Raw genomic sequence first — 53,765 nt, forward strand, 5'->3', positions numbered from 1 at the left:
GCTCATGAGACGTCCTTCCAAACGGTCCAGGCCAGCAGGCCGGTGAGGGTGGTCGGGTGCGGGTCAGAGACGAAGAGGACGCCTTCGGCGACGACCCTCGGTGCGCTACTGCCGGGGGTGGCCGGGGCCGGTTGGGCGGGGTGGGGGTGGTGGGTCATCGGGCACCGGCCAGGGCGTTGCGGGTGCTGCGGCGGATGCCGTCGCGGATGCTGGCCGCCGTCCGGGAGGCGGTCAGGCCCTTGGCCAGCGCGGCCTCGGTCAGCCGGTCGGTGACCTCCTGCTCCGACAGACTCCCGGCGGTGATGAGGCGGCCGAGGGCATAGGCGGCGCGGTAGAGGGTGAGGTTGTGCTCCCCGTCCACAGCGGCGGCCAGCTTGCCCAGCTCCCCGTCCAGCGCCGCGGCGGCGTAGCGGTCCGCGCGCCCGATCCGGGCCCGCACCGCGGCCACGGACAGCGGGGCGGGTGCGGGCGGCGGGGTGAGGAGGTCACCGAGCCACGTGGGGAGGGGGATCGGGTCCACCGCATTGATCAGCTCGTACGGCCGGCGCTGCACCACGCTTCCCGGGGCCACCACATACCCGCCCCAGGCTCGCGTGTCCACCTTCCACCCCACACGCCCCCCGCTCCCACGAAGCCGCTTTCCCTCAGGCGCGGTGAAGTACAGGTGCAGCCCGCCGCGCCCGGTGCGCACGGCGTACGTCTCGGCCGGTACCGGATGGCCGGCGCGCTCGCAGACGGCCGCGAACACCTCGATCCCGTCCCGGAATCCCGCCCATTCCTCCGGCGCCGCCTTGTCGGTGGGCTTGGGGAGGTCCAGGTCGACGACGACCAGCCCGGCCGGGCCGGTGGCCAGGCCCACGTTGTAGGGCTTGTGCGTCCACGCGGCCTGGATCTGGGCCCGGTCGGTCGTGGCCCGCTCCTCCGGCGTGCGGTGCCCTGCCGCGCACCGGCCGGTGCCGGGGCAGTGCTCTTCGGAGTGCCCGGCGGGCCGCTTGTCACCGGGGCGGAGCGGGAACACCGGCCAACCGCGCTCGGCCGCGCTCGAAGCGGCGTGCAGGAGAGTGCTGTTCACGCGGCGACCCCCGTCTGGACTCGGGTGAGGAACCGGGCACCGAGCCACTGGGTGAACGCCGGCGGGATGGCCTCGGTGAGTTCCTCGCGGACGTCGGTCCAGGTGATGCCCATCGCGGCCTGGAGTTCCGCCACGGACGGCTTTCCGCCGCCGTTGCCGTAGGGGGCGACGTACGGGCCGTCGTGGTACTCGCCGTGCCGCCATCCCCGCACACGACCGCGGTGCTTGGGGTGGGCGGGCTGAGCGGCGGTCCAGCGGCCGAGTTCGAAGTTGCGGTGGCGCAGGACGCTGAGGGAGAACATCTCCCCGCACAGCCACACGTCCTTGCGGATCTCCGCCTTGCCGTTGGGCTGCTCGATCACGTACGGCAGTCCGGACGCCTCGAGGAGGACGCGGGTCGGCGGGACGAGGTCGACGTGGGTGCCGCCCCAGCCCTTGGACCGGTTGGTGCCCACGGTCAGGTTGCACTTGTCCTGGCACGGCGGCGAGGAGTGAACCACCGCGTACCGCTCGATCTCCCCCGACGAGATCAGCCCGGACAGGTACTGCAGAGCGTCGGCCTGGTGGAAGGTGAAGGGGTAGTTGGGGCGAGGGCGGATGTCGACGCCGACGACGTCGAACCCGGCACGCTGGTAGCCGGTTCCGGCGCCGCCGGCGCAGCAGAACAGGTCCAGCAGTAACGGCCGGTGGCGGTCTCGCTGGATGAGGGTCGGTTGAGTCATGCTGGGGTCTCCAGTTCATCGTGAGTGGCTGGATTGAGGGCGGTCCCAGGCTTTGGCGAGACGGGGGCCGCCCTTTGTGCTGTCACGCGGCGAACAAGCCGCGGTCCTCCTGCTCCGGGCCTTCGAGCGCTCGGGGGCCGGGCAGGGAGTTGTTGGTGATGACCTGGCCGAGGATCGGCGCGCGCTGGTCGGTGATGGGGCCGTCGTTGTGGAAGCGCCAGGTGCCGACGTCGTGCTGCTGCGGCTTGGCCTTGGTCGCGACGGTGTAGCGGCGGGGCTCGTCGGTGCAGGCGGCGTTCCAGGCTTCCGCGCACACCTTGTGGACAGCTTCATCGGCGTGGGACCGCAGCGGGGTCGGTCTGCCGCACAGGCAGCAGGGCCGGTCCTGGGTGCGGTCGAAGTGGCAGCTGTCGCCCCAGTCGAGGCAGGGGACCCGTTCCACGGCCCGGGCCTTAGCGGTGGTTGATGGTGCCGTTGGCGCGGCCGAACATCCCGCTGGCGGTGATGTTCTGCGTGATGTGCGTCGCCCCCGCCCCGCCGCTCCCGTTTCCGGTGGCCTTGCGGGCTCCGCGGAGGAGGAGGGGGACGGCGGTGACGGCAGCAACGATGAGGGCGGCGGCGGACCAGAGGGCATGGCTCATGGCGATGAGTCCCGGGGCGGCGTAGGAGAGTCCGATACCGGCGGCGGCGATCCCTCCACCGACGGTCGGGGCGAGGAGCGCGGTGGTCTTGGCCCACGCGGGGATCGGCTGCGCGGCCGGCGCGGTCGCGGGCGACGGCGTGGGGTGGGTGTAGGCGAGGGTGCGGACCCCGTTGGGGAGGGTGACCCAGTCCACGCCCGGCGGGATCTCCGCTGGCAGGATCACCGGCCGTGGGGCGGGGGTGGGGCGGTAGTGGGGGTCGCCGTAGCGGGTGGTGGGGGTGATCTCGTACGGGGTGTCGGCGTGCACATGCGGTCCCTTCAACGGGGGCGGGCGGCGCCTCGTGGTGAGGTGCCGCCCGCCCGGGGTCGGTGACGCTGTGTGGATCTAGTGGGGTACGGCTACTGGGTAGTGGGTACTGGGGTCCCCAGTAGAAGTGCCTGACAGGAGGGCCTGTGCGCCTTACTGGGGCGCCTACTGGGTAGTGGGGTGCCCGCCCCACTACCCAGTACTCAGTAGCTCTCTGTCGAGCTTCTAGGCGTGGTCGGGGTGGACGTAGACGGAGTGGGGACCGTTGTCGCGGTAGATGAGGTCGCCGCGTTCGGCCGCCGCCTTGAGTCCCGCCCGTACGGTCTTGCGGTCCTTGCCGACCGCATCGGCGACGGCCGAGGGCTTCATGCCGTCCGGCCCGGCGGTCTTGATCGCGTCGAGCGCGGCGGGCAGCCAGTCGGGGCCGCTGTCGTCGCGGTCCTTGCGGAGCGCGGACAGGTTCAGCCCGCCGCCCGCGGGCGGCTGCTCGTCACTCGACTCGGTGCCGGGTTCGGTGGTGGTGCCGAACTGGGCGTCGATCTCCGCCATCAGCTTGGCCGCGAGCGCGTCGGCGTCCAGGCCGCCGGCCGGGGCGGGCGGCTGCTGGTCGCGGTGCGCGGAGAGGTTCAGTCCCCCGGCTCGCTTCGGCTTCTCCTCCGTCGTGGTGGAGGGTTCCTCCGTGGTGAGGGTGCCGTCCATCCAGGCGGTGCGGGCGGCGTCCCAGCGGCGGGCGTAGCCGGCGCCGGCGGCCTTGGCGGACTGCTCGTCCAGCCGGGGGTGGGATGCGGAGGTGGCGCGGACGATGTCGGCGATCTGGTTGGGCTTGATCCGCCACGCCTTGAACAGCCCGACCGGGGATTCCGGCGTGCCCATGAACCCCGCACCCTTGTAGGGGGCCTGGGAGGGCTTCAGTCCTCGGGCGCCGGGAAAGACCTTGGACAGGTCCATGCCCTCGACTTCTCCGCCGGTCAGGCAGACCCGGGCCTTGGCCTCGCGGCGGATCATCAGATCTCCCAGCACCGCCCCGGTGGCTCCCAGGGCGGTGAGGACGGTGCGGATGCCCGCCGCGCGGAACTGGCGGATGACTTCCAGGATCTTCTTGGCGAGCTTGCGCATTGCCGGATCGCTGCTGGCGAGGATCTCGGCGCCCTCGTCGATGACGAGCATGACCTGCGGGATCTGCGCGGAGACGGGCAGGAGGTCGGTGTTCGCCTTGGCCATGAGGTCCTGGTAGGCGACCTTGCGGTGCTTGCCGACCCGGACTGCGGTCTCCAGCATGAGCATGGCTTCCTCGTAGGAGGAGGCCAGCCAGTCGATCCCCGGCCGCACCGCCTCCCCCTCACCCCCGCTCGTCAGGGCGGGGCGGATCCAGGGCAGGCCGGCGGATCCGGCGTTGAGGTCGATGACCCAGGTCAGGATGTCCTTGGCGCGGGCGAAGCCCGCCAGGACGTCGTGGACGAAGTTCGTCTTGCCCGACCCGGTCGGCCCGACGATCAGGGCGCACTGCTCGCGCAGGTAGGCACGTACTTCCCGGCCGTCGGGGCGGACGCCCCAGGGCAGCCCGGTGTGGATGGACAGGGGGCTGTAGTCGGTGGGGTACTCGATCTCCCCGGCCAGGACGTTGACGGTGGTGACGTCGATGAGGACGCGTCCCTGGTCGATGCCTCGGGAGGCGGTCGCGGTGCAGCCGTGCGGCAGCCGGGCATCAGCCGAGAGCTGCGGGGCGTACTGCGCGATCCGCTCGTAGGTGGTTCCGCCTGGCGGGAGTTCGGCGTCGATGGTGAACCCTGCTCCGGTCGGCCACATCTCCACCGCCAGGACCCGAATGGTCAGGCCGCACACCCGCTGGACCCGGTCGACCCACTCCGCGGCGATCGCCCGGCGTCCGGCGGACAGCTCACGGGCGACCTGCCGTTCGGCCGCCGCGATCGCCTCCAGCTCGCGGGCCTCCTCGTGGAACATGGTGGAGCGGGCGGCGGCCCCCATCCCCACGCCGAGGGTGGCCAGGGAGCCGATGGCGGCCCAGGTGAACGGGCCGTAGGTGATGGCCCAGGTGGTCCATCCGGCGCCCAGGAGCCAGGAGGCGGCGCGCATTCCGATGGTGCGGGCGGCGAGGCGTTCACGGAGGCTGGTGACGGTGTGGCCGATGGCCCCGGCGGCGCCGGCGGCCAGGGCCCATCCGGCGGGCATGCCGGTGGCGGCGCCGGTGGTGGCCAGGGCGAGGGCTCCGGTGGTGGCGGACAGGGCACCGGTCACGGGTCCGTGACCGGCCGCCCAGTCCCACACCGGCCCCGTGCTGCTGTTGGTGGCGGTGTTGGGTGCCATGATCAGACGTTCCATCCCTTCTCGGCCTCGGGCCCGTTGCGCGGGTCCTCGTGGCGGGCGATGTCCTGCTCGTGGGCCTCGCGGAACAGCGGCCCCATGTCCTCCGCGACCTCCACCGCACCCATGAGGGCGGCGTAGATGTCGTTGAAGCCGTCCGCAACGGGCTTCTCCAGCGGGAACTCGGAGTCGGCGCGCTCGGCCAGGATCTTCATCACGTTCGCCACGCTCGTCAGCGCGGCCGGGAGGCCCTCGACCATGGCGAGGATCTCCATGGCGTTCTCGGGCTCGTAGCTGTTGGCCGCGGCTTCCATCTCCGCGGCGTACTCCTCGAACCGGAAACCCGACACGTCTTCTCCCTCGGTCTTCTCACTGGTGGTGGGGACGAGGCCGGCGGGACGCTCCGCGCTCGGTCCGATCTGCTCGCCGTCGTGCTGCTCGGCCTCCGCGTCGGCTGCGGCCTCCTCGGTCTGCTGCTGGTCGCGGATCGCCTCGTCCCGGGCTTCTCGCTGGTCGGCGGCCGTTTTGACGAGGCGGTGGTAGAGGCGGCGGCCGGGGTGCTGCAGCCAGGCCCAGCCGAGCTTCCGCCCGAGCGGGGTCGTGAACATGCCGACGCTGCCGAGGGCCCCGGCGAGCAGGGCGGCCATGAGGCGGCGGCCCTGGAACCGGGCCGCCGACTTCCACAGCGCCTTCCGGGCCTTCGCACGCGCGGGGGCCTTGCGGACCTCGGAGCGCTGGGCGGAGACCTTCCCGGCCGCCGCCGTGTCCCGAGCCGTGCGCAGCTTGCCGACAGCGGCGCCGCGGGCGTTCCCGATCCGGCCGGCGGCCTTCCCGACCGCCCGGCTAACCGGGCCCTTCTTCGCGGTGGCCGTGGTGCGGGCGTTGGTCTTGACGGCCCGGCGGGCGTCGGCGACTTGACGGCGGGCCGCCGTTGTCTCCGCACGGCGCCCCGCCTTCGACGGCTGGACCGAACGGGCCTGCTCACGCAGTGCCTTGACCTGACCGACCCGGCTGCGCGGCTTGCGCGCCGTCGAGGATCCGGCCGACGGCGAACCATGCCCGGCCTGCCGCGACCCGGCGTTCTTCGCCAGGCCCGGCTTCCGGGTGCCGGTGGCCGCCGTACTGGCCGACCGCACCGCCCCGGACGGACCACGACCGACGGACTTACCCGTGGTGGAAGACCCGGCGGCCGACCGCTTCCCGGACTTGCTTCCGGCCTCGGACCCGCGCTTGGGCTGGGCCGGGACCCGACCCGATCCGTGCGAGCCACCGGACGGCTTGCCCGCCGACGTGCCGGACTTGCCCGGCTTCGCCTGCCGGGCCTTGCTGGCGCTGGCCTTGCGGGTGTGGGTGGCGGTGGCGCCCAGGACGACGGCGCCGGTCATGGCAACGGCCGCGGCGATCGGGCCGCCGACCAGGGCGGCCCCGGCCAGGAGGGTCACCGTGGCGTTGGCGCCGGTCGTGGCGAGGGGGACTACCGGCCACCCGCCCGCCGTGTGCTCCGCGCCCGCCTTCGTGTCGGTCGCGGCCGAGGCCGGCGCCGGTTCCGGAGTCGGGGTGGCCGGGGGTTCCGGCTCGACGGTGGTGATGACCGGTTCGGTGCTGAGGTCGGTCATCGGGCCACCTCCTCGTCGGTGAGGTGGTTGGGCTGGAGGGCGAAGTAGAGGACGACGGAGCCCTGCATCGTGGGGTACTCCTGGACGGCCTCGGTGCGGAGCTGGGTGAGGATGTCGTAGCGGGTCATGCCGGGGGTGGGGGTGAAGGTGCCGGAGACGGTGCACGCCCCCAGGCGGCTGTTCTGCAGCGAGAGGACGTACAGGTGCGTGCCCTGCTGTCCGGTGTTGCTCTGCACAGGAAACCTCCAGGTCAGGACACGAGTTGGGGAGCGTCCGCGCACGGGACGCACATGCCGAGCGAGGCAGGGATGCGATACCCGGCATCCCGCCCGCACTCGGGGCAGATCTGCCGGGCCGCGTTCGCCTTGGCCAGCGCGGCGCGCTTCGCCGGGGTCATCGGACGGACCGGCCGGGCGAGGTCGATGCGATAGAGGAAGGCGATCAGCGGTCCGCGACGCCGGCGGGGGCGTTCGAGCTGGGCGACGACCGGCTGACCGGCCGGCCGCAAACCGAGAGCCCTCAGCTGCCGGAACGTCGCCAGACCCTCCGGCGCCAGACGCCACCGGTAGACGGGGATCGTGGCCATCAGCCGAGCCGGTGGTAGGAGGCCCGGCAGGCCGCGGCGTGGGCGTTCGCCTCGTCACGGGCGAACGCCAAGCCGTGCTCGCCCGAGAGGTCGCCGCAGCCGTGGCACTGCCAGCGCGAGGAGTGCCCGCGCTCGTTTCCGGTGACGTCGACGGCCGCCCCGGTCTGGTTGTGCAGCCGGATCAGCAGGTTGGTGGGCTCGGGCGGATTGGAGTTCGGGGAGAGCTTCACTGCGACGCTCCTTCCAGAGCCGGGACGTTGTCGCGGAGTTCCTGGTAGCGGGCGGAGACCCAGCCGATCGACCAGCCACACAGCTCCACGGCCTGCCTCACCGACACCCCCGCGTGGAACGCGGCGGCCACGGTTCGACGGGCCAGCTCCTCCCCCTGCTTCTCCTCGGCCGGCCCGGCGGCCAGGAGCTCGGCGCGTTCACGCTCGGCGCGTTCGGCCTGCTCGCGCTGTTCACGCTCGGCCCGCTCCTGGCGGTCACGGCGCTGCCGTTCGGCACGTGCGGCGGCCTCGCGTTCAAGGCGTTCACGCTCGGCCTGCTGCTGTTCACGCTCGCGTTCATGGCGTTCACGGGCCGCCCGCTCCGCCTCCTCGACGGCCGCAACGCGGTCGCGTTCCTCACGCTGTGCGCGCTCTTCCCGGTCGGCCTGTTCACGGGCCAGCTCGGCTTCGTGGTCACGCTGTTCACGCGCCAACCAGGCATCGAACTCCCGTGCCTCCCGCTCCCTCAGTTCGGCCGCCTGGACGCGCTCGGCGGCCGCCTTCTCCCGCTCCGTACGCTCGGCCTGTTCACGGGCCTGCATGGCGGTGAGGGCGGTGGTGATGGCGCGGCGGTAGGCGAGGCCGGTCTCGGCGGTGACGATCAGCAGCAACGGGGCCACGGCGTGAACGGCGACTCCGACCAGGTCTTTCCTCAGGGCGGAGTCCGCGACGTTGAGGGCCAGGGTCATGCAGCCGGTCATCCATCGCAGCACGATCGGCCACCGCCCACCGTGCCCGCCGAGGCGGGCCAGGACCGAGTCCAGGCGGACGACGATGACGACCGCGGCGTCCACCACGAGCGGCAGAATCGGGGCCGTCCATCGCCAGGCTTCCGGGGTGTGGGCGGCCATGAGCGGGGTGACGGTGAGGATCGAGTAGAGCATCGCCCCGGCCACGATCAGCCAGGTACCGACCGACAACGCGCGCTCCGCTGAACGGATCTGAACACCGTTCACGACACCGCCCCCGCCCCCGCCAGCACCGGCACCGCGGCCGGAACCTTCGCGTAGCCAGTCAGCATCACCTCGGCCCCGGCGAACGTCGCGTGAACACGCAGGACGCCGGTCTGACCGCCGACCTGAACGCGGTGAACAACGCTCTCGGGGGCGATGCTCAGGGCCTCACGCCACGCCTCGAAAGCGGCGAAGTCGTCGTGGAACGTCAGCTCCAACCGCTCCGGGTAGATCGTCGAGACCTCCACGGTCGGCGCCGGCATGTGCCCGAACTCCGCGGCGAGCAGCCGCAGCGCGAGCAGCGGGGCGGACAAGTCCGCCAGGGTTCGGGCCCTCACGCCGCACCGCCCGACTGCACCACGGCGACGCGGTTGGTCAGGTCCCGGCGGGCCGCGGCGACCCGGCGGCGGGCCCGGCGGATGCGCCGCTCGTCCAGCTTCGCCGCCGGCCGGTCGAGCATCTTGATCTGCGCGTCCAGGAGATCGACCTCCGCCAGGATCAGCGGCATCTCGCTCTCGATCGCGTCCAGCTCCGCGTCCGACGGCTCACCGTCAAACGCCAGACCCGCACTCGTGGCGGGCAGTGTGATGATGGACCTCATGGGTCGTGCTCCCTTCGACAAGGAACGGCCCTGACCGACCCCCCGGTGTTCCCGCACTGGGGGGTCTCGCCGTTGAAACCGGGAAATCCGGCTCCCCTCGACCCCGCCCGTACGGCACCCCGCGAGGGGCCCAGACGGGCGGAGGAGGCAACCGGCCGCAGCCAATGGCTGCGGAGGTGAAGGTGCAAGGTGGCCCTGGCGGGCCCCGCGATCTTTGCCCCTGTCTCACCGCACGTGGACGACTCCTTGGTCGGCCCGAAGGCTGACCCGAAGCAAGGTGCTTGCTGCTCGTGCGGCAGGGCCTGCGGCTTATCGCAGATGCCTGTCGTTCTGTATGTCCCCTATTGAGTTCTCAAGCCAGCCATCGCTTCCTTCGAGCCGTTTCACGAGCTCTCCGGGCGTCGGGAGCAGCCCAAAGAAAGCCCTCCCTGCCTGCTGGTCAGTGGAACCGTCCGGCTGGCACGTCCCTAAGGTTCCCTAGGGTTCCCTATAGTGTCAAGCAGTAAGCTAGGGAACCTCAGGGATGTCACGACGAGGAGCGATCGACATGGCAGGTCAGGCCGACAATCGGGCGCCCTACGCAAGGATCGCTGGCCACTACGCGGAGCTGATCGCAACTGGACAGCTTCAGCCGGGGACCCTCATGCCGAGCATCAAGAACCTCTCGGAAGAGTGGAAGGTAAGCACGGCCACAGTTGAAAAGGCCCTGCGGAAGCTACGCAACGACGGACTCATCCGCGGTATCCACGGCATCGGCACCGAAGTCCTGGACCAGCCGTCTCCCATGTCTTCCGGGTCCCAGCGACAGGACCGGGGGCGCCGCACAGGGTCCAGCTGGGGAGACGGAGAGCGGTCCGACTCGCATCAGGCCACCGTGGTGCCGGCGCCCGCCGACGTGGCGCAGGCGCTGGATATTCAGCCCGGCTCTGAAGTAGTTCGCCGCAGCCGCGTCTACCGGGACCGACACGGCATCGTCGCGCACAGCACGTCGTGGATTCCCGCTCGCTACGCTCGCCTGATCCCGCAGCTGGCAACGAGCGAGCGACTGACGGGCGGGACCTCGCTCCAGCTCATCGCGGAGGCGACCGGACATCCAATCAGCCACCGCATCGACACGGCTTCCGCTTCCGTACTCACCCCGGAGTACGCACGTCTCTTGGAACTGGACCCCGACAACGCATCTGCGGGTCCGGTGGTGGTCATGACCGCGAAGTTCGTCGACAGCGAGGGCAGCATCGTGGAGTACGGCGTGGACCTTGGTGGGCCCGGGCGGACATGGCGGACGGAATCGGAGGTCGTTGCGTGAGCGACACGGACGACACAGAGGCCGTCGTGCCATCGCGCACACCGTTCTGCGTCTTCATGGTCGGTCTTCCCGGCTCCGGAAAGACCACCCTGTCCCGCGCCCTCACGGATCGTGGGTTCGTACGGCTGTGTCCAGACGAGGAGATGTTCCGCCGGCACGGCGTCTACGGGGTGGATTTCCCGCGAGGTATCTTCCCAATCCTGGAGCGCCCCGTCCTCGAAGACGTGGCAGTCGAGCTCGGGGAACATCTGAAGGCCGGACGTGACGTCGTGGTCGATCATGGCTTCTGGACATCAGAGGAGAGGGCCCGGTGGCGGTCGATCGCCAACGACGCAGGCGCAACCCCTGTCCTTGTCTACCTCGCGGTAAGTCACGAAGAGCTGTGGGACCGTGTCAACAGGCGCAACAAGTTCCACGCAAACGATCCGAACGCAATCTACTTCTCAGAGAGCGACCTCCATCGGTATCGCACCCGGTTCTTCCCTCCCGAGGCTGACGAACCCCACGTGCTGTATGACGGCGATCCCGTGACGGTGATCAGTGCCCTGAAGAAGTTGCGCTGAGGTTGTCGACGATGCCTGGATGCACCGACCGGCCTTCCAGAGGCGGGGCGGCGCGTCGAGGGGTCAGCGACATGAGCTCTCAGGGGCAGCAATCAGCCGTTGGCCGCCGGTCACAGCCTTCGTGCGCCCCAGCGCCCCCACAGGCAGGAGGCATGCGCCCGCATACGCCTTCCGGAAGGCGACGGGTGCTCGACACACTCACCTGGTCTGTCCGTCTGATGACACCAGGGGGAGCAGTGGCTCGAACGCAGTCCAAGTGTGGAGCACTCACGCAAAAGGGGACTCGATGTCAGCGCCTGGCCATGATCGGAGCATCCAGGTGTGACCGTCACCGGGGCGAGTGGTCCTCCTACAAGACTGAGAAGCGGAAGGCAAAGAAAAGGCAGAAGTAGCTTGCCACTGAGCGTGCCTGACGGCTGAATCGCAGGACACAAGCCATCAGCCAGATGGCGATCCAGGCCGGATCAAGCACCGTGGCGTCCCCCGCGCACGGGGGACGCCCGCCTGGCGGCTCGGACCGAGAGGCGGAGGGTCGGACCGAGCGCGAGGTGCTGGCTGGAACGGGGCTGATCAGATTCAACATCACTCACGGGTTTCCGCAGACATGCTGGGAACCCGTGAGCTGTCACTGCAGGAACTGCGGTCGTGAGCCTTGATGAAGTGATCGTTGGGGAGTTGTCGCAAGGCCCACCGGCGGAGGTGAAACCAATCTCCAACTCTGCACTGGATGCGCATTCTGAGGGCAAATTATCACCGGAACCGAACTGTCCGGCTCCACGATCGGATTTCCCGATAGCCCCCTCCGCATCCTAAGTCATGCTATCTGCGCGCTCCTGAATCTTGATTCTCAGTGAAGCCCTATCCCCCAATGAGAAGAAGATTGCCTCGATCTGTGGACTTCAAGGCGAGCAGGTCCGCCCTATCACATAGAGCCTTGAATGCAGAGGCAGCAATCTCGATCGACCTATCCTTGTACTTTGAAGACTCCAGGAAGCCTGGCTCCTTGGTCCCGTGGACTAGGTTACTACGGACGGAGTACATCTTCTTCACTTCGTCAAATAGCTTCTTTCGCGTGGACGAATCATGCGGCTCCAGAACATGGGAAATAGATCCCGCGATCCGGAAGCCCACCTCGCCTTGATTGGTGCCGAACAGATTCTCCCAGCAGATTACCGCATCCACAAAAGAGTCCATCGGATCAAATCTCTCCGATGCGGCAGAGAGGATTCGCCTCATCCCCATATCCAAGTTCTCAGGGATCTCGCTGACCTTTGCGGACCATTCTGCAGCTTTTGCTGAAGTTTCTGCATCAATTTCGATTAGCGGGTGCTGGTTTGAGATCGAGTGATGAATGGAGAAATTTACTGCATTACCTGACTGGATTGGATTCAGGACAGTTGTTGCCACCCCGATGGGCGCTTGGGGTGGTCCATCGCAAGCGAACAGAATAGCAAGTCGCTCAAGGTCGATTAGGCGGCGTAGCACCGTGTTAGCCAAAGCTAGCTTGCCTTGAAGTTGCCCCCAGTGGGAGTCGGAATCCGTGGCGGGAAAAATCCCTAGGATCTCGATCTGGCAAGGCACTTCCAGGACTGACTTGATGCCGGCGGGGTCGATGAAGGATTGACTATCACCGGGAGCGAACGGACGGATTATTCCGCCATGAAGGCCGACTTCGGAGCCCTCCGGGACAACGACATTACTCAGCCCGACCAAGGCTTTGGTGTTTGCCTTACCCGTCTTAGCTAGCTTGCGGGCGTCTCGAAGCGACTGCCGAATCAGGTCATAGAATTTTACAGGCGTACAGTTGGCTGGCGCTTTCTGGAGCGCCGCACGCACGAGCGACCCGGCCAGATTCGCCACTTGAATGGTCGAGCCAGATCCAGTTGACCAATAGATCATTGAAGAGATATCAATTCCAATTCCGTCGTAGCCCTCCATTGCGGGCGCGTCCGGAAAAAGCCGCTTCAGGTCAGGATCCTCAAGGATCAGCCGAGTCAGGGCCTTCGCGAATTGACTACCACGAAATGCAAGACTCCCAGTGATTGACGCCGACATTCCCCCAGGATCCCCCAACGGGTGGGCCGTGAAAAGGGTGGCAGGGTACGCGTCACTGGCGATTTTGAACAAAGTCGCTTCGATAGGGTCAGAACTTTCCTTTACGTCGATTCCTCCTCCGCAAAACTTGCGAAACGTGTTGGCGATAGACGACTGCGAAGCCTCGTCGTACTGCATCACGCGCATCCGGGCCACAAACGCCTGATATTCGTCGCTAGCGGACTGGGAAACCTGACAGATGTTCTCCAGGGCCTCGATGGCTTCTCGCTGACTCACTGACAGATTTAGCGGCGGTACTTCTCCAGAGGGCGCATTAATGCAGTAGCTGATGAACTGGTCTCCGAAGAATTCCCGTGCAGTCTCCATGATGCGAGCATAGTGGCGGATGCCCTCAGTAGGGCCTGAACAGTCATAACCAATCCAGCCTCGGCTTCAGCGTTCGCCAGCGAGCGGGACGGTCCCTGGCAGCCCGAAAGTGACCCAGAGGTACCGCTGGCACCACATGGGAGGCTCTCGCGACTGTCGCGTCTGCGATCGAGGAGGGCTAAGGAGATGGTTCGCCACTTCCCCCATTGCGAGGAGCTGTCGGCGTACCGGCGATGGCCTCAGTACTTGGCATGTTCGGTCCGGCTCCCTGGGTGGCTCCCCCGGAGAGCCACCCAGGGAGCCACCGCACGCGACATCCAACGGACCCAGACGAACGCCCACGGACCAACAGAGCGTGTCCGCCTAGGGCTTCGGAGCCTGGAGGCAGGGCGTTCCTGAGGTCGCTCTTACCTGTGCCTTAACGCGGTCCTAAAGATCGTCGTCCGGGCCTCCACAGGGGGTTTTTCGGGGTGGTGGGCGGCTAGTTTGCCGGGCATCCCCCACACACCCTCGTGAAGGAGTTGTCCCCCTATGGGTTCTCGTCGTGCTGCTGTCGCCGTCACCGCTGTCGCGGTGGTGGGTTTTTCCGGGCTGGGGTCCGGGGTCGGGTTCGCGCACGGGTCGATGACGGATCCGGTGAGCCGGGTGTCGGCCTGTTACGCGGAGGGGCCGGAGGCGCCGAGGTCGGCGGCGTGCAAGGCGGCGGTGGCGGCGAGTGGGACGCAGGCGTTCTACGACTGGAACGCGGTGAACATCGCGAACGCCGCCGGGAAGCACCGTGAGCTGATCCCGGACGGGAAGCTGTGCAGCGCCGGCAACGACAAGTACCGGGGGCTCGACCTGGCACGGGCGGACTGGCCGGCGAGCCGGCTGGCCTCGGGGGCGCACACGTTCCGGTACAAGGGGACCGCGCCACACAAGGGATCGTTCGCGCTGTACGTGACGAAGGACGGGTACGACCCGTCGAAGCCGCTGAAGTGGTCGGACCTGGAGGCCCGGCCGTTCGCGACGGTGACCGACCCGCGGATGGAGGGCGGCGACTACGTCTTCCAGGGGACGGTGCCGAAGAAGTCCGGACGGCACCTGATCTACTCGATCTGGCAGCGGTCGGACTCCCCCGAGGCGTTCTACACCTGCTCGGACGTGGTGTTCGGGAAGGACAGCGGCGGCACCGCCCCGGCGCCGACCGCGTCCGCGCCGAGCGAGAAGCAGATCGAGGACGGCAAGGACGAGTCCTCGGTCGAGCACGGCGGGCACGGGGACGGCCACGCGGCCACGGGGGCCGGGAAGACCGGCGCCGCGCCGGCGCCGTCGGGCAGGCCGACCGCCGATGCCACCGCCACCGCCGCGCCCAACGCGCCCGCGCCCGCCGCCGGTTCGGACTCCGGTGTGGTGCTCGCGGAGACCGGGGGCGACGCCACCACGCCGTACCTCGCGATGGGTGGCGCCGCCGTGCTGGCGCTGGGTGCGGTGGTGCTCTTCGGAACGGCGCGGCGGCGCCGGGCGGAGCGGTAGGGGCTAGCCGACGACCGAGAGGCAGGTCGTCGGGGTGGCGTGGGCCGGGTCGAGGGCGTTGGCCACCTCGTGGAAGGTGACCCGGTCCACCGTGCCGATGGCCACGTGCTCGGACAGGTCGAGCGCGCACTTGTCCTGGATGAGGACGTTGGTGACGTTCGGGCCGGTCAGGAACTGCGAGCGGTACGGCGTGACGACCTCGTCGTACTGGGACGCGATGACGTGGTACCGGACACCCGGCACCGTGTCGCCGCCCTCGTTGAGCCGGGTGATGAAGGCCGAGCCGGCGATCTGGTCGGCGAGGCCCGGGGTCGTGGAGCTGATCAGGTCCTCGGCGCCGGGGAAGTAGGGCAGGAGCTTGGTGAGGCCGAGGAGGGTGGTGCCGTGGTTGTCGGGGGCGATCCCGACGAGCGCGTTCACCTTCTCGGCCCCGCCGAGGAACTTGAGGTACCAGCGCGGCATCATGCCGCCCTGCGAGTGTCCGACGAGGTCGGCCTTCGGGGCGCCGGTGGCGGCGAGGACCCGGTCGACATAGGCGTCGAGCTGGCCGGCGGACGCCGCGATGGGGCCGAGCCCGTTGAAGAACGGCACGCCCGGCAGCTGGCCGTAGTCGAGCGAGAAGACGCAGTAGCCGCGGTTCACGAGGTAGGGCGCGAGGCCGAGCCAGTTGTCGACGGAGTTGCCGAAGGTCCCGTGGACGAGGACGACCGGACGCGGGTGGGCGGCGGAGGGCTTGCAGGAGAAGTCGTTCCAGCCACGGCTGGACTCGGCGGCCTCCGTCTGGGCGGAGGCGGCGGCGGTGGGGGCGAGGGTGGCGGCGGCGGTCAGCAGCACGACGGACAGCGCTCTGACGGCGCGCTTCCAGGACTTCGGGGGCAGCATCGGGCGATCTCCTTGCGGCTCAAGGGGAAGGTGAGGGTGCTGTGCCCTGCGGTCCGGACCACAAGTGGGGGTGCGCGTTGGGATGCGCTTCAGCCAAGCTACGCACCGGTAGCCTCGACTGGGAAGTTACGCGTCGGTAAAAAGTGAGGTGTCGTCAGAGAGCCCGCGCGGGCCGGTGGTCGAGGCGTAGCGGAGCGCGTACGGACGGGTGATCAGGGCGTCGGGACGAGCGTGCGGACGGGTGATCGGGGCGTGCGTGCGGACGGACGATCAGGACGTCGGGACGCGCGTGTACGGGCGGATCGTCAGGGCGTCGAGGAGCGCGTGCGGGCGGATCGTCAGGCCGCGAGTGAGCCCGGGAGGATCGCTCGTGGGCCGAACCTGGCCCGGGCGCGGTCCGCCACCGTCTCGATCCGCCGGGCCTTCTCGTCCGTCGGGTCGAAGGACAGCTGATGGGCGGCGCCCTCGGCGTCCGTGAGTCCCTCGGCGCGCAGCGCGATCCCGCGGACCCGGGCCCGCTGGAGGCCGAGGGAGTCGTGGACGGCGTACGCGAGGGTGGTGAGCGCGGCCGAGTGGGCGGTCGGTTCGGGCAGGGCGCGGCTCCGGGTCGTCGTGGTGCGGTCGGCGTACCGCACGGTGACCGCGAGCGAGCGGCACGCCTGTCCTTCCGTCCGCAGCCGGGCGCCGAGCTCGGTGGCGAGCGAGAGGAGCGCCCTGCGGTGCTCGGCCCGGTCGGTCTCGTCGTGCGGGAAGGCGCGCTCGGCCGCGGCCGAGCGCGCGGCGGCGTTCGGGACGACGGGGGTGCGGTCGATGCCCCGGGCCCGTTCCCACAGTTCGCGGCCGGTCTTCGCGCCGACGAGCCGCTGGAGTACGGCGAGCGGCGCGTCCGCGACGCGGCCGACGGAGTCGAGTCCGTAGCCGCAGAGGGTACGGGCGGTGGCGCGGCCGACGCCGTCGAGCAGGACGACCGGCCGGGCCCGCAGGAAGGCCGCCGGGTCGTCGACGACCAGGGTGATGCCGGGCCGGGCGTCGCGGGCCGCCATCCGGGCCAGCATCGGGTTGGGTCCGGCGCCGATGACGCAGTCGACTCCGTGGAGGGCGAGCGCCCTGACCCGGATGCCCGCGGCGAGTTCGGCCGGGCCGCGGCCGAAGTAGCGCAGCGCGCCGCCGACGTCGGCGAGCAGGGCGCCGGGCGGGGCCGCTTCGACGACGGGGGTGAACTCGCCGAGCAGGTCGACCAGTCGGGGCAGCATCGCCTCGTGCATCGGTTCGAGGCGGAATCGTACGCAGAGGATCATCCCGCGCTCCCGGGGCTGCTGTGCCAGAGCTTCCGCGCCGGTGTGGCGGAGCCTTCCCCGGCCGGCCGGAGGTCGGCCCAGGGGTTCATCTCGTAGCCGGTGGGCATCGTGATGCGTCGGCCGTTGTCGGCGCTCTCCCCGGCGGGCGCCGTCTGGGCGAGCCGCTCCCCCACCGCGTCCAGGCCGCCGGTGGAGCGGAGTTCGGCCAGTTCGGCGAGGTTCCAGGCGGCGGAGCCGACGACGCTGAGGCTGCGCGGGCCGCGCCGCTGCACCACACCCCGGACCAGGAGCAGCCAGGAGTGGAAGACGGTGTGGGCGCAGCGTTCGTGGGCGTCGTCGAAGAAGGCGAGGTCGACCAGGCCGGTGCCGTCGTCGAGGGTGCTGAAGATGACCCGTTTGCCGGAGCGGATGGGCGGGGTCTGGGTGGCGGCCTTGGCGCCGGCGACCAGGACGGTCCGGCCGTGGGGGGTGTCGCGCAGCCGCTGGGCGGTGACGACGCCGAGTTCGCGGAGGAAGGCGTGGTGGTCGTCCATGAGGTGGCGGGAGGCGTCCATGCCGAGGATGCCGAGTTCGGCGCTGAGGCGTTCGGTGTCGTCGAGGTCGGGCAGGCCGACGGGGGCGGTCCTGCCGCCCTGGGCGAAGGGCAGTTGGCCGCCGTGGGAGGCGGCTCCGCGCTGGATGCGCCGGAGTTCGGTGAGGTGGAGCAGCAGGTCGCGGCGGTTGGCGCCGAAGGCGTCCAGCGCGCCGACCTGGGCGAGGCGTTCGGCGACGGGGGTGCGCGGGCGGGCTCGTTCCCAGAAGTCGAGCAGGGAGGCGTAGGGCTGTCCGGTCTCGATCCGGCCGCTCTCGGCCTCGCTGATGCCGTGGACGTCGGTCAGGCCGAGCCGGAGTCCCCACACCGGAGGATTGTCGAACACCAGTTCGATACGGTGGGCGACCGCCGACCGGTTCACGTCGAGCGGCAGCACCGGCACCCCGCGCCGCCGCGCGTCCGCGAGCAGCAGCCGCTTGGGGTACATGCCGGGGTCGTGGGTGAGCAGTCCGGCGTAGAAGGCGGCCGGGTGGTGGGCCTTGAGCCAGGCGGACTGGTACGTCGGCACGGCGAAGGCCACCGCGTGCGCCTTGCAGAAGCCGTACGAGCCGAAGGCCGCGACGATCTCCCAGGTACGGGCGACGGTCTCGGCGTCGTATCCGCGCAGCGCGGCCCGCCGGCCGAACCAGAGCTCGATCCGGCCCTGCGACTCGGGGTCCGAGAGCCCGCGCCGCACCTGGTCGGCCTCGTCGCGGCCGCAGCCGGTCATGATCCGGACGATCTCGATGATCTGCTCGTGGAAGACGACCACGCCGTACGTCTCCTTCAGCGCCTCCTCCAGGTCGGGGTGCGGGTAGCGGACGGGGGCGCGGCCGTGCCGGGCCTCGATGAAGGGGCGGACCATGTCGGCGGCGACCGGGCCGGGCCGGAAGAGCGAGATGTCGACGACGAGGTCGTGGAAGGTCGCGGGCTGGAGCCGGCCGACCAGGTCGCGCTGGCCCGGGGACTCGATCTGGAAGCAGCCGAGGGTCTCCGTGGAGCGGATGAGCCGGTACGTCTCGGGGTCGCCGTCCGGGATCGCGTCGATGTCCGTCCGCCCGCCCGTGGCCCGTTCGACCTCGGCGACGGCGTGGGCCATCGCGGACTGCATCCGCACCCCGAGGACGTCGAGTTTGAGCAGTCCGAGGTCCTCCACGTCCTCCTTGTCGAACTGGGACATGGGGAATCCCTCGCCGCTGGTGGGCACGACGGGGGTACGGGTGAGCAGCGAGCCGTCCGAGAGCAGCACCCCGCAGGGGTGCATGGCGGTGCCGCGGGGCAGCGCGTCGAGCGCCTCGACCAGGTCCCAGAGCCGGCCGTACCTCTCCCCTTCCCGTCGCGACTCCCCCGCGAGCTCGCGCAGCTCGGGCAGTTCGTCGAGGGCGGCGAGCGCGTCCCGGGCGCGGATGTGCGGGAACGCCTTGGCGATCCGGTCGATCTCGGCCGGGTCCATGGAGAGGGCGGCGCCCACGTCCCGTACGGCGTGGCGGACCCGGTAGGTCTCGGGCATGGCGACGGTGGCGACCCGTGCGGTGCCGAAACGGTCGATGATCGCCCGGTAGACCTCCAGGCGGCGGGCGGACTCCACGTCGACGTCGATGTCGGGGAGGGCGGTGCGGCGTTTGGAGAGGAACCGTTCCATCAGCAGGCCGTGCTCCACCGGGTCGGCGTGGGCGATGCCGAGGAGGTGGTTGACGAGGGAGCCCGCGCCGGAGCCGCGGGCGGCGACCCGGATGCCCATGGACCGGACGTCGTCGACGACCTGGGCGACCGTCAGGAAGTAGGTGGCGAAGCCGTGGTGGGCGATGACGTCCAGCTCGCGGTGCATCCGGTCCCAGTAGGCGCCCCGCTTCTCGTACCCCTTCAGGACCATGCCGGCGGCGGCCCGGGAGGCGAGGACGCGCTGGGCGGTGCGGTGTTCCGCGCCGACGAGGTGCGGCTCCGGGAAGTGCGCGGAGCCGATGCCGAGGTCGTCCTCGGGGTCGACCAGGCAGGCGGCGGCGACGGCCGCGGTCTGTTCGAGCAGCCGGTGGGCGGTGTCCCGGCGGAAGCCCGCGGCCTCGACGATCCGCTCGGCGGCGGCCAGCATGCCGTCGGCGCCCGCGGCCCCCCGGGCGTCCCGGGACCCTTCGAGGCCCTTGAGCCATGCCTCGCCGCTGTCGAGTTCCTTGCGGGGGTCGACGGGGACGAGTCGGCGGGCGGAGTCGAGGACGTCGGCGACCGGTCCCTGGCCGGGGTCGGCGTAGCGGACGGCGTTGGTGAGGACGGGCCGGACGCCCTGCTCGGCGGCGAAGCCGACGGTACGGGCGGCGAGCCGCAGGGAGCCGGGCCCGGTGCCGGAGCGCCCGTGGTGGACGGCCGCCAGGCGCAGCGCGTCGCCGTACCGCTCGCGCCAGGGGGCGAGCAGCCGGGCGGCCCGGTCGGGGCGGCCGGCGGCGAGGGCGCGGCCGACGTCGGAGTCGGGGCCGAGCAGGACGGACACGTCGTCGTCGCGCAGGGCCGGCCAGGGCAGCAGGGGGCGCTCCCCTTCTCCGGCGTGGGCGGCGGTGATCATCGCGCAGAGCGAGGCCCAGCCCGCGCGGGAGCGGGCGAGGAAGAGGGCGCGGGGTGCGGACTCGTCGACGAAGGCACCGCCGCGGACGGGCACCCGCCGGGCGGAGCCCCGGTCGTGTTCGGGTCCGGGGGCGGTGTGGGCCTCGTAGCCGAGGTCCACGCCGAACAGGGGGCGGATGCCCTCCTTCGCGCACGCCTTCGCGAAGCGGATCGTGCCGGCGAGGGTGTCGCGGTCGGTCAGGGCGAGCGCGTCCATGCCCCGCTCGGCGGCGCGTGCGGCCAGCTGTTCGGGGTGGGAGGCGCCGTAGCGCAGGGAGAAGCCCGACGCGGTGTGCAGGTGCGTGAATCCCGGCATGGCTGGCGCACCTCCCGCACTCCGCATCGAATTCGTACGTACGTTCCCACCCCCCAGGGGTCAGCGTAGCTCATTCTCGAACACCAGTACGATAACTCGTTCGGGTCTGCCCCACCTGCGGAAATACCGCCCTCCCCGGAGCCTGGGGGGCATGAGTCTCGTCGACGAACTGAAAAGCGCCGTCACCCCCCGAGCAGCCCTGCTGGTCGTCGGCGTCTTCGCCCTCCAGCTCCTGTTCATCACCTCGTACGTCGGGGCCCTGCACGACCCGAAACCCACGGACGTCCCCTTCGGCGTCGCCGCCCCGGGGCAGGCCGCCACCGTCCTGACGGAACGGCTGGAGAAGCTGCCGGGCGACCCCCTCGACCCGCGCACGGTCGCGGACGAGGCCGAGGCCCGGAAGCAGATCCTGAACCGGGACATCGACGGAGCCCTGATCGTCGACGTCCGGGGCCGCACCGACACCCTGCTCGTCGCCTCGGGCGGCGGCACCGTGCTCTCCTCCGCCCTGGAGTCGATGTTCACGAAGCTCGAAGCGACCCAGGGACGCACGGTGAAGACCGTCGACGTGGCCCCGGCCTCCCCGAAGGACTTCGACGGGCTCTCGGCCTTCTACCTGGTCGTCGGCTGGTGTGTCGGCGGCTACATCTGCGCCGCGATCCTGGCGATCAGCGCGGGCTCCCGGCCGGCGAACCGGGAACGCGCGATCATCCGCCTCGGGGTGCTGGCGCTCTACTCGGTCCTCGGCGGTCTCGGCGGCGCGATCATCGTCGGCCCGATCCTCGGCGCCCTGCCCGGCAGCGTCGCGGCCCTGTGGGGTCTGGGCACCCTGGTGGTCTTCGCCGTCGGCGCCGCCACCCTCGCCCTCCAGTCCGTCTTCGGGATCGTCGGCATCGGCCTCGCGATCCTGCTGATCGTCGTCGCGGGCAACCCCAGCGCGGGCGGCGCCTTCCCGCTGCCGATGCTGCCGCCGTTCTGGAAGGCGATCGGCCCGTACCTGCCGCCGGGCGCGGGCACCTGGGCGGCGCGCTCGATCGCGTACTTCAAGGGCAACGACATGACCGCCTCGATGGTGATCCTGTCGGTCTGGGCGATCGTCGGCACCGCGGTCACCCTGGTGATGTCCTCGCTGAAGCGGAAGCCGGAGGCGGAGCCGATCGCCTCGGAGCTGGGCGAGGCGCGCCCGTAGTCCGCACGCCCGCTCCTGGTCGAAGGTCACTAAGCTCCGCCCATGGGAAGACCAGTGCGCACCGACGACGGCCGCCTCCTGGTGGCCGAGGAATGGGGCAACCCCTCCGGGACCCCCGTCCTGCTGCTTCACGGAACGCCGGGCACCCGCCTCGGCACGGCGCTGCCCGGGATCGCCGACCGCCACCCCGGCGTCCGCTTCCTCTCCTACGACCGCCCGGGGTACGGGGACTCCGACCGCACCCCCGGCCGCCTGGTCGCCGACGCCGCGCGGGACGCGGCCGCCGTCGCCGACGCCTTCGGCGTGGACCGCTTCGCCGTCGCCGGCCGCTCCGGCGGGGGCCCGCACGCGCTCGCCTGCGCCGCCCTGCTGCCCGGCCGGGTCCGGGCGGCGGCCGTCCTGGTGGGGCTCGCGCCCCCGGACGCGGCCGGCCTCGACTGGCAGGCCGGCATGACCCCGTTCAACGTCCGGGAGTACGACCTCGCCCGCGCCCACCTGGACGGCCGGGACACCGGCGGCCTCGACCGGGACCTCGCGGCCCGCGCCGCCGGGATCCGGGAGGACCCGGGCCGGCTGATCGAGGACCTGCGCGCGGAGCTCTCCCCGTACGACCGGCCGGTCGTCGAGGACCCGCGGGTGCGCGCGGTGCTGCTGCGCACGTACCGGGAGGCGCTGCGCGTCTCCCACCACGGCTGGCTGGACGACTGCCTGGCCTTCGTCCGCCCGTGGGGCTTCGACGTCGCCGCCGTCACCGTCCCGGTGCTGCTGTGGCACGGCCTCGACGACGCCTTCTCCCCCGTCGGGCACACCCGCTGGCTGGCCGGGCGGATCCCGGGGGCCGAGCTCCTCCTCGTACCGGACGCCGGTCACTTCGCCGCCCAGTACGCGCTGCCCGACGTCCTCGCGTGGTTCGCGCGGGCGGACGGTCAGGCCGCCGGGCGCTGATACACGCTCGACCGGGCGCCCTTGAGCGCGTCCAGGATCCGCTCGTGGCTGTCGCCCACCGTGTCGACCACCCGGACCCTGAGGTACAGGGCCTCGACCCGGTCGACGAAGTGCCGGGAGAACGCCCCCAGCATCGTCGTCTCGTAGCTGCCGGTGCCCACGAGCGGGAAGTTGCCGATCATGACGAGCTGGAAGTCCTCACCGGCGGTGAGCCCGGCCTCGGTCAGCGTCGTCGCGACGCCCCGGACGTCCGTCCACGGCGTGGCGGCGGACTCCGGCTCGCCCCGCAGGACGACCCGGCACGCGTACTCCTCCACCACGGCCGTGTGCGACCCGCCGTTGAGCAGGCCGACCTGCCACTCGGGCACGTCGCCCCGCAGGTGCCCGGCGGACCAGTCCGAGCGCCAGCCGAGGAGCGGGCGTACGGTACGGGCGTACTGGGCGCGGGCGAGGACCGCGCCGGCCGCCACCGCGAGGAGACTGCTCAGCGGCTCCATGTCGAGCAGCTGGAGCCGCCAGGGCCACTGGGCCCGCGCCGCCTCCGTCATATTGGCCCGGACGACCTCCCAGCCCAGCACCGCCGTCAGCAGCACGAGCAGCACGATCGGCGCGGTGAAGAGCAACGGGCTGCGGCGCACCCGCCGTTGGGCATCGGAGACGGGTACCGTCCCCCTGTTCCTTGCGACGCTCATGTACGGCTCCCCCCGTGGTCGCGGAAGGCCCCCGGCCGGAGTACGGCCGGGGGCCTCGACTGTGCACATGGTGCTCCGCGCGGGCCCGCGGTGGCCAGGGGGCGTCTAGTAGACGCTGACCCCGTAGGCGCTCAGCGCCTCCGTCACGGGCTGGAAGAACGTCGTGCCGCCCGAGGAGCAGTTGCCGCTGCCGCCCGAGGTGAGGCCGATCGCCCGGCTGCCCGAGTAGAGCGGGCCGCCGGAGTCGCCGGGTTCGGCGCAGACATTGGTCTGGATCATGCCGTAGACGATGTCGCCGCCGCCGTAGTTGACGGTGGCGTTGAGGCCGGTCACGGTGCCGCTGTGGATGCCGGTCGTCGAGCCGCGCCGGGTGACGGACATGCCGACGGTGGCGTTGGCGGCGCTGGTGATGTCGACGCTGCCGACCGCGCCGGACTTGGTCACCGAGGTGTTGGTGTAGCGCACGATGCCGTAGTCGTTGGTCGGGAAGCTCGATCCGGCCGTGGAGCCGAGCACGGTGGTGCGGCCCGAGTTGGAGTACCAGGTGCCCGCGCCGTCGGTGCAGTGGCCCGCGGTGAGGAAGTAGTAGTTCCCCGCACTGTCCTTGACGTTGAAGCCGAGCGAGCAGCGCCAGCTGCTCGCGTAGACGGCGTCGCCGCCGGAGATCAGCTTGTTGAACGTGCCGGGGGTGCGCTCGATGCGCAGCGCTCCCGCGTGGGCTCCGGCCTTGTGCCTGATCGCGGCTATCTCGGCCGGGGAGACGGTGGAGTCGGCGGTGACGACCACCGTGCCGGTCGCCGGGTCGACCCGCCAGGCGGTGCCCGCCACGTCGGCGGCGAGGACGGCGTCGCCCGCGGCGGCGAGCTCGGAGGCGCCGTAGGTGCCGGCGGAGTCGGCGTTCGCGGTGGGGACGGCCAGCGCCGCGGCGGCGGCGAGCCCGGTCGCGACGGCGAGCATCCGGATGTTTCTCGTGGGGGTGGTGCGCATGATCCTCACTTCTCGTTCCTCCAGAGGGGAATCGGGGGCCCGCAGTGGGGTGCCGGACCCGTGAGGCGCGGCCAGGGGCCGGCGCTGTGGGGGAGTCTCGGGCCGCACGACTTCACGCCGCAAGGGCGCGTTTCGGCCGTTCGGTCTTCAACTCTCTTACGAATCAAGGGAGTTGATCAGTACAGACTCACCTTGTACTTGGCGAGCGCCTCGGGCACCGGCTGGTAGAACGTGGTGCCGCCGGTCGAGCAGTTGCCGCTGCCGCCGGAGGTGATGCCGAGCGCCTTGGTGCCGTCGTAGAGCGCGCCGCCGGAGTCGCCGGGCTCGGCGCAGACGTTGGTCTGGATCATGCCGCGTACGGTGCCGCCGCCGGAGTAGCGGACGGTGGCGTCGAGTCCGGTGACGGTGCCGCCGCGGGTGCCGGTGGTGGAGCCGGAGCGCTTGACGGACTCGCCGACGTAGGCGTCGGCCGCGGTGAAGCCGCCGGTGTGGGCGAGCGCGGTGTTGTCGTAGCGGACCAGGGCGTAGTCGTTGCCGGGGAAGCTCGATCCGACGGTGGCGCCGATCGGCGTGGACTGCGCCGAGTTGGTGTACCAGGTGCTCGCCACGTTGCCGCAGTGCCCGGCGGTGAGGAGGTAGTACGTGCTGCCGCTGCGCACGTTGAAGCCGAGCGAGCAGCGGTAGCCGCTGCCGTAGATGGCGTCCCCGGCCGCGAGCAGGGGCTTGAAGACGCCGGGGGCGCGCTGGACGCGGAGCGCCGCGGCGTCGGCGCCGGCCGCGCCGCGGATCCTGGCGAGGTCCCCGTCGGTGACGGTGGAGTCGGCGGTGACGACGACGCGGCCGGCGACTCTGTCCACGTACCAGGCGAGGCCGCCGACTCCGGTGGCCTCGACGGCGGCGTCGGCACGGGCGAGCCGGGCGGCTCCGGCGGGGCCGGGGGCGGGGGCGGCCTGGGCGCCGGGGAGTCCGAGGGCCGTGGCGGCGGCGAGGCCGACGGCGACGGCGAGCAGGCGGGTGCGGGTGTTCCTCACTGTGCTCCTCACTGTTCTCCTTCTGGAAGAAAGCGGAGGGGTCCGTGGGTGGCGGGCCCGTGAGGCGCCATCAGGTGACGTGTCCCTGACATGCACCGTCAGCGATAGTGGCCCTCCCCACCCGGGCGCACAAGACCGCCGCGCGCACGGGCGCCCCCGGCCGTCGGGGCCGGGGGCGCTCGTCATGCCCGCATCCGCGGGGAAGGACCCGGTCAGGCCGGGTGCGGCAGTCGCTCGCCCGCCGGTACGGCGGTGTCGAGCGTGTTCCCCGGCGGCGGGAAGGGGCAGAGGAAGTGGTCCGCGAAGGCGCACGGCGGCAGGAGCGCACGGTTGAAGTCCACCGTCACCGACCCGTCCGCCGCCGGGGCGTCCGGCCGGAGGAAACGGAAGCGGTAGCTGTCCCGGCCGCTGGTGGCGTCCGCGAAGACCGCCCACAGCGAGCCGTCCTCCTCGACGGCCACCTGGAGGGTGTGCTCCCCGCCGTGCAGCTCGAAGGAGAGCTCCCCGGTCAGCCCCAGACCGCGCTCCCGGCCGTCGGCGTTCTCCACCCGCACGCTGCGCTTCGCCTCGTACGGGCGGTAGACGCCGGGCACCACCCAGCGCTCGTCGTACGGAGTGGCCTCGATGCCCCGGAAGGCGCGGCGCGCCTCCGAGCCGGGGTCGAAGTCCCGTACCGCCCAGAGCCCTTCGCGCCGCAGCACCACGAGCCGGCGGCCCGCCGCCTCGACCCGGGACTCGTGGATCGGAGCGTGGTCGGCGCCGAGGCGGACCGCGCCGGAGAAGGGCTTGCCGTCGACGGTCAGCCCGTCCTCGGCGACCGCCGTCAGGAGCACCTCGTCGCCGTCCTCCCGCCACACGCCGGGAACGGCCGGAATTCGCCCCTCCGGGTGGTCCGAGAGCCAGTGGGTGCCCGTGAGGGAGAGCGGGCCGTACGAGGAGGAGACCGCGGCGTCCCGCTGCTCGTGCCAGTGCTGCCAGTCCTGCTGTGGATCCGTGCTCATGGTGTTCCACCCTTCCACACGGGCTCGGGAAGCCCGAGGTGCGAGCGCAGCGTCGTGCCGGAGTACTCCGTACGGAAGACGCCGCGCTCCTGGAGCAGCGGGACGACCCGGTCGACGAAGTCGTCGAGGCCGCCCGGGGTGAGATGCGGGACGAGGATGAAGCCGTCGGCGGCGTCCGTGGCGACGAACTCCTCCAGGGCCGCGGCCACCGTCGCCGGGGAGCCGACGAAGGACTGCCGGCCGGAGGACTCGATGACCGTCTGCCGGATCGACAGGCCCTTGGCCTCGGAGAGCGCCCGCCACTTCGCGGCCACCGCCACGGGGTCGGCGACCCGCACCCGGCCCTGGACGAGTGTCGATTCGGGGTCGGGGTCGATGTCCGGGAGCGGTCCGTCGGGGTCGTAGCCGGACAGGTCCCGGCCCCAGATCTGCTCCAGGGCGAGGATCGCGTTCTGCGGGGAGACCTGCTGCCGGCGGATCTCGGCGGCCCGCTCCTGCGCGTCGGCGTCGGTGTCGCCGAGCACATAGGTGACCCCCGGCATGATCTTCAGATCGCCGGGTGCCCGTCCGTGCCGGGCGAGCCGCTCCTTGACGTCGGCGTAGAACTCCCGGCCCGCCTCCAGGGTGGAGTGCCGGGTGAAGATCACGTCGGCGGCCGAGGCGGCGAACTCCCGCCCCTCGGCGGAGTCCCCCGCCTGGATGACGACCGGATGCCCCTGCGGGGAGCGCGGGACGGTGAACCCGCCGCCGATCCGGAACTGCGGCCCGCTGTGGGCGAAGGGCCGCTGGGTGCCGTCCGGGGTCCAGGAGTCCCACAGCTCCCGGGCGGTCGTGAGGAACTCGGCGGCCCGGGTGTACCGGTCGGCCCGGTCCAGGTAGCCGCCGCGCCGGAAGTTCTCGCCGGTGAAGGCGTCCGAGGAGGTGACGACGTTCCAGGCGGCCCGGCCCGCGCTGAGGTGGTCGAGCGAGGCGAGCCGCCGGGCCAGTTCGTACGGTTCGTTGAAGGTGGCGTTGACCGTGGCGGCCAGCCCGAGCCGGTCGGTGACCGCGGCCAGCGCGTTCAGGACGGTGATCGACTCCGGCCGGCCGACGACGTCGAGGTCGTGGACGCGTCCCGCGTGTTCGCGCAGTCGCAGCCCCTCGGCGAGGAAGAAGAAGTCGAAGAGGCCGCGCTCCGCCGTTCTGGCGAGGTGTTCGAAGGAGGAGAAGTCGATCTGCGAGCCGGACCGCGGATCGGCCCAGACGGTGGTGGAGTTGACGCCGGGGAAGTGCGCGGCGAGATGGATCTGCTTCCTGCCGGGGGCCTTGGCCGTACCCGTGCTCATGCGCCCGCTCCCGTCGTCGCGTACTGGCTGACGGGCCGGACGAGTCCCAGGTGGTCGCGGAGGGTCGCGCCCTCGTAGGCCGTACGGAAGAGCCCGCGCTCCGCGAGCCGGGCCACCGTCACCGCGGCGAACCGCTCCAGGTCCCGTTCGGGTACGGCCGGCACGAGGTGGAAGCCGTCGACCGCCCCGCCGCCGTGCCAGCCGGCGATCAGCTCGGCGAGCGCCTCCGGCCCGCCCTCGTACGCGTCGAGGTCGACGGTCAGCGAGAGCAGCACCCGCAGTTGTCCGGGGTCGCGGCCGTGGGCGCGGGCGGACCGGTGCAGTTCGGCGCGGAGCGCCGCGGCCTCCTCGGCGGAGGACGCGCGGACCAGTGCCACGTCGGCGTGGTGGGCGGCGGTGTCGCGGGCGGCCGGGCGGGTGGCGTCGACGACGGTCACCGGGTTGCCCTGCGGGGGCCGGGGGACGATCGAGGGGCCCTTGACCGAGAAGGTCGCCCCCTGGAAGTTCACGTGGTGCAGCTTGCGGCGGTCGACGAACCGGCCGGTCGCCACGTCCCGTATCTCCGCGTCGTCCTCCCAGCTGTCCCACAGCTTGCGGGAGACCTCGGCGACCTCCCCGGCCTCCTGCCAGAGCTCGGTGGTGGGCGGCGCCGGACGCCGGCCGAAGAGCCGGGCCTCCGCGCCGGTCGGGGAGACCTCGATCCGCCAGCCGGCCCGGCCCCGGCTGACCCAGTCGAGGGTGGCGACGGCGGCCTGGACGTGGAAGGGCTCGGTGTGGGTGGTGGTCACGGACGGCACGAGGCCGACGGAGCGGGTTTCGGGCGCGACCCGGGCGAGGACGGCGAGCGCGTCCAGGCCGGGCCGGGCGAAGGAGTCGTCGTGGGTGACGAAGTCGAGCGCGGCGGCATCGGCGAGCCGGGCGAGCGCGACCGTGCGGGCGGCGGTGGCCGGGCCGGGCTCGGCCCGGCCGGAGCCCGGGGCGAGCTCGGCGGCGAGGTGAAGCGGTCGGGTGCTGGTCATGCGGTCTCTCTCGGGGCAGGTGGGGAACGGTCAGTTCTTGGTGCGGGGCAGGCCGGGCGGGTTGATCTCCGACTTCGGCACGGCCTCGCCGGTCAGGCCCCACCGCTTGAGGACCTGGGCGTAGGTGCCGTTCTCGACGATGTGGTCGATCGCGGCGGCGTAGGCGGCGACGAGACCGCTGTCCTTCTTCGTGGTGGCCGCGATCTTGCCCTGGAGTCCGGCGCCCGCACCGGAGAACTTGCCGACGGCCTCGGTCTGTCCGGCGGAGGCCACGTGGTACGCGACGGTGGGGTTGGGGCCGAGGTAGCCGTCGATGCGGCCGGACTGGAGGGCGAGGTAGTAGTCGGTGGTGTTGTCGTAGTACTTGATGTCGACGCCCTTGCGGCCGGCCTTCTCGTTCTGCCGGGACCAGTCGACGAGGATCTTCTCCTGGTTGGTGCCGGTACCGACCGCGATCCGCTTGCCCGACACGTCCTCGGGGCCCTTCACCGTCCAGCCGGAGCCCTTCTTCGCCTCGAAGGCGAGGTCGTCGAGCCGGTAGGTGGCGAAGTCGTACTTGTCCTTGCGCTCCTCGGTGACGGTGACGTTGGAGAAGACGCCGTCGTACTTGCCGCTGTCCAGGCCGACGAAGAGGTTCTCCCAGGAGACCGGGTTGAACTCGGGCTTCAGGCCGAGGGTGTCGGCGACCAGGGTGGCCAGGTCGAGCTCGACGCCGATCAGCGTCTTGTCGTCGGTGGCGCGGAAGGCGAGCGGCGGGTTGCTCTTGGCGGAGACGCCGAGGATCAGGGTGCCTCTCTTGCGGACGGCCTCGGGAAGCTTCCCGGCGATGGCGTCGACCTTGGCGGTGTGGACGCGGTTCTGGTTCGGGCCCACGTTGATGCCGGTGTCCTTCTGCCCTTCCGGCTTGATCTCGTTGACGGCGGCGTCGCCCGAGCCGCAGGCCGTGAGGAGCCCGAGGGCGGTGAGCGAGGCGAGGGCGGCGAGGAGGGTGCGGCGGGACGTCATGGCGGTGCTCCTTCGGTGAGGGGGGAAGAGAGGGAGGGGGTGGTCAGAGGACCTTGGAGAGGAAGGCGCGGGTGCGCTCGTGGCTCGGGCTGTCGAGCACCTCGGCCGGCGGCCCCTGTTCGACGATCCGGCCCTCGTCCATGAAGACCACGGTGTCGGCGACCTCGCGGGCGAAGCCGATCTCGTGGGTGACGACGATCATGGTGGTGCCGGAGGCGGCCAGGTCCTTGATGACGTCGAGGACCTCGCCGACCAGTTCGGGGTCGAGCGCGGAGGTCGGCTCGTCGAAGAGCAGCAGGCCGGGTTCGAGGGCGAGCGCGCGGGCGATGGCGACACGCTGCTGCTGTCCGCCGGAGAGCTGCTTGGGGTACGCCTCCGCCTTGTCGGCGAGTCCGACGCGTTCGAGCAGGCCGCGGGCCGACGCCTCGGCTTCCTTGCGGGGGCGCTTGAGGGCCGAGACGGGCGCCTCGACGATGTTCTCCAGGACGGTGAGGTGCGGGAAGAGATGGAAGTTCTGGAAGACGAAGCCGATCCGGGTGCGCTGCCTGAGGATCTCGCGTTCGCGCAGCTCGTACAGCTTGTTCCCGGAGCGGCGGTAGCCGACGAGGACGCCGTCGACGCTGACCGTGCCGCCGTCGACCTTCTCCAGGTGGTTGATGGTCCGCAGCAGGGTCGACTTGCCCGAGCCCGAGGGGCCGAGGACGACGGTGACCTCGCCGGCCCGCACGTCGAGGTCGATGCCGCGCAGGACGTGGAGGGGACCGAAGTTCTTGTGGACGGACCGGATCTCGACCTTCGCGGTGGCGGGTCCGGTGGTGGTGACGGAGCTCATCGGACGCTCCCCTTCGCGTAGTGGCGTTCGACGTAGTGCTGGACGACGGAGAGCGCGGTGGTGAGCAGGACGTACCAGGCGGTGGCGACCATCAGGAGGGGGACGACCCGGCCGTTGCGGCCGTAGACGACCTGCACCTGGTAGAAGAGTTCGCCGATCGCCATCACGGAGACGATCGAGGTGCCCTTGAAGAGCGAGATGATCTCGTTGGCGGCGTTGGGCAGGATCGAGCGCATCGCCTGCGGCAGGACGATCCGCCGGACCTGGCGGAGCCTCGGGATGCCGAGGGAGGCCGCCGCCTCCGACTGGCCCTCGTCGACGGCGAGTACACCGCCCCGGACGATCTCCGCCGCGTAGGCCGCCTGGTGCAGGGCGAGCCCGAGGACGGCGGCGCCCATCTCGCCGACCAGCCCCATCGTGTCGAAGGAGAGGAAGCTCGGCCCGAAGGGGATGCCGATGCTCAGTTCCTTGTAGAGGTAGGCGAGGTTGAACCAGAAGAGCAGCTGGACGATGAGCGGGATGGAGCGGAACGCCCAGATGTACCCGAAGGCGACCGACCGCAGGAACGGGCTGGCCGACAGGCGCATGAAGGCGAGCACGATGCCGATCGCGAAGCCGAGCGCGGTGCCGTAGAAGGTGAGCTGGAGGGTGACCCAGACGGCCTGGAGGATCGTCTCCGTGGTGAAGAAGGCGGCGAAGACGTCCCGCTCCCAGCCGGGGTTGGTGACCAGCCCGTGGCCGAACTGCACGAGCAGGACGGCGGTGGCGGCGACCGCGGCCCAGCGCCAGGGGTGGCGTACGGGGACGATCACGAGTCGATCGGGTGCTGACGGGGTGGGGGTGGGGGCCGGTTTCTGCACGTCGGCGTCGGTGCTGGTGAGAGCCATGGCGGTTCCTCGGAAGGGGCGGGGCGGGCGGCAGGGGGGCGCGGGGGTCAGGCGCTCAGCGGCGCGGGGAGACGACACTCCCGGTCGCGCAGGAAGGCCAGCGCGGCGCGCGCGGTGACGTCGTTCTGCCCGAAGGCGACCCCGCCGGTACGGGGCCGGGTGAAGGCGCCCCCGGCTCGGGCGGTGGTGTGCGGGCCGAGTGCGAAGCGGCGCGGGTGCGGGCGCCCGTCGTGCTCGACGATCCGGCCGTCGGCCGGGTCGACGACGAGGAGGCCGCTCGCGGTGGCCCTGGCCCCCTCCTCGTACAGCGCGCGCAGCAGCGGGCTGCCGGTGAGTTCCAGGGTGGGGTCGGGGAGCCGGGCCTCGACCAGGGCGCGGGCCTCGGTCCACGCCCCCGGTGCGGCGGCCGACGAGGCCCGGAAGACCCCGCGTTCCTCGTCGGCCTCGACGGCGACCTGGGGGCCGAGGAAGCGCACGACGCCGGCGCGGGAGAGCGCGAGGAGCTGCCGCAGCCGGGGCCCGGGCGGTCCGGAGGCGAGGTAGCTGAAGAAGCCGTGCCACCAGCCGCCGAGGTCCACGTGCCTGCCGAGCCGCAGGAGCTGGCCGTAGACGGACAGCAGCCCGGCGAAGACGGCGGCGTCGGGGCTGTGGGCGGGGTCGTGGCGGCGGTTCAGGTCGTCGGTGATGTAGTCGCGCAGCCCGTGCTGGAGCGCCTCGGCGGAGTCGAAGCGGATCCCGTCCAGGGGGTGGTCGAGGGCGTCGAGGTCGAGCCGGTCGGCGGGGTCGGGGACGGCGGCCGCGACGACCGCGGCGAGTTCGGCCCCGCGCGGCGGCGCCTGCTCGTACGCCTTCTCGAAGTCGCTCCAGGCCAGCGAGGTCCGCTCGGGGTGGGTGGAGAAGAGGCGGTGGTAGTGGGCCCAGCCGAGTTCCTTGTCGACGAGCGGCCACACGTCGCGCCCGAAGTCGACCGGCCCGGTCCTCCGCAGCAGCGCGTCGGTCTGCTCTGCGCCGAAGAAGCGGGGCAGCGGCGGCCGTTCGCCGTCGAAGGCGTAGCCGATCTTCGAGTGGTACGGGACGCCCCGCCGCGATCCGACGTGCAGCACCGGTTCCCGGCCGGAGGGTACGTAGACCAGCGCGTCGCCCTCGCCCTCGTACCGGCCGCCGCGGCCCTCGGTGAGCAGCACCATCAGGTCGACGAAGGCGAGTCCGAGGCCGCGGACGAGGACGGGTTCGCCGGCGCGCAGGGCGCCGAGGTCGCTGTCGGCGGTGAAGTCGGGCGGCAGGTGCACGAGCCGGTGGCGGGCGGCGAAGGCCGCGAGTTCCCGCTGCTCGCGGTCGGGGTGGGCGTCGAGGTGGCCGACGGTGAGGACGACGAGGTCGGCGAGGAGGGGGACGGCGCTGCCCTCCAGCCAGACCCGCTGGCGTCCCTCGCGGGGACCACCGATCCGCAGGGCGGTGGTGCGGTGTTCGTGGACGGTGACGGTGACGGGCAGGGCGTCGCGGGCCCGCTCGTACACCCAGCGCAGGTAGGCGCCCTGCTGGGGGCGGGACGGGAAGGTGCGGCCGTCGATGCCGGCCCATTCGGCGAGGGTGGGTCCCGGCCGGACGGGCCCGTCCAGCTCCACGGTCTCGTCGGTGAACATGGTGACGTCCTCGGCCTGGGAGTTCATCCAGAGCAGCGGGGACTGCTCGGTGCGCCAGATCCGGCCGGGGCCCGGCGGATGCGGGTCGACGAGGTGGACGTCCAGCGGGCCGTCGCCGTACAGCTCGGGCAGGTTGGCGGCGAGCCGTTCGAGGAAACCGGTCCCCCGCGGCCCGGCTCCCACGACGACGATCGACGCGCCGGGGCTCATCGGGCACCGCCCGTTCCGCGGGCGTAGTGCCGCTCGACGTAGTACTGGCCGAGGCCGAGGACCGAGGTGACGGCGACGTACCAGAGTGTGGCGACGAGGAGCAGCGGGATGATCTCGTACGTGCGGTGGTAGACGAGCTGGGTGGAGTAGAGCAGGTCCTGGACGGCGATGACGGAGACGATCGAGGTGCCCTTGAGGGTGCCGATCAGCATGTTCCCGGCCGGCGGGACGATGGCGCGCATGGCCTGCGGCAGCACGATCCGGGAGAGCCGGCGCCACCGGCCGAGTCCGAGGGACTGGGCGGCCTCGATCTGGCCCCGGTCGACGGAGAGGATGCCGCCGCGCACGACCTCGGCGGCGTAGGCGGCCTCGTGGAGGGTGAGGCCGATGACGGCGACGGCGACCGGTCCGAGGAGGTTGACCGTGTTCACGCCGAGGATCTGCGGGTAGAGCACGCCGATGTTGAACCAGAAGAGCAGCTGGACCAGGATCGGGGTGGACCGGAAGAACCAGACGTACCCCCAGCTGACCGCGCGCAGCACCGGGTTCGCGGAGAGTCTGAGGACGGCGAGCAGGGTCCCGAGGACGAAGCCCAGGGCCATCACGAGGGCGGTCAGCCACAGGGTGAGGCCCAGTCCGCGCAGGACGGACGCGGAGGTGAAGTACTCGGCGACGACGTCCCACTGGAAGGCCCTGTTGCGGACGACCGAGACGAGGCCCAGCGCGAGCAGGACGAGGACGGCGGCCGCTGCGGCCCACTGCCCGGCGCGGCGGGTGGGGACGATGCGGAGGGGTGGTTCGGCCGGCGGGGCCGTGGAGGGGGTTTCGACGAGGGTCGCGGACATGCGAAGGCTCCGTGGATGCCAGGGGGCGGATCGAACACGGGAGTGCGCCTTCACATGCGCTGAGCGCGGATCCGGGCCCCTCAGCCCGATCCGCCCTTCGAGGCTATGCGGTCAACACGCCCTGCTGTCAAGGGTGTCCGCACTGTGAGCCGCACGTCTCATCGTGGTTGACGCGGGAACGGATGCCTGTTCCACTGGGGCCATGCATCCGCAGCAGCTCGTCACGCGCTCCCACATCGACTTCGGTCGCGTGTGGTCCTCCTCCTGTTGAGCCGACCCGCTGCTGTGCCCTGCCCGCGTGCTTCTTTCCGCGGCGCCTTCACATCCGGGCCCCCCGTGGGTGCCTGAGTTCTCCCCTCCCCTCGCCCTGCCCCGTTGCCTTCCTTCGCCCTGAAGGACCGTCATGACCTTCGCGTTGTCCGTGCACCGGACCACGACCGCCGACCCCCTGGCTCGCCCGCTCTTCGAGGAGCTGGCACACGAGTACACGACCCGGTACGGCTCCCCGCACGACCTGACCAGCTATCCGTCGGAGGAGTTCACCCCTCCCCACGGCGCCTTCCTGCTCCTCCTGGAACAGGGCCGGCCCGTGGCGGGAGGTGCCTACCGCCGCTACGACGACCACACCGCCGAACTGAAGCGGATCTGGACGCATTCGGCGCACCGCAGGCGCGGGCTCGCCCGCCGCGTCCTCACGGTGCTCGAACGGGAGGCCGCCACGCGCGGCTACTCCCGCGTGTTCCTGACGACCGGCCCGCGCCAGCCGGAGGCCAAGGGCCTCTACCTGGCGAGCGGCTACCGCCCGCTCTTCGACGTGACCGCCGATCCCGAGTCGATCGGCCCGCTGCCGTTCGAGAAATTCCTGGAGAACCCGAAACCATGAGCACGCGCACGAGTTCCGCCGCACGCACCACCGTCGCGTTCGCCCTGATCACCGCCGCCACGCTCGCCCTCACCTCCTGCTCGGGGGGCGAACCCGCGACGGCCCCGGCCGGGGCCTCGGGAGCGCCGGGCGCGGCGAAGGGCGCGCTCCCGACCGAGGACGTGGTGTCGGCGGTCCGGCGGAACGACGCCGCGGCGAAGCTGCTCCCGGCCGACGTGCGGCAGCGGGGCAGCCTCACCTTCGCGGCCTCGGTCGCGACCCCGCCCAGCTCCGCCTACCTGCCCGACGGCACGACCGTGGTGGGCGTGGACGCCGACTTCTCGGCCGCCGTGACGAAGGCGCTCGGCCTGGGGTTCAAGCGGGAGGTGGTCGGCTTCGAGGCGATCCTGCCGGCGCTCGGCAGCGGCAAGTACGACGTCGGCACCGGCAACTTCGGCGTGACCGAGGAGCGGCGCAGGACGATCGACTTCGTCACGTACATCAACGACGGCCAGGGCTTCGCGAGCCGTTCCGACAGTCCGCTGAAGGCCGTCACGGACCTCACCCAGCTGTGCGGTCTGAAGGTCGCGGTGAACGCCGGCACCACCTTCGAACGGACCCTGGAGAAGAACAAGGGCCGGTGCGGGGAGGCCGGGAAGAAGCCGTACGAGGTGAACGTCTACAGCGAGACCGGCGCGATCTGGATGTCGCTCCGGCAGGGCCGCAGCGACGTCGTGATGAACACGATCAACGGCGTGCGGTACGCGGTGACACAGCAGCAGAACGTGAAGTTCCTCAACGAGTACCGGCGGCTCGACGTCGGCTTCGCGTTCAAGAAGGGCACCCCGCTCGCGCCCGCGTTCCAGGCGGCGGTGAACGGCCTGAAGGCGGACGGGACGTACGACCGGATCCTGCGGAAGTGGGGGGTGACGGCGTCGGGCATCGCGCGGTCGGAGATCTCCCCGCCGGAGATCCCGGCGCCGACGAAGTAGCGGCGCCGGAACCCGACCGGGTGTCAGCAGTCGCAGCCGCAGTCGCACCCGCCGCAGCAGCCGTCGCCCTCGCAGCAGGAGGAGCAGTTGCTGCAGCAGTCACAGCAGTCGCAGCAGCTGCCGGGGTCGCACTGCTGGCAGAGCCCTTGGCGCCGCTGACGGCTCCAGGGGTCCTCGAAGGTGCCGCAGCACATCTGGCAGGTGCAGGCCAGGCCGACCCAGAGGGCGCACCCGGCGATCAGCCCGCGCCGGTTCGGCGGTCCGGGCGGGAACGGCCCGCCGGGACCACCGGGGCCGCCGGGGCCCGGGGCGTACGGACCACCGGGCCCGGCCGGGCCGCCGGGGGCGTACGGGTTGCCGGGCGCCGGCCCGTTGGGGGTGGCGTACGGGTTTCCCGGCACCGGGCCGTGCCCGTGCGGGGCGCCCTGCCCCGCACCCGGCGCCCCGTGCGAGCAGCTCGTGGTCCCGAAGGCGCGGTCCACCGAGGTGCGCAGCTCGTGGGCGAGGAGGACGTGGACCAGCTTGCCGTCGGTGAACTCGGCGTCCTTCAGGGCGAGGCGTATGCCGTGCAGGGCGTCGTCGGCGAGCCGGCGGGCTTCCGCACGGGAGGTGCCGGTCGCGGTGAGCGGGTTCCAGGCGCCGGTCGCCGCGTCGGCGGTCTGGTCCTCGACGGCGTCGAGGAGGTGGGCGAGCCGGCCGAAGAGGCGGCCGGCCTCGGCGAGCGGTTCCGCGTTTCCGGGGCGGCCGGCGAGGACGGCGGTGTGCGCGAAGGCGGCCGCGGTCGCGGTCTCGGTCGGTTCGGTGACGGCGAGCAGCGGGGTGCCGGGGCCCGCGAGGGCCTCGATGCCGGTCTGCCGGTCGACCGCGTCGACGAGGACGGCGGTGTCGAAGCCGAGGGCGCGGCCGGTCCTGGCCCCGGCCCGGTCCCAGGAGCGGGCGACCCGGCGGGCGGCGGCGGCGACGGGGCGGCGGGCCAACAGGCCGTCGCGGTCGGCGACGTGGTCCCGTACCTTCGCCGAGGCGAGGACGAGCGAGACGGCGGCGGCGAGCCGGGCGCCCTCCCCCTGGGCCACCGGGGCGGACCGCATGCCGCGCAGCGGGCAGGGGCCCGCGGTGCGGCGGCCGCTCGCCACGGCGCCGGTCTGAGCCTCCGTCAGGACCGAGACGATGAGCCCGTCGTAGTTGGTGACGACCCGGGCGAACTGTCCGTGGTCGGCGCGGAGCGCCAGGCAGAGGCCGCAGAGATGGGCCATCCACTCGACCTTCAGACCGTCGGTGAGCCGGTGCGCGCAGGGCCTGACGATTCCGAACAATTGAGTCCCCCGTGGACGTGCGATGTGCCGCCGAGCGGCCTCGCGGCATCGTAGCGAGGCGGTTCGTTCACCCGTACGCGCCCACCGTCACCCATGCGGCCCGACTTTCATATTTTCAGCTACATGGCCCTCCCTCAGGCCCCGTATACCGCAAGATTCCTGACGAATCGCCAGAAAACGGCCCTCACGTTCTGCACCAGTACCGTCACGAATCCCCTGCGCGCCGACTATCCACTTGGCGCGCGATCCGCATCATGAAGGACGATAGGGATTGCGGAACCACAAGTGACCGCGCTGAAAGGAGGCGTCCATGGGATCGGTGCGCAAGGCGAGCGCCTGGCTGGGACTCGTCGAGGACAACGACGAGCGTTACTACGACGACGAGTACGCCGACGGTGCCGAGAGCGGCGACGCCTGGGTGACGGACCCCCGGGTCCGGGTGGCCACGGACACCGCCGAGGAGCGGGGCCGCCGGATCGCCACCGTCTCCCCGGACGGATTCCGGGACGCCCGGAGCATCGGCGAGCTCTTCCGGGACGGCGTTCCGGTGATCGTGAACCTGACCGCGATGGAGCCGAACGACGCCAAGCGCGTGGTCGACTTCGCCGCCGGTCTCGCCTTCGGCCTGCGCGGCTCGATCGAGCGCGTGGCGACGCGGGTCTTCCTGCTGACCCCCGCCGACACCCGGATCGTCACCGGCGAGACGGGCCGGCGCCGACAGGACGGCTTCTTCAACCAGAGCTGACCGGGTCCGCCGGCCCCGCACGGCGCCTCCCGGGAAACCGGGTCAGTGCGCCGGACGCCCCGAGCCGGCGGGCTCGATCGCTTCCCGGGTCGCGGGCACCCGCGGCTCGGCCGGTTCCGGCCGGTCGACCCGCTCCGGCGACCCGACGACCACGACGTCCGTCACCCGCTCCGGATCCTCCGGGGCCGCCGTCCGCGGCTTCGCCGCCTCCGGGACGACCAGGGCGTCGGCGCACTCCGCGTCCGGCCCGTGGGGATCCACCGGGCAGTCCATGACCCGGGGCAGCCGCCGGGCCATCAGCGCGCCCATGAGCAGCAGCACGGCGCTCACGCAGAGCGTCACGTGCAGCCCGTTCACGAAGGCGTGCCGGGCGGCCTGGTGCAGCGCTCCGCCGGCCGCGCCGCCGAGCCGGTCGGCGACCTGGTACGCCTCGCCGAGCGAGTTCGCGGCGGCCCTGCTCGCCTCCGCGGGCACCCCGGGGACCCCCGCGAGCCCGGGGGCGTACGCCGCGTTCATCACGCTGCCGAGCAGTGCGATGCCCATGCCGGCACCGAGCTGGTACGAGGTCTCGCCGATCGCGGCCGCGCCGCCCGCGCTCTGCGGCGGCGCCTCGCTGAGCATCGACTCGTAAGCAGAGAAGAGGGTGGTCTGCAGCCCGAAGCCGAGCAGGACGAAGCCCACCGTGAGCAGCAGCGGCCGGTCGTCCTGCCCCATCAGGGTGAGCAGCAGCACGGCGGCGGCGGTGAGCACGAAGCCCCAGCCGACCATCCGGCGCGGCCCGATCCTGCGCAGGGTGTACGAGCCGGTGGCGCCGGCGGCCATGGCGGCGAAGGTGAGCGGCAGGAGCCGCAGGCCGGTCTCCAGCGGGCTCAGTCCGAGGACCAGCTGGAGGTACTGGACGGCGATGAGCTCCAGGCCGACCAGGGCCAGCATGGCGAGCACGATGCAGCCGACCGAGGTCGTGAAGGCCGCCCGGGAGAACAGTCGCATGTCGATCAGCGGGTGCGGGCGCCGCTTCTGCCGCCGTACGAAGAGGACGAGGAGCGCGGCGCCGACGAGCAGCGGCCCGGCGGTCGGGAGGGCGAGCAGCGGGTCGCCGGCCCCCGCGCGCTTGACGCCGAGGACGCAGCCGAGGACGCCGGCCGCGGCCATGAGGGCGCCGAGGACGTCCCAGGGGCCGTCGGAGCCGCCCCGGGACTCGGGGAGGAGCCGCCGGCCGAGCGGCAGGATGAGCGCCATCAGCGGGATGTTGATGAGGAAGACGGAGCCCCACCAGTAGTTCTCGACGAGGAAGCCGCCGAGCACCGGTCCGGTGGCGGCCCCGATCGCGGCGACGGCGGTCCAGATGCCGATCGCGGTGGCGCGCTCGCGCCGGTCGGGGAAGACCGCCCGGAGGATGGAGAGCGTCGCGGGCATGATCATCGCGCCGCCGACGCCGAGCAGCGCGCGGGCCGCGATGAGGACCGAGGGTTCGGTGGCGAGGGCGGCGACCGCCGAGGCGAGGCCGAAGAGGGCGTAGCCGAGGAGGAGGATCCGCCGCCGTCCGACCCGGTCGCCGAGAGTGCCGAAGAGGATCAGCAGCGAGGCGCAGATCAGCGGATAGGCGTCGACGATCCAGAGCAGCGCGGTGGAGCTGGGGCGCAGGTCCTCGGTGAGCGAGGGGACGGCGACGTGGAGGATGGTCGCGTCGAGCGCGACCAGGAGGAGACTGACGCAGAGGACGACGAGGACGACCCAGCGGTTGGCGCTTCTGCCGGCAGCGGCACGGGGTCGTCCTTGGGCCGTGTTCGTCCGCGACATGTACGTACCTCCCAGTGAAGCTCTCGCGCTCGGCGGGCCCCGACCAGGTCTTATGCCCCCGGGGCGGCCCGGCATCGACGGGCGAGTGAGCCGTCAGCGTACGCGAGTTCAAGCCCCGAGCGCGTGGTGCAGCTCTCACCCCGGCGGGCCTCGCGGTGTGGCGTACGCCACTCCGGGAGGCCCGCGCGTCGCATGGAATTCCGTACGGACGCCTGTTTGAGGAAATTCCGTCGCCTTCAAACACCCTTCCGAAATCGACCCCTTCGGCAATAGGGCGGAAGGTCATCGGATTTCCTGACCGACGTCTGGAATAGACCACTCGCTGAGACCTACTCCACATCACATCGTCATCACGAAGGGACCGGATCGACCGGGTCTGCTTCTCACTCCCTGTAACGTCGATTGGGTGCGTACCGACATCTTTGCCCGGCTGGACCGGGAGCCGGAACCGCCGAAGATAGAGGTCCCGCGGATGACCCGCACGCGTCTCGCCCTCTTCGGCGGGACGTCGGCGTTCTATCTCGCCATCGTCGTGGCCGTGCTGCTGTCGACCTGGCTGGTGACCCTCGACTGGAAGATCATGCTCTTCCGGCCGTACCAGCAGTGGCCCGAGATCCACGGCTTCCTCGACTACTACGTCGTCCTCGGTCAGCGCGGCCCCACGGCCGTCATGGTGGCCGCGTGGCTGGGCTGGCGCTCCTGGCGCCAGCACACCCTGCGGCCCCTGCTCTGTCTCGGCGCCGCCCTGCTGCTGCTGAACGTCTCGGTCGGCGCGGTGAAACTCGGACTCGGCCGGCTCGGCCCCCACTACGCGACGCAGGTCGGCTCCGCCGAGCTCTTCGCCGGCGGCGACATATTCCCCTCGGGTCACACCGCCAACGCGGTCGTGACCTGGGGCATCCTCGCCTACCTGGCGACCACCCCGCGGGCCCGGCGCTATCTGTCGGCGCTCTCCGCGGTGGTGGCGCTCGGCGTCGGTCTCACCACCGTCTACCTCGGCACGCACTGGCTGAGCGACGTCCTGCTGGGCTGGGCCGCCGGGCTGCTGGTCCTCCTCGCGCTGCCCTGGTGCGAGCCGTTCCTCGCCGTGGTGGAGTCCTGGATCCTCGCCGCCCGCGACCGTGCCCGGGAGCGGCTGCGGGACCGTCGCCGGCTGGTGCCGTCGCTGCCCGTGGCCTCCGGAGGCCCGCGCCCGGGGTTCTTCCCTCCGCGTCCGCCGGGGACCGAGGAGCCGGCCCGCGATCCGGTCCGCGAGCCCGTGGGGGTGGCCGGCGGCCGACGCGCGCCGGCGACCCGCGGCTGACGCGACACGTACGACGGGGAAGGGCCCCGGCCACATCGGCCGGGGCCCTTTCGCGTGGCGCCGTTCAGGGTGGCGCCGCTTCGGGTGGCGCCCTGGCGCCTCGTCAGCCGAGCCAGCAGCGGGTGACGGAACCGCCCTCGACCTCGAAGTTGATGCGCCCGGAGAGGTACTCCATGGTGATGATCGAGCCCGGCGGCAGGGACCTGACGACGCTCCAGCCGCGCGTCCTGGCGAGCCGTTCGGCGCCTTCCGCGTCGAGGCCCACATAGGACTCGGGAGCGTCGCGGGGCGGTTCGGGAGTGCGTGATGTGGGTGACATGAACCTCACGTTAGTCCCTCGGCGGTCACGCTTGTGTCACAAGTTCTCGACATATGTTTGCCAAGCCCTCCGTCACTCGAAGGGGCCGTTTCCGGCCGTTTCTCCAGTAATTCCGAACGGCATCCGGTAGTTCCCATGAAGCCGCCCGAAGCGTTCACCAAGGCCGCCGCAATTCCCCGTTCTCTCGTTACCCCGCAGAATTGCGTCGGCGACGCGTACGCGAGCCGCCCACTCTTTCCTTACAGAATGCTTACGCTGGCCGAACGCCCGGAGACGCGGAGCCGGGAGGCGCGAGGCGGAGGCAGCGATGGGGACCGAGACGGCGACGGCGACCCTCGAATCGGCCCGGCAACGGCACGGCCGCGTCCTGATCGACTGGCTCACCACGACCGACCACAAGAAGATCGGCCACCTCTACCTGGTCACCTCGTTCGTCTTCTTCCTCCTGGCCGGGCTCATGGCGATGCTGATGCGCGCCGAGCTCGCCCGCCCCGGGCTCCAGCTCGTCTCGAACCAGGAGTTCAACCAGGCGTTCACCCTGCACGGCACGATCATGCTGCTGCTCTTCGCCACCCCGACCTTCGCCGGCTTCGCCAACGAACTGGTGCCGCTGCAGATCGGTGCGCCCGACGTCGCCTTCCCGCGACTGAACATGTTCTCGTACTGGCTGTTCCTCTTCGGCGGCCTGATCGTGGTCGGCTCGCTGCTCACGCCGACCGGCCCGGCCGCCTTCGGCTGGACCGCCTACGCCCCGCTCAACAGCCTGGACCGGTCCCCGGGCGTGGGCGCCGACCTGTGGATCATGGGGCTCGCCCTCTCCGGCTTCGGCACCATCCTGACCTCGGTCAACTTCCTCGCCACCATCATCGGGATGCGGGCGCCGGGCATGACCATGTTCCGGATGCCGATCTTCACCTGGAACATCCTCTTCACCGCGGTCCTGGTGATCATCGCCTTCCCGGTGCTCGCGGCGGCGCTGCTCGTCCTGGAGGCCGACCGGCGCCTCGGCTCCGTGGTCTTCCAGCCGGAGAACGGCGGGGCCCTGCTGTGGCAGCACCTCTTCTGGTTCTTCGGCCATCCCGAGGTCTACATCATCGCGCTGCCGTTCTTCGGGATCGTCAGCGAGATCATCCCGGTCTTCGCCCGCAAGCCGATCTTCGGCTACACGACGCTGATCGCGGCCACCATGGCGATCACCGGGCTGTCGGTGGTGGTCTGGGCGCACCACATGTTCGCGACGGGCGCGGTGCTCCTGCCGTTCTTCTCGATGCTCTCGTTCCTCATCGCGGTGCCGACCGGGGTGAAGTTCTTCAACTGGACCGGGACGATGCTGCGGGGCTCGCTCTCCTTCGAGACCCCCATGCTGTGGTCCGTGGGCTTCCTGGTGTCGTTCCTCTTCGGCGGTCTGACCGGGGTGATCCTGGCCTCGCCGCCGATGGACTTCCAGGTCACCGACTCGTACTTCGTCGTGGCCCACTTCCATTACACGGTCTTCGGCACGGTGGTCTTCGCGACCTTCGCCGGCTTCTACTTCTGGTGGCCGAAGTTCACCGGCCGCATGCTCGACGAGCGGCTCGGGAAGATGCACTTCTGGACCCTCTTCGTCGGCTTCCACCTGACGTTCCTGGTGCAGCACTGGCTCGGCGCGGAGGGCATGCCCCGGCGGTACGCCGACTACCTGGACGCGGACGGCTTCACCACCCTCAACACCCTGTCCACGATCGGCGCCTTCCTGCTCGGCGCGTCCACCCTGCCGTTCCTCTACAACGTGTGGCGGACGTGGCGGTACGGAGCGAAGGTCGACGTCGACGACCCCTGGGGCTTCGGGCGCTCGCTGGAGTGGGCGACCTCGTGCCCGCCGCCCCGGCACAACTTCGACGCCGTGCCCCGCATCCGTTCCGAGGCGCCCGCCTTCGACCTGCACCACCCGGAGTTCGCGGCCTACGAGCGCATGCGGATCACGAGTCCGCCGCCGACCCGCCTTCCGTCCCGTCGAGGGCGCGGGACAGACGGTCCCTGAGGGCCCTGATCCGGTCCGTCAGCTCGGGCGGCTCGACCACCTCGAACTCGAAGCCCATCAGCGACACGTGGATCACCAGGACGTCGAGGCTGTGCGCCCCCGTCCGCAGCAGACAGCTGTCCTCGCCGTCGGCCTCCAGGGTGCCGTCCATCGGGCCGACGACCGCGGCGGCCTCGGCGAGCGGGACGAGCAGCCGGACCGTCGCCTCGGCCGCGTACGCGGTGCTCGACACGCCCTTGGAGACGTAGGCGGCCAGGTCGGCGGCCGGGGGTTCGCGGGGCGGGAAGCGGGGGCCGTGGGGCGGTGTCGGCTCGATGCGGTCGGCCCGGAACGTCCGCCAGTCGTCCCGGTCCAGGTCCCAGGCGACCAGGTACCAGCGGCGCTCCGTGCAGACCAGGCGGTGCGGTTCGACGATCCTGCGGGTGGCGGAGCCGCGGTGGTCGCGGTAGGCGAAGCGGAGCCGTTCGCTGTCCCGGCAGGCGTTGGCCAGCTCGGTCAGGACCGCCGGGTCGACCCGCTCCTTCGGGGTGCGCAGCATCGGCACCGTGAAGGCGTTGAGCGCCGAGATCCGCCGCCGGAGCCGGCCCGGCAGGACCTGCTCCAGCTTGGCCAGGGCGCGTACGGAGCTCTCGCCGATGCCCTCGACGCCCTGGCCCGCGGCGGCGCGCAGGCCGACCGCGACGGCCACGGCCTCCTCGTCGTCGAGGAGCAGCGGCGGCAGCTCGGCCCCGGCCCCGAGCTGGTACCCGCCTCCGGTGCCGGGGCTGGCGTGCACGGGGTAGCCGAGCTCCCGCAGCCGTTCGACGTCTCGCCGTACGGTGCGGGAGGTCACCCCGAGCCTCTCGGCGAGGTCGGGGCCGGACCACTCGCGGTGGGCCTGGAGCAGCGAGAGCAGGCGCAGCAGTCGTGCGGAGGTCTCCAACATGGGCCCGAGTCTGCCAGCCGTCGCGGACAGATACGGTCCGCGAGGTCCGCCCCTGTGCGGCCGTCAGCGGAAGCGGCGGACCAGCCGGCCCACCCTCGCCTTCAGGCTGTAGAACGCGTCGACGGCCCGCCCGGCGGCGCGGTGGAGGCCGGCCCGGCCGGGGGTGTGGCTGCGCCGGCTCGCGCCCCGGTCGACGAGTTCCGTCCAGAGCGCCTCGTGGCGGGCCGCGATCCGGCCGGGGTCGAAGCGTTCGGAGGCGGCGAGGGCCGCGCGCGCCGACTTGGCCCGCAGCTCGTCGTCCTCGACGAGGCCCCGCAGGGCCCGTGCGAAGGCGGCGACGTCGTCGACCGGCACCAGGCGCCCGTCGACGCCGTCCTCGATGATCTCGCGGGGCCCGTTCGGGCAGTCGGTGGAGACCACCGGCAGTCCGCAGCGCATCGCCTCGACGATCGTCATGCCGAAGGACTCCCGCTGCGAGGTCACCGCGGCGATCGACCCCTTGGCCCACTCCGGTTCCATCGGGGTCACCGACCCCATGAGGAAGACCTGTCCGCCGAGTCCGCGCTCCTCGATCTGCCGGGCCAGCGGGCGCCTGAGGTCCTGGACCGCGTCGCCGGAGCCGTAGATCCGCAGCTTCCAGTCGGGGTGGTCGGCGGCGATCTCCGCGAAGGCGTCGATCAGTACGTCGTACCGCTTGACCCGGGTCAGCCGGCCGGCCGCGACGACGGTCCGCGCCGCGGGGTCGGCGGGCGCTGCCGAGGAGGCGGGCACGCTGTTGGGCACGGACTCGACGCGTACGCCCGGCAGGTTCAGCTTCCGGTAGGCGCGGGCATCGGCCTCGGTGACGGTCGTGACGGCGTCGAGGAGCGCGTACTCGTGGGCGATGTCCCGCCGCAGCCGGTAGCTGTGGCCGTCCAGGATCAGGTGCTCCTGCCCGACGAGGACCGGCCCCCGCCGGGCCTGTCGGGCGAGGTGCACGTTGAGTCCGGGGCGGGTGGCGACGAGGACGTCGGCCTCGACCCCCCGCAGGTGCTCCCCGATCCGCGCGTCGGTGAGCGCGCTGTACTGCTTCCAGCGTCCGTCGCCGCGCGGGAAGACCTCCGCCGGCCGGTGGAAGTCGGGGTGGTCCCCGTCGTATCCGGGGCTTTCCTCGCGCAGGTCGACGAGGTGACGCAGGGTCACCCCCGCGGGCAGGCCCAGGATCGGTCGGTCGCGGTGGCGGAACACCGAGACGATCTCCACCTCGTGACGTTCCGCCAGTTCCTCGGCGAGCGTGAACGTGGTCCGGATCGTGCCGCCGTAGTGATAGCCGTTGTGAAGCAGAATGGAAATACGCATCGCGCTGCCGGTTCCCCCCGGTCAGTCATGTTCGGTCGCCCGACTGTACTGCCGGTACAGGGAGGGCGCTCACGGGCGGTAGCCGAGCTGGGGCACGGTCGCGCAGTTCTCCGTCATCTCGCCCTGGGACACCCAGCCCCTGCCGTCCTCCCAACGGGCCACGGACAGACAGGTGTAACGGGTCGCCGGCGGTCGCGCCAGGTACTCGAAGCGGACCGGGAGCAGCAGTCCGCGCGCGGTGTACGGCTCCGGACGGTTCATGAAGTCCTCGACGCACGCCCGCGTGAGTCCGTCCCCGGCGAGGCAGGAGCGGGCCGCGTCGGTGAACCACATCGCCGCCGCCCACCCCTCCAACTGCCATTGGGAGATCGGCCGTTGCCCCATGGCCGCGCGGAACTCGCGGACGGCGGGCTGGTCGGTGTCCTGGTGGTTGCGGCTGCTGCCGGTGACCCACAGGGCGTTCAGGCAGCCGGGGGCGCGGGCGTAGTCGCGGGCGACGGACGAGGACCAGTTCTGCACGTTGGTGACCTTGGCGTCGACCCGTACCCCGAGCGATTCCATCGCCTCGCAGAGCCGCACGTTCCCGTGGGTGTCCATCGCGTCGAAGAGGAGGTCGACGTGACGGTCGCGCAGATCGGCCGCGACCGCGCGGAAGTTGGGCAGGGCGAAGTCGACCTGCTCGTCGACGACCCGGTAGCCCTCGGCGCGCAGCCCGTCCGCGACGAGCCGGGCGTACGCGGCGGACGCGGTCTGGTTGTACGAGATGACGGCGGCGGTCCTGGCGCCCTTCTCCTTCTTGAACCAGTGGTAGACCTCCGTGCCGCCGTACAGCGTCCCGTCCCAGCCGGGCTTCCCCCCGGTGCGCGGGGCGGAGCTGCCGTAGATCCCGTAGAGGTGGGGATACGTGTCGTACGCCGGTGTCAGGGGCTGCCCGCCGATGTCGGGGACGCCGGCGCGGGCGACGAGCGGCGCGCCCGCGTAGTTCAGGGCGGTGGTGGCGACGAGGGCGAAGACCCGGCGCTCGTCGACCAGCCGGTGCACGCACGCGTTGTTGCCGACGCCGCTGCCGCCGTCGTCGCAGGTCTCGACCTCGATCCGGCGCCCGTCGAGGCCGCCGCGCGCGTTGAGGGCGTCGAAGTAGGCGCGGGCCCCGTCGCGCGGGCCGGTGAACGCCTGGCCGCCGACCGGGCTGGTGGCGCTCGTGATGATCCCGACGCGGAGCGGCTCACCGCCGGAGGGGGTGGCGGTGGGCCGCGTCTGGAAGGCGCGTTCCGGGAGCCGGCTGCCGCACCCGGACAGGAGCGCGAGCAGCGCGGCCAGGAGCAGCGCCGCGACCGCCTCAGCAGCCCGGAACGGTGACACCGCTCAGCTCGACCAGGCCGCACAGCGTCTTCATGGAGACCTTCCAGGTGTCGTTCTGCAGGATCGAGGTGCCCTGGGAGCCGGGCAGGGCGGGGGCCCCGCCGACCAGCAGGTCGTAGGTGACGTTCGCGTCGGTGGCCGAGGTGAACTCGACGCCGGTGACCTTCGCCGCGGTCAGGGCGGCGTTCTTGTCGCCGGCGAAGGCGGCCAGGACCGGCTGCATCTGCTCGCCGTTCTCCAGGAGCTTCACCTTCTGGGCCGTGGGGGTCTTCGGGTCGAAGAACGCGGTCCAGTTCCTGGTGATCTCCGCCTTGGCGGCGACCGGGTCGTCGGGCTCGGGCGACCCGACCGTCACGCCGGGCGGCGGGGTCGACGCATCGGTGCCGCCCGATGAGGATCCGTCGTCCGAGCATCCCGCGAGGGCGGGCGCCAGAGCGAGAACGGCGACGGCCCCGAGGGCCGCGAGGCGGGAGTGTCCGCCGCGTCGTACGACAACCATCTGGCTCACCACCGGGTGTCCCGCCCGCACGAACGGGCTGATGTTTCCAGGGTGGGACGGATCAGGGCATAGTGCAAGGAAAGACGTAAGGCGGATGAATCGGGTGTGGCGTCGATGCGAGGAGGCCCCGTGCCGACATCCCGGATCCTGCTCTGGAGCGGTCTCGCCGCCGCCGCCGCGGGCGCGGTGCTGTGCGTCCTCGGCTGGTACGGGATGTCCGGCGAGCGCTTCGCGGAGCGGCAGCTGCCCTATCTGGCCTCGTGCACGGTGCCGGGGGCGGCGCTGATCGTGGCGGGCGCGGTGCTCACCGGGACGGCGACCCTGCTTTCTCCCGTACGGCCGCCGGAGCCGGCGCCGCCCGAGGCGGCGGAGACTCCCCCGCCCGCCGACGACGGCCCGCCGCTCCGCGTCCCCGGCGGAACCCTCGCGCACCGCCCGGACTGCCCCCTGGTCGCGGGCAAGGCGGAGGCGACGGAGGCGGGCGCCGCCGCACTCGACCCCTGTCCGGTGTGCGAGCCGTGGCCTCCCTGACCTACGAGCTGACGCTCGCCGGCCTCGCGGTCGGCAGCGCCGCCGCGCTCACCGGCATCGGCCTGATCGTCACCCACCGGGCGACGGGGGTGCTGAACCTCGCCCACGGCGCCGTGGCCATGATCTGCGCGTACGTCCTGCGGCAGCTCGTGGTCGAGTGGGGCTGGCCGCTGCCCCTCGGGGCCCTGGTCACGCTCCTGGTGGTCGCCCCCGGCATCGGGCTCGTCCTGGACCTCGGGGTGTTCCGGCCGCTCGCCCTCCTCGGCCCGAACCCGGCGCGGACCCTGGTGGCCTCCATCGGCGTCTTCGTCCTCCTCGTCGGCACGGCGGTGCTGCTGTGGGGCCCCGGGGCGCGGGACGACGCGCCGATCCTCCTCGGCGACGACCCGTGGGCGCAGCTCGGGGCGGTGGTGGCCCTCGCCTGCCTGGTGACGGCGGTGACCCGGTGGACCCGGTTCGGCCGGGAGCTGAGGGCGGTGGTGGACAACCGCCCGCTCGCCGTCCTGTCGGGGATCGACGCGGACCGGGTGGCGGCGGCGGGGTGGGCGTTCGGCTCGTTCACGGCCGGGCTCACCGGCGTGCTGCTCGCCCCCTACGTCCGGCTCGACCCGTACGGGATGCCCCTGCTCGTCATCGAGGTGATCGCGGTCGCGGTGATCGCCCGGATGCGGTCGCTGCCGGTCGCGGTGGGCGCGGCGCTCGCCATCGGGGTCGCCCAGGCCCAGCTGACCCGGCTCCATCCCGAGGGGTGGGCGGAGCCGCTCGTGCAGGCCGTCGGGGCGAACCTGTTCGTGGTGGCGCTGCTGGTGGCGGCGCTGGTCCTGCCGGGCATCGGCGGCAAGGGCAAGGACGCGCTGCCGCCGCCCGCCCCCGCCCCGCACGTGCCGGGCGGGCTGTGGCTCGTGGTGGGCGTCCTGTTCCTCCTCCCCCTCGGCTTCGCGGGCTCCGACCTGCACACGGCGATCCAGGTCCCCGCGCTCGCCGTGATCCTGCTGTCCCTCGTCGTCGTGGCGGGCCGGGGCGGCCAGATCGCGCTCGGCCAGGCGGCGTACGCGGGCCTCGGCGCCCTGTTCACGGCCCTGCTGACGACGGCCGGCGTGCCGGCCCTGGCCGCCCTGGGACTGGCGGTGCCGATGGTGGCCGTGGTGGGCCTGGTGACCGGCGGACCGGCGATCCGGCGCCACGGCCTCGCCCTGGCGCTCGCGACCCTCGCGGTCGGGGTGGCCGTCAGCCGCTTCGTCCTCACCCAGCCGTACGCGACGGCGGGCCTCTCCCTCGGCCGCCCGGCGGGCTTCTCCGACGACCGCGCCTTCTACGCCCTGGAGCTGGTCGCCCTGGCCGGCTGCCTGGCCCTGGTGGCCGCCCTGCGCCGGGGCCGCACCGGCCGCGCCCTCGCCGCCCTGCGGGACCACGAGCCCGGCGCCGAGGCCGCGGGCGTCCCCGTCCCCGGCCTCAAACTCCTCGCCTTCGTCCTGGGTGCCGCCCTCGCCGCCCTCGGCGGCGGCCTCCTCGGCCTCGGCCTGCGCGCCTTCGACCCGGAGGCGTACGACCCCGTCCGCGGCCTCCTCTGGTTCGCCGCCGTCCTCGCCCTCGGCGCCGACAGCCTCCTCACCCCCCTGGCGGCGGCCGCCCTCCTCGTCACCCTCGACGCCGGCGCCCACGCCGGCGCCGCCGTCGCCCTCGTCGGCCTCCTCACCGCCCTGACCGGCCGCCTGCCGCCGCTGGCGACCCTGCTGCCCCGGGCCGGGCCCCGGCCCTCCCCCACCCGGACGCCACCGGCGGCGGCACCGTCCTCGGCCCCCGCCGAGGCACCACCACCGAAACCGGCGCGCCCGCCCGCCGGAGCACCACCACCCAAGCCGGCGCGCGCGCCCGCCGGGGCGCCACCACCCAAGCCGGCCCGCGCCCCCGCCGGGGTGCCCGCGCCCGCGGGGAGAACCGCGGCGAGACCCGTGGGCCGATCCGTCCCGCGGCTGCGCGCGCACGACCTCACCCTCACCTACCCCGGCGGGACCACCGCCCTCCGCCACGTCACGCTCGACCTCGCCCCGGCCCGCGTGACCGCGCTCGTCGGGCCCAACGGCGCGGGCAAGAGCACCCTCTTCGACTGTCTCGCCGGGACCCTCCGCCCCCGGCACGGCCAGGGAAGGATCACGCTCGACGACAGGGACATCACGGCCCGGCCGGCGCACGCCAGGACCCGGCTGGGCATCGCCCGGACCTTCCAGCGGCTCGCCGTCTTCCCGTCGCTGACCGTGGAGGAGAACGTGCGCCTGGGCGAGGAGCGCGGCCACGGTCGAGGAGACCCGGGCGCGGTGGAGCGGAGCCTGCGGCTGCTGGGTCTGGCCGGTTCCGTACGGCACCGGGCGGCGGGCGACCTGCCCACCGGGGCCCTGCGCCGGGTGGAGCTGGCCCGCGCGCTGGCGGGGCGGCCGCACACCCTCCTCCTCGACGAACCGGCCGCCGGGCTCGACGCCGCCGAGACGGCCGCGCTCGCCCGGATCCTGGCCGCGCTCGCGGCGGACGGCCTGACGGTCCTGGTCGTCGAGCACGACCCGGACCTCGTCGCCGGGATCGCCCACACGGTGCACACCATGGAAGGGGGCCGCATCCTGTCATGAGCGTCGAGATCGCGCTGCGCGCCGCCCGGGTCCGCTACGGCCCTCTGGAGGCCCTGCACGGCCTCGACCTGCCCGTGCCGGCCGGCACGGTCACCGTGCTCCTCGGCCGCAACGGCGCCGGCCGGACGACCGCCCTGCGCGCCCTCGCCGGCACCGTGCGGCTCTCGGCGGGCCGGGTGCTGTGGCGGGGCGCCGACGTGACACGCCTCCCGGCGTACGAGAGGGCCCGTCGCGGGTTGTGCTTCGTACCGGACCTGCGGGCCGTGTACGAGGGCCTCACGGTCGCCGAGAACCTCGCGCTCACCACGCCCGGCCCCGACGCCCCCGCCCCCTACCCCGAGCTCGTCCCGCTGCTGTCCCGGACCGCCGGCACCCTCTCGGGCGGGGAGCGCCGGATGCTGGCGCTGACCCGCGCCCTGCTGGCACCCGCGCGCGTGGTGCTGGTCGACGAGCCGTCGCTGGGCCTGGCCCCGCCGGTCGCGGCCCGGACGTACCGGCTGCTCGCGGCGCTCGCCGTACGGGACGGGGCGGCCGTCGTCCTGGCCGAGCAGCGCCTGCCGGACACCCTGCCGCCGGGCACGCTCGTGCACGAGCTGCGGCGCGGCTCCCGCACGGCGAGCGGGGAGCCGGCCGAGTTCGCCTGACCGCGGCGGGGCGAGCCGTGTCAGAGCGGTGCGATCCGCAGCATGGTGCCGACGACGATCCGGTTCGGGTCGGCCCCGATGAGGTTCCGGTTCGCCGCGTACAGCGCCTGCCAGCCGCCCTTGACCGCGAACCGCCGGGCGATCGAGCCGAGCGTGTCCCCGGACTGCACGGTGTGGACGCGCCCGCTCAGGCCGTACCGCTTGGAGCAGACCGGCCACGCGCCCCACCCCTGGGTGCGCAGCACCTCCTCCGCGACGCGGATCTGCTGCGGCCGGGTCGCCAGGTCGGCCCGCCGGGCGTACCGGAGTCCGCCGTGCTCGACCCAGGTCGGCTGCCAGAACTGGAGGCCGCCGTAGAAGCCGTTGCCGGTGTTGACGTCCCAGCGTCCGCTGGACTCGCACTCGGCGACGCACCCCCACGGCCACTGGTCCCGGGCGCAGGCGTAGGAGGGCACGGAGGCGGCCCCCCGGAGCGCGTCCGACGCCTCCAGGAGCGCGGCGGACGCCTCCCGGACCGCGGCGGGCACGTCCCGGACGCCGGCGGGGACGTCCCGGGCAGCGGCGGCGGGGGCGCCCCGGAGCGCGTCGGACCTGCCTCCGGCCGCGCCGGACGCTTCCCGGGCCTGGGCGGGTGCCGGGGCCAGGGTCAGGAGCGCGGCCGCGGACGCCGCCAGGAGGGAACCGGCCGCCCACAATCGGATCATCGACATCGGGGCAGGCTAGGCAGCCGCCCGGCACCCCCGGTCCGTGCCGCGCGGAACACTGTTCACACCCCACCCGGTCGGATCATCGGCCCCGCCGTTCCCCGTCGGCCCGGCCGCGGCGGCCCTCCCGTCGCCCCCGCCTCACGAGCCGGTGGCAAGTTGCCTCGCTTCCGCGCGTGACCCCGGCCGAGCCTGACCCGTTGAACTCGTCATGAGACGCCCGGGAACGGCCCGGCGTCCCCCCGTACCGAGTCCAGGGAGCCCCCCGTGCCGCGCATGCTCGACGTCAGCGAGGACGTACGCGCCGAGATCGGCGACGAAGAAGCGGACCGGCTGCTCGCCGGCGACAACGCCCCGGGCAGCTACGACTGCACCTCCTGCCGCACGCCGGGCGACTCCGACCAGGAGCGCACCAGCACGGTGCTGTTCGTCGGCGACGAGACCGCGGTCCTCGCGTTCGCCCACGCCAGCTGCATTCCGTCGCAGGTCGTCCGGGTCGCCGAGGAGCAGCTCCAGGGCGCCGTCGCCTCCATCACGGCCTCGGACACCGCCGACGCGCTCAGCGCCGCCCACCCCGAGCAGGCCGTGCTGGGCGTGACCAGCGGCCTCGTCCTGATCGACGGCGAGCTGCACCCGGCGCTGGTCGTGGAGCCGACCGCCCCGGTGACCCGCCCCGGTTCGGACGGCCTCACCGACGAGTTCCTGCCGCTCCTGGCCGACCAGGGCTTCCAGCAGGTGATGGACCTCCACGAGAAGCCGGCGGTGCTGCCGGGCTGGTCCGTCCTGGTCGCCATGGGCCAGCTGCACTCCGTGCTCCAGCCGGGCCCCGGCGGCGCCGGGCAGGCCGCCTGGTGGCAGGCGCACCAGCCGCTCCAGGTCACCGACGGCTGGCGCGCGGCGGCCAACAAGTCGCACACGGTCCTCGTCTTCGCCGCCCCGGTCGGCTCGATCGGCCAGCAGCCGCGCGAGGACCTGCTGCGGGACGCCCTGGAGAAGGCGGCGGTGAACGGCCGCCTGGTGGCCGCCGCGATGCCGCTGGCCGGCACCTGATGGAGGACGGCCGGCCGGCCATAGGGCGGGCGCGGCTCCCCGGGACACCGACGGGCCCGGCGGCCGGGCACACGGCGGCCGGGGGACCCACCGTGCCGCGCCCCCGGCGGGCACCCCTTTCGGAGAGCCGCCCGCATCCGACGGGCGGCGGGGTCGTTGGCACGTACGTGCACGCATACGACCCCTTCCTCCAGCCGTATCCGAGTCAGATCCCGGCCATGCGCCCCGCGCAGGACGTCACGGCGAGCGGTTCGCCCACGCCGATCTACGACGCCCTGTACTCGGAGTACCGCAGATCGTTCCGCACGCTGCCGGGTGACCGCAGCGGCGAGGAGGGACTGTCCTTCCGGGCCTTCGGTACGGCCGTGAGCACGGGCGTGTACGGGCACGGGCAGGGTCACCGGCACGCGGCCGCCCATCCGACGGCGTGGTCGGCGCAGCTGCCCCCGGCCCAGCCGTATCCGCACACGCGCACGCCGGCGGCGCTGCCACCCGGCCCCCGCAGGGGGCTGTAGCCGTCGCACGGAGGAACCAGGGAACGGCCGAGGGCCGGGGCATGAAGCCCCGGCCC

At 72.2% G+C, this 53,765-nt stretch carries 51 protein-coding genes (1 of these 51 cut by a window edge); 15 read left to right on the forward strand and 36 right to left on the reverse strand.

What is annotated here, in order from left to right:
• The 13 genes from ACFVZH_RS24475 to ACFVZH_RS24535 all read right to left on the reverse strand — a co-directional run.
• On the reverse strand, positions 1-6 hold the 5' portion of the coding sequence (locus ACFVZH_RS24475) for a YfjI family protein (RefSeq protein WP_384900261.1). It extends 1,539 nt beyond the left edge of the window; the window shows 6 of its 1,545 coding nt (coding positions 1-6); it begins with the start codon at positions 4-6; its stop codon lies off the left edge, out of view.
• A gap of 148 nt (positions 7-154) precedes the next feature.
• Entirely contained in the window at positions 155-1,072 is a 918-nt protein-coding gene (locus ACFVZH_RS24480; RefSeq protein ID WP_384900262.1) for a bifunctional DNA primase/polymerase, read from the reverse strand.
• Entirely contained in the window at positions 1,069-1,794 is a 726-nt protein-coding gene (locus ACFVZH_RS24485) for a DNA methylase (RefSeq protein ID WP_384900264.1), read from the reverse strand. The genes ACFVZH_RS24480 and ACFVZH_RS24485 overlap by 4 nt, the downstream gene beginning before the upstream one ends.
• An 82-nt stretch (positions 1,795-1,876) precedes the next feature.
• Complete coding sequence (locus tag ACFVZH_RS24490; RefSeq protein WP_384900266.1) at positions 1,877-2,236, reverse strand: hypothetical protein; 360 nt, start codon at positions 2,234-2,236, stop codon at positions 1,877-1,879.
• Positions 2,237-2,246: 10 nt separating this feature from the next.
• Complete coding sequence (locus tag ACFVZH_RS24495) at positions 2,247-2,744, reverse strand: hypothetical protein (protein WP_384900268.1); 498 nt, start codon at positions 2,742-2,744, stop codon at positions 2,247-2,249.
• Positions 2,745-2,969: 225 nt separating this feature from the next.
• A complete protein-coding gene (locus tag ACFVZH_RS24500; RefSeq protein WP_384900270.1) occupies positions 2,970-5,069 on the reverse strand; it encodes a hypothetical protein in 2,100 nt (699 codons plus the stop codon).
• 2 nt (positions 5,070-5,071) lie between these two features.
• Positions 5,072-6,682 carry a hypothetical protein gene (locus ACFVZH_RS24505; protein WP_384900272.1) on the reverse strand — a complete coding sequence of 537 codons (1,611 nt, stop codon included), beginning with the start codon at positions 6,680-6,682 and terminating at the stop codon, positions 5,072-5,074.
• Complete coding sequence (locus ACFVZH_RS24510) at positions 6,679-6,918, reverse strand: hypothetical protein (protein ID WP_384900274.1); 240 nt, start codon at positions 6,916-6,918, stop codon at positions 6,679-6,681. The genes ACFVZH_RS24505 and ACFVZH_RS24510 overlap by 4 nt, the downstream gene beginning before the upstream one ends.
• Positions 6,919-6,932: 14 nt before the next feature.
• Positions 6,933-7,268, reverse strand: coding sequence for an RRQRL motif-containing zinc-binding protein (locus tag ACFVZH_RS24515; RefSeq protein ID WP_384900276.1), 336 nt, complete (start codon positions 7,266-7,268; stop codon positions 6,933-6,935).
• A complete protein-coding gene (locus ACFVZH_RS24520; RefSeq protein ID WP_384900277.1) occupies positions 7,268-7,498 on the reverse strand; it encodes a hypothetical protein in 231 nt (76 codons plus the stop codon). The genes ACFVZH_RS24515 and ACFVZH_RS24520 overlap by 1 nt, the downstream gene beginning before the upstream one ends.
• Positions 7,495-8,493 (reverse strand): DUF2637 domain-containing protein, encoded by a 999-nt coding sequence (locus ACFVZH_RS24525; protein ID WP_384900279.1) that lies wholly within the window; start codon positions 8,491-8,493, stop codon positions 7,495-7,497. The genes ACFVZH_RS24520 and ACFVZH_RS24525 overlap by 4 nt, the downstream gene beginning before the upstream one ends.
• Complete coding sequence (locus ACFVZH_RS24530) at positions 8,490-8,828, reverse strand: hypothetical protein (RefSeq protein WP_384900281.1); 339 nt, start codon at positions 8,826-8,828, stop codon at positions 8,490-8,492. The genes ACFVZH_RS24525 and ACFVZH_RS24530 overlap by 4 nt, the downstream gene beginning before the upstream one ends.
• On the reverse strand, positions 8,825-9,091 hold the full coding sequence (locus tag ACFVZH_RS24535) for a DUF6284 family protein (RefSeq protein WP_384900283.1): 267 nt from the start codon (positions 9,089-9,091) through the stop codon (positions 8,825-8,827). The genes ACFVZH_RS24530 and ACFVZH_RS24535 overlap by 4 nt, the downstream gene beginning before the upstream one ends.
• A 547-nt stretch (positions 9,092-9,638) precedes the next feature.
• On the opposite strand from ACFVZH_RS24535, the gene ACFVZH_RS24540 reads away from it, so the two are divergent.
• Both ACFVZH_RS24540 and ACFVZH_RS24545 read left to right on the forward strand, forming a co-directional pair.
• Complete coding sequence (locus ACFVZH_RS24540) at positions 9,639-10,397, forward strand: GntR family transcriptional regulator (protein ID WP_384900285.1); 759 nt, start codon at positions 9,639-9,641, stop codon at positions 10,395-10,397.
• Positions 10,394-10,960 carry an AAA family ATPase gene (locus ACFVZH_RS24545; protein ID WP_384900287.1) on the forward strand — a complete coding sequence of 189 codons (567 nt, stop codon included), beginning with the start codon at positions 10,394-10,396 and terminating at the stop codon, positions 10,958-10,960. Before ACFVZH_RS24540 ends, ACFVZH_RS24545 begins: the two co-directional genes overlap by 4 nt.
• An 858-nt stretch (positions 10,961-11,818) precedes the next feature.
• Here ACFVZH_RS24545 and ACFVZH_RS24550 read toward each other — a convergent pair.
• A complete protein-coding gene (locus tag ACFVZH_RS24550) occupies positions 11,819-13,381 on the reverse strand; it encodes a hypothetical protein (protein WP_384900288.1) in 1,563 nt (520 codons plus the stop codon).
• Between the two features lie 531 nt (positions 13,382-13,912).
• Between ACFVZH_RS24550 and ACFVZH_RS24555 the strand changes: the two genes are divergently transcribed.
• The gene (locus ACFVZH_RS24555) at positions 13,913-14,896 is read left to right on the forward strand and encodes a lytic polysaccharide monooxygenase (RefSeq protein ID WP_384900290.1); all 984 of its coding nucleotides are present in this window, start codon (positions 13,913-13,915) and stop codon (positions 14,894-14,896) included.
• 3 nt (positions 14,897-14,899) lie between these two features.
• On the opposite strand, the gene ACFVZH_RS24560 is transcribed toward ACFVZH_RS24555, so the two are convergent.
• The 3 genes from ACFVZH_RS24560 to ACFVZH_RS24570 form a co-directional block, all read right to left on the reverse strand.
• Positions 14,900-15,778: an esterase/lipase family protein gene (locus tag ACFVZH_RS24560; RefSeq protein ID WP_384900292.1), complete on the reverse strand. Its 879-nt coding sequence runs from the start codon at positions 15,776-15,778 to the stop codon at positions 14,900-14,902.
• 338 nt (positions 15,779-16,116) lie between these two features.
• Positions 16,117-17,076, reverse strand: coding sequence for a hypothetical protein (locus tag ACFVZH_RS24565; protein WP_384900293.1), 960 nt, complete (start codon positions 17,074-17,076; stop codon positions 16,117-16,119).
• A complete protein-coding gene (locus ACFVZH_RS24570; RefSeq protein WP_384900295.1) occupies positions 17,073-20,555 on the reverse strand; it encodes a DNA polymerase III subunit alpha in 3,483 nt (1,160 codons plus the stop codon). Before ACFVZH_RS24570 ends, ACFVZH_RS24565 begins: the two co-directional genes overlap by 4 nt.
• Before the next feature lie 151 nt (positions 20,556-20,706).
• On the opposite strand from ACFVZH_RS24570, the gene ACFVZH_RS24575 reads away from it, so the two are divergent.
• Positions 20,707-21,744: a DUF3533 domain-containing protein gene (locus ACFVZH_RS24575; protein WP_384900297.1), complete on the forward strand. Its 1,038-nt coding sequence runs from the start codon at positions 20,707-20,709 to the stop codon at positions 21,742-21,744.
• Between the two features lie 42 nt (positions 21,745-21,786).
• The gene (locus tag ACFVZH_RS24580; protein ID WP_384900298.1) at positions 21,787-22,689 is read left to right on the forward strand and encodes an alpha/beta fold hydrolase; all 903 of its coding nucleotides are present in this window, start codon (positions 21,787-21,789) and stop codon (positions 22,687-22,689) included.
• Here ACFVZH_RS24580 and ACFVZH_RS24585 read toward each other — a convergent pair.
• The 11 genes from ACFVZH_RS24585 to ACFVZH_RS24635 all read right to left on the reverse strand — a co-directional run bounded on the left by ACFVZH_RS24585 (position 22,671) and on the right by ACFVZH_RS24635 (position 34,166).
• The gene (locus tag ACFVZH_RS24585; RefSeq protein WP_384900300.1) at positions 22,671-23,381 is read right to left on the reverse strand and encodes a hypothetical protein; all 711 of its coding nucleotides are present in this window, start codon (positions 23,379-23,381) and stop codon (positions 22,671-22,673) included. The genes ACFVZH_RS24580 and ACFVZH_RS24585 overlap by 19 nt on opposite strands.
• A gap of 105 nt (positions 23,382-23,486) precedes the next feature.
• Positions 23,487-24,377 (reverse strand): S1 family peptidase, encoded by an 891-nt coding sequence (locus tag ACFVZH_RS24590; RefSeq protein WP_384900302.1) that lies wholly within the window; start codon positions 24,375-24,377, stop codon positions 23,487-23,489.
• 167 nt (positions 24,378-24,544) lie between these two features.
• On the reverse strand, positions 24,545-25,411 hold the full coding sequence (locus ACFVZH_RS24595; protein WP_384900304.1) for a S1 family peptidase: 867 nt from the start codon (positions 25,409-25,411) through the stop codon (positions 24,545-24,547).
• Between the two features lie 200 nt (positions 25,412-25,611).
• A complete protein-coding gene (locus ACFVZH_RS24600; RefSeq protein ID WP_384900306.1) occupies positions 25,612-26,400 on the reverse strand; it encodes a DUF1684 domain-containing protein in 789 nt (262 codons plus the stop codon).
• Positions 26,397-27,725 (reverse strand): NtaA/DmoA family FMN-dependent monooxygenase, encoded by a 1,329-nt coding sequence (locus tag ACFVZH_RS24605; protein WP_384900307.1) that lies wholly within the window; start codon positions 27,723-27,725, stop codon positions 26,397-26,399. The genes ACFVZH_RS24600 and ACFVZH_RS24605 overlap by 4 nt, the downstream gene beginning before the upstream one ends.
• Positions 27,722-28,744: an LLM class flavin-dependent oxidoreductase gene (locus tag ACFVZH_RS24610; RefSeq protein WP_384900309.1), complete on the reverse strand. Its 1,023-nt coding sequence runs from the start codon at positions 28,742-28,744 to the stop codon at positions 27,722-27,724. The genes ACFVZH_RS24605 and ACFVZH_RS24610 overlap by 4 nt, the downstream gene beginning before the upstream one ends.
• Positions 28,745-28,774: 30 nt before the next feature.
• Positions 28,775-29,749 (reverse strand): ABC transporter substrate-binding protein, encoded by a 975-nt coding sequence (locus tag ACFVZH_RS24615; protein ID WP_384900311.1) that lies wholly within the window; start codon positions 29,747-29,749, stop codon positions 28,775-28,777.
• A gap of 43 nt (positions 29,750-29,792) precedes the next feature.
• Entirely contained in the window at positions 29,793-30,581 is a 789-nt protein-coding gene (locus tag ACFVZH_RS24620; RefSeq protein ID WP_384900313.1) for an amino acid ABC transporter ATP-binding protein, read from the reverse strand.
• Positions 30,578-31,468, reverse strand: coding sequence for an amino acid ABC transporter permease (locus tag ACFVZH_RS24625; protein WP_384900315.1), 891 nt, complete (start codon positions 31,466-31,468; stop codon positions 30,578-30,580). Before ACFVZH_RS24625 ends, ACFVZH_RS24620 begins: the two co-directional genes overlap by 4 nt.
• A 47-nt stretch (positions 31,469-31,515) precedes the next feature.
• Entirely contained in the window at positions 31,516-33,321 is a 1,806-nt protein-coding gene (locus ACFVZH_RS24630; protein ID WP_384900316.1) for an FAD/NAD(P)-binding protein, read from the reverse strand.
• Entirely contained in the window at positions 33,318-34,166 is an 849-nt protein-coding gene (locus tag ACFVZH_RS24635) for an amino acid ABC transporter permease (RefSeq protein WP_384900318.1), read from the reverse strand. Before ACFVZH_RS24635 ends, ACFVZH_RS24630 begins: the two co-directional genes overlap by 4 nt.
• Before the next feature lie 403 nt (positions 34,167-34,569).
• On the opposite strand from ACFVZH_RS24635, the gene ACFVZH_RS24640 reads away from it, so the two are divergent.
• A complete protein-coding gene (locus ACFVZH_RS24640; protein ID WP_384900320.1) occupies positions 34,570-35,049 on the forward strand; it encodes a GNAT family N-acetyltransferase in 480 nt (159 codons plus the stop codon).
• A complete protein-coding gene (locus tag ACFVZH_RS24645) occupies positions 35,046-36,020 on the forward strand; it encodes an ABC transporter substrate-binding protein (RefSeq protein WP_384900322.1) in 975 nt (324 codons plus the stop codon). The genes ACFVZH_RS24640 and ACFVZH_RS24645 overlap by 4 nt, the downstream gene beginning before the upstream one ends.
• A 23-nt stretch (positions 36,021-36,043) precedes the next feature.
• On the opposite strand, the gene ACFVZH_RS24650 is transcribed toward ACFVZH_RS24645, so the two are convergent.
• Positions 36,044-37,333, reverse strand: a complete 1,290-nt coding sequence (locus ACFVZH_RS24650; protein WP_384900324.1) for a DUF5685 family protein — start codon at positions 37,331-37,333, stop codon at positions 36,044-36,046.
• 310 nt (positions 37,334-37,643) lie between these two features.
• On the opposite strand from ACFVZH_RS24650, the gene ACFVZH_RS24655 reads away from it, so the two are divergent.
• Complete coding sequence (locus ACFVZH_RS24655) at positions 37,644-38,078, forward strand: cell division protein SepF (protein ID WP_384900325.1); 435 nt, start codon at positions 37,644-37,646, stop codon at positions 38,076-38,078.
• Between the two features lie 42 nt (positions 38,079-38,120).
• Here the strand turns inward: ACFVZH_RS24655 and ACFVZH_RS24660 are convergent, their stop codons facing one another.
• A complete protein-coding gene (locus tag ACFVZH_RS24660; RefSeq protein ID WP_384900327.1) occupies positions 38,121-39,878 on the reverse strand; it encodes an MFS transporter in 1,758 nt (585 codons plus the stop codon).
• A 472-nt stretch (positions 39,879-40,350) separates the two neighbouring features.
• Here ACFVZH_RS24660 and ACFVZH_RS24665 point away from each other — a divergent pair, with 472 nt between their 5' ends.
• On the forward strand, positions 40,351-41,181 hold the full coding sequence (locus ACFVZH_RS24665; RefSeq protein ID WP_384900329.1) for a phosphatase PAP2 family protein: 831 nt from the start codon (positions 40,351-40,353) through the stop codon (positions 41,179-41,181).
• 103 nt (positions 41,182-41,284) lie between these two features.
• On the opposite strand, the gene ACFVZH_RS24670 is transcribed toward ACFVZH_RS24665, so the two are convergent.
• Positions 41,285-41,500, reverse strand: coding sequence for an I78 family peptidase inhibitor (locus tag ACFVZH_RS24670; protein ID WP_384900330.1), 216 nt, complete (start codon positions 41,498-41,500; stop codon positions 41,285-41,287).
• A 307-nt stretch (positions 41,501-41,807) separates the two neighbouring features.
• Here ACFVZH_RS24670 and ctaD point away from each other — a divergent pair, with 307 nt between their 5' ends.
• A complete protein-coding gene (ctaD, locus tag ACFVZH_RS24675; RefSeq protein WP_384900332.1) occupies positions 41,808-43,520 on the forward strand; it encodes a cytochrome c oxidase subunit I in 1,713 nt (570 codons plus the stop codon).
• Here ctaD and ACFVZH_RS24680 read toward each other — a convergent pair.
• The 4 genes from ACFVZH_RS24680 to ACFVZH_RS24695 form a co-directional block, all read right to left on the reverse strand.
• Positions 43,459-44,445, reverse strand: coding sequence for a helix-turn-helix transcriptional regulator (locus ACFVZH_RS24680; protein ID WP_384900334.1), 987 nt, complete (start codon positions 44,443-44,445; stop codon positions 43,459-43,461). The genes ctaD and ACFVZH_RS24680 overlap by 62 nt on opposite strands.
• A 63-nt stretch (positions 44,446-44,508) precedes the next feature.
• Complete coding sequence (locus ACFVZH_RS24685; RefSeq protein WP_384900336.1) at positions 44,509-45,783, reverse strand: glycosyltransferase; 1,275 nt, start codon at positions 45,781-45,783, stop codon at positions 44,509-44,511.
• A gap of 69 nt (positions 45,784-45,852) precedes the next feature.
• A complete protein-coding gene (locus ACFVZH_RS24690) occupies positions 45,853-47,145 on the reverse strand; it encodes an ABC transporter substrate-binding protein (RefSeq protein WP_384900338.1) in 1,293 nt (430 codons plus the stop codon).
• Positions 47,123-47,644, reverse strand: a complete 522-nt coding sequence (locus tag ACFVZH_RS24695; protein WP_384900340.1) for a hypothetical protein — start codon at positions 47,642-47,644, stop codon at positions 47,123-47,125. Before ACFVZH_RS24695 ends, ACFVZH_RS24690 begins: the two co-directional genes overlap by 23 nt.
• Before the next feature lie 114 nt (positions 47,645-47,758).
• Between ACFVZH_RS24695 and ACFVZH_RS24700 the strand changes: the two genes are divergently transcribed.
• From ACFVZH_RS24700 to ACFVZH_RS24710, 3 genes are read left to right on the forward strand one after another with little or no spacing between them, the layout of a single operon-like run.
• Complete coding sequence (locus ACFVZH_RS24700) at positions 47,759-48,175, forward strand: hypothetical protein (RefSeq protein WP_384900355.1); 417 nt, start codon at positions 47,759-47,761, stop codon at positions 48,173-48,175.
• Entirely contained in the window at positions 48,163-50,796 is a 2,634-nt protein-coding gene (locus ACFVZH_RS24705; protein WP_384900341.1) for an ATP-binding cassette domain-containing protein, read from the forward strand. Before ACFVZH_RS24700 ends, ACFVZH_RS24705 begins: the two co-directional genes overlap by 13 nt.
• On the forward strand, positions 50,793-51,440 hold the full coding sequence (locus tag ACFVZH_RS24710) for an ATP-binding cassette domain-containing protein (protein WP_384900343.1): 648 nt from the start codon (positions 50,793-50,795) through the stop codon (positions 51,438-51,440). The genes ACFVZH_RS24705 and ACFVZH_RS24710 overlap by 4 nt, the downstream gene beginning before the upstream one ends.
• A 20-nt stretch (positions 51,441-51,460) precedes the next feature.
• Here the strand turns inward: ACFVZH_RS24710 and ACFVZH_RS24715 are convergent, their stop codons facing one another.
• Complete coding sequence (locus ACFVZH_RS24715; protein ID WP_384900345.1) at positions 51,461-52,150, reverse strand: transglycosylase family protein; 690 nt, start codon at positions 52,148-52,150, stop codon at positions 51,461-51,463.
• Positions 52,151-52,411: 261 nt separating this feature from the next.
• On the opposite strand from ACFVZH_RS24715, the gene ACFVZH_RS24720 reads away from it, so the two are divergent.
• Both ACFVZH_RS24720 and ACFVZH_RS24725 read left to right on the forward strand, forming a co-directional pair.
• Positions 52,412-53,194: a hypothetical protein gene (locus ACFVZH_RS24720; RefSeq protein ID WP_384900346.1), complete on the forward strand. Its 783-nt coding sequence runs from the start codon at positions 52,412-52,414 to the stop codon at positions 53,192-53,194.
• Positions 53,195-53,412: 218 nt separating this feature from the next.
• Complete coding sequence (locus tag ACFVZH_RS24725; RefSeq protein WP_384900348.1) at positions 53,413-53,709, forward strand: hypothetical protein; 297 nt, start codon at positions 53,413-53,415, stop codon at positions 53,707-53,709.
• Positions 53,710-53,765: the final 56 nt, after the last annotated feature.

It is taken from the genome of Streptomyces sp. NPDC059534 (assembly GCF_042743475.1).
Taxonomy (GTDB): Bacteria; Actinomycetota; Actinomycetes; order Streptomycetales; family Streptomycetaceae; genus Streptomyces.

Coding starts and splice junctions, on each gene's coding strand:
- ACFVZH_RS24485 (WP_384900264.1), bottom strand. CDS start 1,794: ATGACTCAACCGACCCTCATCCAGCGAGACCGCCACCGGCCGTTACTG.
- ACFVZH_RS24500 (WP_384900270.1), bottom strand. CDS start 5,069: ATGGCACCCAACACCGCCACCAACAGCAGCACGGGGCCGGTGTGGGAC.
- ACFVZH_RS24505 (WP_384900272.1), bottom strand. CDS start 6,682: ATGACCGACCTCAGCACCGAACCGGTCATCACCACCGTCGAGCCGGAA.
- ACFVZH_RS24515 (WP_384900276.1), bottom strand. CDS start 7,268: ATGGCCACGATCCCCGTCTACCGGTGGCGTCTGGCGCCGGAGGGTCTG.
- ACFVZH_RS24535 (WP_384900283.1), bottom strand. CDS start 9,091: ATGAGGTCCATCATCACACTGCCCGCCACGAGTGCGGGTCTGGCGTTT.
- ACFVZH_RS24540 (WP_384900285.1), top strand. CDS start 9,639: ATGGCAGGTCAGGCCGACAATCGGGCGCCCTACGCAAGGATCGCTGGC.
- ACFVZH_RS24550 (WP_384900288.1), bottom strand. CDS start 13,381: ATGGAGACTGCACGGGAATTCTTCGGAGACCAGTTCATCAGCTACTGC.
- ACFVZH_RS24555 (WP_384900290.1), top strand. CDS start 13,913: ATGGGTTCTCGTCGTGCTGCTGTCGCCGTCACCGCTGTCGCGGTGGTG.
- ACFVZH_RS24560 (WP_384900292.1), bottom strand. CDS start 15,778: ATGCTGCCCCCGAAGTCCTGGAAGCGCGCCGTCAGAGCGCTGTCCGTC.
- ACFVZH_RS24565 (WP_384900293.1), bottom strand. CDS start 17,076: ATGATCCTCTGCGTACGATTCCGCCTCGAACCGATGCACGAGGCGATG.
- ACFVZH_RS24570 (WP_384900295.1), bottom strand. CDS start 20,555: ATGCCGGGATTCACGCACCTGCACACCGCGTCGGGCTTCTCCCTGCGC.
- ACFVZH_RS24575 (WP_384900297.1), top strand. CDS start 20,707: ATGAGTCTCGTCGACGAACTGAAAAGCGCCGTCACCCCCCGAGCAGCC.
- ACFVZH_RS24580 (WP_384900298.1), top strand. CDS start 21,787: ATGGGAAGACCAGTGCGCACCGACGACGGCCGCCTCCTGGTGGCCGAG.
- ACFVZH_RS24585 (WP_384900300.1), bottom strand. CDS start 23,381: ATGAGCGTCGCAAGGAACAGGGGGACGGTACCCGTCTCCGATGCCCAA.
- ACFVZH_RS24600 (WP_384900306.1), bottom strand. CDS start 26,400: ATGAGCACGGATCCACAGCAGGACTGGCAGCACTGGCACGAGCAGCGG.
- ACFVZH_RS24605 (WP_384900307.1), bottom strand. CDS start 27,725: ATGAGCACGGGTACGGCCAAGGCCCCCGGCAGGAAGCAGATCCATCTC.
- ACFVZH_RS24610 (WP_384900309.1), bottom strand. CDS start 28,744: ATGACCAGCACCCGACCGCTTCACCTCGCCGCCGAGCTCGCCCCGGGC.
- ACFVZH_RS24615 (WP_384900311.1), bottom strand. CDS start 29,749: ATGACGTCCCGCCGCACCCTCCTCGCCGCCCTCGCCTCGCTCACCGCC.
- ACFVZH_RS24620 (WP_384900313.1), bottom strand. CDS start 30,581: ATGAGCTCCGTCACCACCACCGGACCCGCCACCGCGAAGGTCGAGATC.
- ACFVZH_RS24625 (WP_384900315.1), bottom strand. CDS start 31,468: ATGGCTCTCACCAGCACCGACGCCGACGTGCAGAAACCGGCCCCCACC.
- ACFVZH_RS24630 (WP_384900316.1), bottom strand. CDS start 33,321: ATGAGCCCCGGCGCGTCGATCGTCGTCGTGGGAGCCGGGCCGCGGGGG.
- ACFVZH_RS24635 (WP_384900318.1), bottom strand. CDS start 34,166: ATGTCCGCGACCCTCGTCGAAACCCCCTCCACGGCCCCGCCGGCCGAA.
- ACFVZH_RS24640 (WP_384900320.1), top strand. CDS start 34,570: ATGACCTTCGCGTTGTCCGTGCACCGGACCACGACCGCCGACCCCCTG.
- ACFVZH_RS24645 (WP_384900322.1), top strand. CDS start 35,046: ATGAGCACGCGCACGAGTTCCGCCGCACGCACCACCGTCGCGTTCGCC.
- ACFVZH_RS24655 (WP_384900325.1), top strand. CDS start 37,644: ATGGGATCGGTGCGCAAGGCGAGCGCCTGGCTGGGACTCGTCGAGGAC.
- ACFVZH_RS24660 (WP_384900327.1), bottom strand. CDS start 39,878: ATGTCGCGGACGAACACGGCCCAAGGACGACCCCGTGCCGCTGCCGGC.
- ACFVZH_RS24665 (WP_384900329.1), top strand. CDS start 40,351: ATGACCCGCACGCGTCTCGCCCTCTTCGGCGGGACGTCGGCGTTCTAT.
- ACFVZH_RS24670 (WP_384900330.1), bottom strand. CDS start 41,500: ATGTCACCCACATCACGCACTCCCGAACCGCCCCGCGACGCTCCCGAG.
- ctaD (WP_384900332.1), top strand. CDS start 41,808: ATGGGGACCGAGACGGCGACGGCGACCCTCGAATCGGCCCGGCAACGG.
- ACFVZH_RS24680 (WP_384900334.1), bottom strand. CDS start 44,445: ATGTTGGAGACCTCCGCACGACTGCTGCGCCTGCTCTCGCTGCTCCAG.
- ACFVZH_RS24685 (WP_384900336.1), bottom strand. CDS start 45,783: ATGCGTATTTCCATTCTGCTTCACAACGGCTATCACTACGGCGGCACG.
- ACFVZH_RS24695 (WP_384900340.1), bottom strand. CDS start 47,644: ATGGTTGTCGTACGACGCGGCGGACACTCCCGCCTCGCGGCCCTCGGG.
- ACFVZH_RS24700 (WP_384900355.1), top strand. CDS start 47,759: ATGCGAGGAGGCCCCGTGCCGACATCCCGGATCCTGCTCTGGAGCGGT.
- ACFVZH_RS24710 (WP_384900343.1), top strand. CDS start 50,793: ATGAGCGTCGAGATCGCGCTGCGCGCCGCCCGGGTCCGCTACGGCCCT.
- ACFVZH_RS24715 (WP_384900345.1), bottom strand. CDS start 52,150: ATGTCGATGATCCGATTGTGGGCGGCCGGTTCCCTCCTGGCGGCGTCC.
- ACFVZH_RS24725 (WP_384900348.1), top strand. CDS start 53,413: ATGCGCCCCGCGCAGGACGTCACGGCGAGCGGTTCGCCCACGCCGATC.